Origin of the sequence: Bacteroides sp. AF39-16AC, from assembly GCF_003602735.1 — a bacterium.
GTDB lineage: Bacteria > Bacteroidota > Bacteroidia > Bacteroidales > Bacteroidaceae > Bacteroides > Bacteroides uniformis.
Genome location: NZ_QTLN01000006.1, coordinates 115,344 through 173,014, shown reverse-complemented (window position 1 = coordinate 173,014; position 57,671 = coordinate 115,344). Strand labels below are relative to the sequence as shown.

Below are 57,671 nucleotides of genomic sequence, written 5' to 3'. Positions count from 1 at the left end.
CTAAAAAACCCGGTAGTCTTCTTTGAGCACTACGCAGAGAGCGAACTGGAAAATCTGCAAATCAAAGCGGCTGCAGATATGGGAGCACTCATCTTCGACGGTCTGTGTGACGGTATCCTTCTCTTCAACCAGGGAGAAACCATAAGCGGCAAAGTAGTGGATGCCACCGCCTTCGGCATCCTGCAAGCCGGACGTGTACGTACCAGCAAGACCGAATACATCTCTTGTCCCGGCTGCGGACGCACCCTCTACGATCTGGAAAGTACCATTGCCCGTATCAAGGCAGCCACCGGCCATCTGAAAGGACTCAAGATAGGAATCATGGGATGCATTGTCAACGGCCCCGGAGAAATGGCCGATGCTGATTATGGCTATGTAGGCGCCGGACGAGGCAAAATCAGCCTCTACAAGAAGAAGGAGTGCATCGAAAAGAACATTCCCGAAGAAGAGGCGGTAGAAAAGCTGATAGAACTGATAAAAAGTAACGGAGATTACGCTGAAAGGACTTAAGTCTCAGCGCAGATATTCGTCAAAGTCCACCTCTCTGAACTTAAAGTTATGATGTTCGGAGGGGTGATAGGCTTTATTCCAAGTCGAATAGGTCTTCACATCTATCTCCCTTGTCTTCCGGTTAAAAGTTACAATGCGTAAGTAGCCCTCACCTCCCAATTTACTGCCTTCCACACCACGCTGATAGTTTGCCAGCATCTGATACACTTTATTCCCCTCTTTCCCTATAGAGACCAGCGTGCCAACTCCGCTTTTCAAGACATGCCCACAAAAGACAGCTATCACATTGCGATGTCTGAGAAGCAATTTCTTCCAGATTCCAGCGCCATCGTTCACTGTGCGCCCGGGCTCTTTGCCGATGCCATATCCTTGAGGACGCCACCAGTCTTTCCCGTCATGCAACGTACTGTCACAATACAAATAGGCGTGTGTATTCAATATGACAAGCTTATCCGGATGAATACCCACTATGGAATCGGCCCATTGCAGAGCCTCATCGGAAGGTCCGAATTCCAGATTCAAGACCAGCCAATCGGTATCGCCCGACCTAAGGTTTATGTAATAGTTATCCAATGTCTTTCCATCCGCACTGCCTCCCCAATAACTCTTCTGCTTATAGTCAGAAAGAGGGAAATACTTGTTGGCCATTGCAGTGTTATGCACGTCCGAAAACTTGCCGGGCTTACTGCCAATATCATGATTTCCCCACACGACAGAATAAGGTATTCCCGCTTGGCTGATACGATGAAAAGCTTTCTGCATATACGCCCATTCCACCGGAGAATTATCTTGTGTCAAATCTCCCACTTGGAACACGGCATCTATTTTCTTACGGTTGGCAACCAACCAGTCCACTTGCGAATCAAAGACCTCCGGACATTGTTCCAGATAAGTCTGCGTATCCGGTAAGACCACAAAAGTACTTACCCTACCAGAAGTGGTGCAAGAAGTAAAAAAAGCGCCCCCTAAAAAGAGCGCTCCGATAACAGACAATATCCTCATCATTTTTTCTTCTGATTAAACAGCCAACCCATAAACTCAGAATCATTGAACGCCGGTGTCCAGCTGCCATGATTGACTCCGGGGAATTCGATATACTCAACATCGGCACCAGCAGCCTTCAAGGCCTTGTAAGCCTGACGCGAACCTTCTACCGGAACAATGTTATCGGCATCTCCGTGATAAATACGGAACTTCACGTCTTTGGCGGCAGAAAGCCTTGCCGGATTCACAATACCGCAGATGGGAACGGCTGCGGCAAAAACTTCGGGATAACGTATCGCCAAATCAAACGTCCCCATACCGCCCATGGAAAGTCCCATCACATAAATCCGGTCTTTATCCACCTGGGGCATAGCCAAATAGGTATCCAGCAACTCCTTCAATGTGCGGAATATACGCGTAGGCTCCTGTACCTCGGGCATTTCTCCAGGTACAAACGACTTGGGACGACCCACATAAGCCCAATAATCTTCCTTAGGACACTGGGGAGCCAATACAAAAGCCGGATATTCCTCTCTGTTCACCGGATTGAGCCACATCTGCCCACCATGCACCAATTGCTTCTGATTATCATCTCCTCGTTCGCCCGCACCATGCAGAAAAAGCACCAACGGATATTTCTTCCCTGCCTTTTCTGCTTCGGGACGCAGCAAACGGTACTTCAACGAATCTCCCTGCGAAGAGACATACACTTTCTTTTCATACTCTCCATACAACTCCTGCGCATACATACACACAGACATCAACAGCATCAAGGCTGTACAAACTGTATTCTTCATATCCTACAAAATTAATGTTCAATTAAAAAGTCTACTATCTCACTCTTCTTATATCCCACCCGGAAAGCCTGCACTGCCACCCGGTCTCCCTTATGGACAACAAACGGCTCAACATATAGATTCCAATGTTTCTCTCCATTCCGTCCCCGACCATTCAACTGATAGGCATAAGAGACTCCAGGAGTGGAACACTCCAGCTTAACCTGCCCCCCCTTTTGTACAATCTGCGGAGCTGACACGAGCGGCTGTACACCGTCCGGCCACATAGTTTGTACTATTTCCGGTTCTGTCAGCGGACGACATTGCCAATATTTCCTTTCCCACTGCCGATACACCTTCCGCAAACGGTCAATGTATTTCCGGTAAGCCGGATCATTAATCAGATTGCACATCTCATGAGGGTCTTTCTCCAAATCATAGAACTCTTCACGCGGACGGGGCCAAACAAACCAGCTTTCCTGATTCTCATCGAGCGCGCCTTCTTCATGGAGTTGAAGCATACGGCGCATCATCGGCATGTTCAGACGAAATCCTACCGGCTGATAGCCGGGCTGATTGGGAGTATAATTACAGATATAACGATAACGGCGGTCACGTACGCCCCCCTGCTGGTCATAACACTTATCCATACGGTCACGTGCGGCAAAAACATAGCGCCGCGATGGCGAAGCATATTTCCCAGCAAATGCCTTGCCATCCATATAGGCAGGAGGCTTGATACCCGCCAATGAAAGAATCGTTGGTGGAATGTCAATGACACTGCGAAGTCCATCATCAATACTGCCGGCCAACCGTCCGTCCGGATAACGGATAATGAGAGGAATATGGGTACCAACCTCTGTTATTTCACGTTTCTGCCGAGGAAGCGGTCCACCATTATCCGAATAAAAGATAAGAATGGTATTATCCCACTCGCCTGCCGCCCTCAATTCATCAATCATCTGGCGGACAAAACAATCCATGCGGTAAATATTGCTGTACATGACAGCAATATCGCGGCGCACAATGCTGTCCTCAGGATAATAGGGTGGCAACACCACATCGTCGGGAGAGACGTAAAGCGTATCCTTCGCACTTTCCCACACCTTTTGCTCATGCGAGGCAAGGGTATTGAATATAGCGAAAAAAGGCATCCCTTTAGGACGGTTGCGCCAATGCGCCTGCCTGCCACATTCGTCCCAAGCGGTCAAAGGCGGTAGAAACTGATAGTCGGTTTTCGGGTTGTTCGTACAATAATAGCCAGCGGCACGCAACAGCTCGGTATAGCACTTTATTCCCTCGGGTAACACAATATCGTAACCGGTTACCGCCGGTGGACGTGCAATCTGCCCCCCTTGCGTACGCATATAGTTGGCATTGATATGCGTGGGATACATTCCCGTAATAAGTGCCGCACGCGAAGGAGCACTAACACCCACTGTCCCATAAATGCTGGTATAGCGTATACCCTCTGCCGCAAGGGCGTCAATAGTCGGAGTCACTGCCACACTGTCACCGAAACAGTGCAGCCAAGGACCGATGTCTTCACATACCACACAAACAATGTTTGGGCTAACAGCATCTCCATCCTCTGTGGTAGAGACAGGGATCCCACCGGCCTTGACCTCCTGCGATACAGTACAAGCAGCCCAAACGGCACTACCATATAAAAAAGAGTGTATTATCTGTTTCATTACTGTTCATTTTATACAATCAGTGCGCCTCTCGAAGAAAGACACGTTGCGAAATACCATTTTCATTAAACGATTCGATGGCAAAATAATATTTTTGTCCCACCGTGAGGGCACGTAAGTCTAATGAATTATCGCCATATACCATCCACGAACTATACAATTTATCAGGAGCAACACCCCACAATACATTATAGCCTTGCGCACCCTTCACCGCTTTCCAAGAAATGCGGGCATTACGTTCGTCCGCTTCACGCACTACCGTAAAACCTTTTACCGTAGCCGGTTTTTTCCCACGTCCCAAACCGAACACGCGAATATCCCCCATTGCCAGATTCTTGCCCGGCACGTAATGGTGGCGATAACGAATATAGCGTGCTTCTATCGGTTGATCCAGTTCTATGTAATTATGAGGGGCATCACGGAAACTGTTGCGATAGTCCACCAATACCCGCCAACGGGCACCATCCACCGAAGCTTCTACAAGATAGCGTTGCCGGAGGTTTGGCATACGTCCCCAAAATCCGGTTTCCTCATAGTCAAAGAAATTCAGTTGCAAGGCATACACGTCACTCACTTCTTCAAGGTCTATCTCCACCCATTGCTTATCGTCATTTTTTCCGGCCACCCAGAAGGTTTTCAAGTTCTCGTCCGTCACATTTTCCACCGGATAACTTTCCAATTGCGAAGAAGCCTTCACGGGTTTGCCATAAGAAAGCAACATCCAGCCCCGGAAACCACCGCTTGTCGTCTGTCGCGAAACCTGGTCGGGAGAATAGTGAGGATAGTCACCGAAGTAAGTATCAGAGTACATCACACCGTCTTCATCAAAAAATGTAGGAAACATACATAACCTACGCTCAAACTTATAATTAATGGACAGATGGATTGTACCGAAATGCCAGTATATTCCTCCCGGACCACAAACCGTACTTCCATGCCCGGCACCGGTAGCAAATCCTCCCGGCTTGTAGCAGAACGGATTATGAGCCGCATACTGAAAGGGACCCAAAGGAGATTTTCCTACATAAACACCGTCACCATACACATTGAACTGAGTGCCCGGAGCGGCATATTGCAAATAATATTTCCCATTGTGTTTCGTCATCCACGCACCCTCGATGAATGGCTTGATGTCACTGGTATGATTTTCGCCAAAACGTTCCCACCCATGAATGTCAGGACGGAGAAAGAGCAGTGAATCCGGCTTTTTCGCTATCGGCAGGAATTTATTCTTCATATCAAGTTCCTTACCACGGATAGGCCAACGGTTGGAAGACCCCCAATACATATAAGCACGTTCATCATCATCAATGAAAAGGGCAGGATCCTGAAGGTCGTGGAGTACCGATGGCACTGCCTTCCAGTCCCCCCGTTTGGGATTATCGGTATAAAGTATGCTCATGGCTCCGGATGGATTCCCACAAACATAGAGTACGGAATCTTTATAATTATGGGCAGCAGGAGCATTGCAACCTTCGAAATACCATTTTTCGGGAGTAATAAAGTCCCAATTCAGCAAGTCCTTGGAATGCCAGTAACCCCAGGAACGGGTAACGAACATATAATACTCCCCCCGAAACTCCACTACAGCAGGGTCGGCACCCGAACGATAGGACTTGCCCAAATGGGAATTGTGAAAAGGATAAGTATAGTCCAGATTAAGAGGGTTACAGTAGGTAGTAGTACGATATTGTGCATGTAATGAACCGACGAACAACAACATCAACCAAGCGATGCAATACGACTTTTTATCCATAGTTTTATTAAGCTGACAATAAACAAAATACACATAAAACGACAAATGAGGGTGTGTCAAAACGGTTGATGGCACACCCTCATTTTACAACACATTATCTCACTTCTTTAACGGCAGAAATTTGAGATACACCGCTTTCATTGAAAGCTTCGATAGCAAAATAATATTCCTGGTCGGTAGAGAGACATTTCATCAGATGCCTACACTCGTCACCATACACCATCCAAGAACTGTAAAGCTTGTCCGGCGCAATACCCCAAAGGATGTTGTATCCTTGTGCACCTTTCACCGGTTTCCAAGTCAGCGTGATGTCACGACGATCTTCGTGACGGTGAGGGTCAAATGTCTTCACTTGAGCAGGCGCCTTACCTTCGCCCAGACCGAAAATACGGATGGCAGAAATGGAAAGGTGCGGTGTAGGAACATGAATGTTTTTGTAACGTACATAACGTACCCGAGCAGGGGTTTCCAATTCCACGTAATCGTGCGGAGTATCCTTGAAACTATTGCTGCGGTTGACGAGGCGCGTCCAGTTGATGCCGTCCACAGAACCTTCGATGGTATAACGGTGGCGTAGGCCGGGATAACGGCCATACATGTCACTCTTATAATCGTTGTAATTCACCTGAATAGCGTTTACAGTGGCAGGTGCCTGAAGGTCTATCTCCACCCACTGTGTTTCATCGTTGGAAGAAGCCAGCCAATAAGTCTTGCAATTCTCGTCCGTCAATCCGGCAGCAGTATGACCTTCTACAGCCGAAGAACATCTGGCAGGCTTGTTGTAAGAAAGAAGCATCCAGCCGCGGAACTCACCCTTCTTTCCAGGCACAGTAGGCGCATAACGGGGATAATCACCAAAACGGGTGTCGCAATACATGATGCCGTCTTCGTCAAAATAAGTAGGGAACATGCAGAGACGGCGTTCCCAGTGCATATTAATGGGCAGAGCCATGGAACCGAAATGCCAGTATTGCCCACCCGGTCCGAGCACCGTACTTCCATGACCGGCACCGTTGATATAACCGCCAGGCTTATAGGAAATGGGGTTATGTTTCTGATAGGTATAAGGTCCCATCGGATGGTCGGCCACATATACACCATCGGCATATACATTGAACTGAGTGCCCGGAGCGGCATATTGCATGTAATACCTCCCGTTGTGCTTTGTCAACCACGGTCCTTCGATATAGCCGCCCAGCACGGTATCGGCATGATTTTCTCCAAAACGTTCCCAACCATGTTTCTCTGGGTCGAGATTGAAAAGTTCCAGCTTCTCGCCTTCTTGTATGAAACGATGGTTCTTGTTGAGCTTCATGCCGCGAATGGGCCACTTGTTGGAAGAGCCCCAGAACATGTAAGCACTGCCGTCATCATCAAGAAAAAGGTCAGGGTCTTGCAAGTTGGTGATGATGGCAGGAGTGGCTTTCCAGTTACCCGACTTGGGGTTGTCGGTATAAAGCACACTCATCACACCCGAAGGATCGCCACAGACATAAAGTACTGAATCCTTGTAGTTATGTGCCGCCGGAGCGTTACAACCTTGTGGATACCAGTTTTCCCCCGGATTGATAAAATTCCAGTTTTGCAAATCCGTAGAATGCCAGTAGCCGTGCGTACGGGTAACGAACATATAATATTCTCCACGAAACTCTACTACGGCAGGGTCGGCACCCGAGCGGTAGGAGATATCTTTCGAAGAATTGTATATCATATAGGTATAGTCTACATTCAGCGGATTACAATAAGTATCCATGCGCATGTCCTGCGCCAAAAGGGGAGACGCCAAGCATAATAATGCCAGCAGCAGATTAGTAATCAGTCTTCTCATTATCTTTTATCTTTATTATCAGGTTATTAATGTTCAATATGTCTTCCGGTAGCTTTTCAGCGGCATAACTCCTGCGGCACATCGTATTCTTTTTGCAAGCGTGCCAGTTCAGCCTTCAGTTCGGTGGTAATCTTCTCCATTCCCTTCTTCCCATAAAGATTGTGCATCTCTTCAGGGTCTGTCTTGAGATCATAAAGTTCCCAATTGTCATCCACGTAGAAGTGCATCAGCTTGTAGCGTTCCATCTTCACACCGTAATGGGCACGCACGCTGTGGAAGCCGGGAAACTCATAATAGTGATAGTACAAGGACTTACGCCAGTCGCGCGGTGTCTTGCCTTTTTCCACCAGTTCCTTGAACGAAACGCCCTGCATGTCCTGCGGAATGGAGATGCCGCACATATCAAGGAAAGTAGGAGCAAAGTCGATGTTCTGGGTCAGACCTGTAACTTGCGTACCCGGTTTGATATGTCCCGGCCAGCGCATCACCATCGGCATACCAAAAGACTCTTCGTACATGAAACGCTTGTCAAACCAGCCATGTTCGCCCAAGTAGAAGCCTTGATCGGTGGTATAGACTACAATCGTATTCTTGTCCAACCCCGTACGTTTGAGATAGTCCAGTATCTCGCCCACACTCTCGTCCACACTTGCTACACAAGCCATGTAGTCTTGCAGGTAACGTTGGTATTTCCATTCAGCCACTTCCTTAAATGAACGTGGCTTGGAATAGAACTCATTATTTCGATCGCGGTAAGCATCAAGGAAACGGCGGCGTTCTTCCGGTGTCATTGTTCCCATGAAAGCGTGCGGCCAAGGGTCAAAGAGCAGGCTGTCGCTATCGATACCCGCAACCATCTTCAAATCGTGACCTTCGTACATGTCACGGTATATACTCATCTTCTGCATCTGTGCTGCGTAACGTCCCTCATAGGCATCGTAATAATTATCGGGAAGCGGGAACTTGGCGTGTTCATACAAACGATAATGCCGTTCGGCAGGTACCCAATTGCGGTGAATGGCTTTGTGGTGCATCATCAGGAAGAACGGCTTGTTCTTGTCACGACCGTTGTCCATCCATTCCTCACAATATTGAGTAATGAGGTCGGTCACATATCCTTTATGAATAGTAGTGTCCCCCTCGGTAATGAACTGTGGGTTACAGTATTCGCCTTGGTCATTGAGAATCATCCAATGGTCAAATCCCGTCGGCTTGGAAATAAGATGCCATTTACCGATGACGGCAGTCTCATAGCCGCCTTGTTGCAACAGTTTAGGCAACGTCTGCTGAGAGCCGTCGAAACCTAGTGCCCAATTCTTCATGAAGCCGTTCTTATGGCTATGCTTGCCAGTAAGTATCGCGGCGCGACTGGGGCCTGAAATAGAATTGCAGCAATAATTATTCCAGAACACAGCTCCTTCCTGCCCGATACGGTCAATATTAGGAGTAGGTGCCACTTTACCTATAGGATGACCATAGATACTCATAGCCTGCTGTGCATGGTCATCACTCATGATAAAAATAATGTTAGGACGTTCACCGTCTTGTCTGCTTTGTTCCTGAGCCTGAACAGCAGGAACCAATGGAAGCATGGCAAGTCCTAAAGATAGTTTATGATTCATCATCTTCAATGATTTATAAGATTTTTCAATTTATCATATCAACGTAAAAACAGATTCATTCCGCTCATCTGCCGACGATGTTCCTACCCAGAGCCGGAATTCCCCCGGTTCCACCTGCATCTTCATATCAGCACCACAAAAGGCAAGGTCTTCTTCAGTCAGCACAAATGTCAGCGACTTCTTCTCGCCAGCCTTGAGATACAGCTTTTGAAAACCCTTCAATTCTTTCACCGGACGAGTCACACTTCCCACAAGGTCGCGAATATAAAGCTGTACCACCTCTTCACCACCGACTTTACCGATATTGGCTACATCCACTGTAACGGTAAGTGTTTCCCCCTTTTTCAGCTCCTCCTTGTCCAATTTCAAGTTATCCACCTCAAAGCTAGTATAACTTAAGCCATATCCAAAAGGATAAAGCGGAGAATTGGGACAGTCAATATAAGAAGACTTGTAGTCCATCTTCGGATTGTCCGGAGGAAGCGGTCGTCCGGTGTTCTTGTGGTTATAGTAAAGCGGGAGCTGCCCCACCGAACGTGGAAAACTCATTGTCAGCTTTCCGGCAGGATTATAGTCGCCTGCGATGACATCGGCAATGGCATGACCACCCATCGTGCCCGGATACCAGGCTTCGAGAATAGCATCCATATTCTCGTCCTCCCAAGTAAGTTCCAGCGGACGACCGTTCATCAATACCAATCCGATGGGCTTACCCGTTTTCTTAAGTTCCTTCAGCAAGTCGCGCTGCGAAGCAGGCAGGGTGATGTCCGTGCGGCAAGCAGCCTCGGCACTCCAGTTCTGGTCTTCACCGGCAGCAACCAGAATGACATCTGCCTGACGAGCCACGGACACAGCTTGTGCAAATCCTGCAGTTCCAGGCTTGCGAAGATCGCAGCCTTCGGCATAAAGAAAACGTACGTTCGAGTTTCCGTACTTTTTTTCCAACCCTTCAAAAAGAGTGACACTCCGTTGACGGTCTCCCCGTCCACCCCAACCACCGTTCACACTGTTACGTTCTTTCACCATAGGGCCTATCAAAGCTACAGTCTTACGTTCGGAGGGTTGTATCGGGAAAAAGTTATTCTCATTCTTCAACAATACTACCGACTTACGAGCAGCATCGCGCGCTGCTTCCAAGAACTCGGGTTTCATGATAGTAGCCTTCTCACGCTCCTCATTCAGATAGCGGTAAGGATCGTCCATAATGCCTAAAAGGAATTTCATCTCCAGAATGCGGCGTACGGCATTATCAATGGTTTCTTCGTTCACCTTGCCCTCTTTCACGGCTTGCAGCAGATGTGCATGAAACACACCTCCGGTCATATCCATCTCGATGCCCGCATTGGCAGCCAACTCGGCGGCATGAGCCTCGTCGCGTGCCACGCCATGGGGAACAAGCTCATTGATAGCCGTATAATCCGTCACTACAAAACCGTTGAACCCCCACTCATCACGAAGCACATCCTGATAAAGGAATTTACTGGAAGTGCAAGGCACACCGGAAATCTCATTGAAGGCAGTCATGAAAGTAGCCACACCCGCATCTTTGGCAGCCTTGAAAGGCGGGAAATAAATATCGCGCAAAGAGCGCTCAGACACATCAGTCGTATTATAATCACGACCAGCTTCAGCAGCACCATATGCACAGAAGTGTTTGGCGCAAGCCAGCATCTTGTCCAGCCGCATCAAGTCTTCGGGCTTCTCACCCTGGAAACCGCGTACACGTGCGGCAGAGAGCAATGAACCCAGATAAGGATCCTCACCAGAGCCTTCCATTACCCGTCCCCAACGTGCATCACGTGAAATGTCCACCATGGGGGCAAAAGTCCAGTTAACACCCACTGCCGAAGCTTCGGCAGCGGCAATGGACGCACTTCTTTCTGCCAGTTCGGCGTCCCAGGCACACGACTCGGCCAAAGGAATAGGGAATATCGTTTTAAAACCGTGTATCACATCGAAAGCAAAGAGCACTGGAATCTTCAACCGGGATTCCGCTAGTGCCGTCTCTTGTGTCTTGCGGATGGCGGCAGAAGAAGTGGCATGGAAAAGACTGCCTATGTATCCTTTCTTCAATAGAGGTTCAATGTCCGTATTTACTTGCGGACCGGTCACAATATCGCTCTTGGCAGAATATTGGGTCATCTGACCTATTTTCTCTTCAAGTGTCATCAAGGCAAGTACAGAATCGACACGCTCTTCTATCCGTTTGTCACCGCTGTAACTCTGCCAATCACCGGCTCCTGAAGTACATGCCATACCCACAGAAAGTATCAGGGCAGCTCCAATCAATAATTTCTTTTTCATAGTAAATGCTTTTATAGTTTTAAGATAGCCATTACGGGAGCATGATCGGAGAGATAGCCGTTGTCCGGCTTATCATCAATGGTTCGGTAACGCTCCACCTCTACAGCACCTTTTATAAAAATAAAATCTATCAACCTACGTTTCTCTACCGGGATGCGCCCGAAGTCATGGAAACTCCATGTCGGTCCGTAAGCGACTTTCGCCGTAACGCAAGCATTCTTCATTCCACCTTCCGTCAATACAGTGACCGGCTCGGAATCTACCGTTCCATTAAAGTCTCCGGTAACAATTACCGGAAGGTCACCCGCCATTTGTTTTATCTTCTCAAGTATCAGCACGGCACTTTCGCGACGTGCCACTTTACCTACATGATCGAAATGAGTATTGAAAGCAGCTATTTCCCTACCACTCACCTTGTCTTTCAGTACCGCCCAAGTCACAATACGCTCGCAAGCCGCATCCCAGCCTTTCTTTCCGATGGAATCAGGAGTTTCACTCAGCCCAAAATTTCCACTCTTCAATAGTTCGAAACGGTCTGTCTTATAGAAAAGAGAGCAATACTCACCTTTCTCTTCTCCATCTACACGACCTACACCGAGAGCGGTATATTGCGGAAGACGCTCCTTCAAGTCATCGAGTTGGTTCTTCACCACCTCTTGCATGCCTATAATGTCCGGAGCATAATAAGCAATCATTTGTGCCGCATGGTCCTTGCGGTATTTCCAATTGTTCATACTGTCCGCCACATGATCCAAACGGATGTTGAACGACATCACCTCTACTTTGGCTTCCGGTTGCCTGCCGCACGAGGCGACAAGCAATGCGAAAACAACCAATACACTATTGACAAACACGTTTTTCATGGTTACAAACCTTTTTAATCTATGTAAAACCTAATCAGAATCAAAGAATCCTATCAAACAACCTAATCGACCTTGTTCAAATAAGGAGAAGTAAAGCCTAATCTCCTCAAACCCTTCTGGACATCGGGATGACTCATGAAAAGTTTCCAAATCAAACCGGTACGATAGTTCTCTATCATCACAATAATCGGCCCTTGGTCAATGGCAAGATACGAAGGTGCAAACCAATTCTCCGTCAAATTGAACGCATCCTTGAAACCATATTCACCCCAAAGACGGTCACCCAACTCTTCATAGAAATAACGCATGGCTTCCAAAGAATATTCAGGTGCATATGGAATAGAGGAAAGAGCAGCGGTAGGTGTAATCACACCACGGTCATTACCGGGACTATGGGCAGAATAACCTTTGTCACCGTCACTGGCAGTCAATCCCCAACATTTTTCGCCGTAACCCTTGTAACCCTTCGGATTGTCAATGCAGTAGGCACGGTTAATCAAGGTATGAGCCTTCATCTGTTCCTCGTAATCGGCATAACGATCTTTCAAGCCACGTGGGTCAAGCCCCATGTAAGAATAATGAGTGAAGAAGAGAGGACCTCCCTTTCCGTGGTTGTTTCCAAGAGGAAGCTTGATGCCGTAATACTCCCGACCGTTCAGAAAAGTATTCGCATTGGCCCAGCCTTTATGATAAACGCTCTCGGCAATCGGATAAGTAGGGGAAGACGCGCCCAAAATGTAAACAATGTGACACTCGTTATGACCTTTAATCTGATGATTCATCGCCCATCCGTTGTTTGGCGACCAATGCCAATACATCACATCTTGTCCCTGAGTAAAAAAGTTCCATTCTGCTTGACGCCACAGATTATTGATTATCCCGCGGATACGGTTTTCCGTTGGATTATCCTTTGTAAAATACTGATGGGCAGCCAACAAGCCTTCGAACATGAAAGCGGATTCTACAATATCCGCTCCATCGTCCTTACGACTGAAAGGAATGGTCTTGCCGGTTTTACCGTTCATCCAATGTGCCCACATGCCGTGATAGCTGTCGGTATTCTTGTCGCTCAGAAAGCGGACTATCTTCAACATACGTTCAGCGCCCTGTTCGCGAGTGACAAAACCACGCTCTATACCGACAATGATAGCCATCACTCCGAAACCCGAGCCACCGATGGTAGCTGTCTCGGCACCTCCGTTGCTCCGTTCATGCGCCAATCCTGATTCGGGATGGGCAAAATCCCAAAAGTAACGGAAAGTTTGCTTCTGGACAAGGGTCATGAGTTCATCATCGGAGAGTTGCTTTTCTGTCACACCAGATGGTGGATTTATGGCATTTACCGAGCACGAACAAACCCCAAAAAACAAGAAAAAAAGAAATATATTTTTCATAATACCTATTTTAAACATTTTAATCACATAAGAAGTAGGAGTAGCCTTAGGCTACTCCTCACACACCTTATTTATTTTGCTTCAATATTCCTTGAGAAATATCAATCTGCTTCTGTGGAATGTAGAATGTGGAATGCTGGCTCATATTGAAGTTTGTCTTTCCATGGGCCTTCAGCATCTTTTCTGCATATCCGGGAACAACTTTATCAGCCCGAATCAAATCAAAGAAACGGTGTCCTTCCATTGCTAATTCAATGCGGCGCTCATTCCATATGATTTCACGCAACTTTGCCTTATCCCTCTCTGTTATTTTAGGTAATACAGTGGGATCATCACCGGACTTACGAGCACGGTCTCTGACCAATTCCAATTTAGCCAGGGCGTCATCTACTAATGGGTCGCTTTCACCATTTGCCAACTCATTGCAGGCCTCAGCATACATTAACAGTACATCCGCATAACGCAGAAAATACAAGTGGCAATTTTGTTTAGCAAAATTATTGGCATTCCAATAAGTTGTAGGCCACATTGTCTTTTTATTGGCACGCGGTTGTACTCCCGGTTCGTCCTTGAAGTTTATAACCCCAACTCCTTCCATATTTTCGCCATCGTAAATGATAGTAGCCTCCCGTCTCGGATCACCTGATTCATAAGCCTTATCCAAAGATTCTGACGGAGAACAGAATCCCCAACCTTTGAAACCTCTGACACCTTGCCACTTCACATATTCGGAAGCCTTATCTCTCGTCTTGTCTGATCCCCACAAATACTGGTCGGCCAGCATCACTTCATCAGAATAATAAGAATCCGGGCTAAACAAATCACGGTAATTGTGATGCAGGTTATATTCTCCCCTACTTATTACCTGCCCTGCATATTGTTTTACACTTGCATAATCTTGACGGAACAAATAAACTTTAGCCAACAAGCCTTCTGCAGTTCCTTTCGTAACTCTTCCTCTCTCAGCAATCCCCCATTCATCACGGGTTGGCAAATTCATTGCCGCATAGGACAAGTCATCAATAATCTGCTGATAAATAGCTTCTTCAGAAGCGCATGGCTGATCATATTCATCGGGATTCTGAACTTTAGTAACCAAAGGTACGCCACCGTAAGTTCTCACCAAGTTAAAGTAAAAGAAACCACGGAAAAAACGTGCCTGTGCAATGCTTCTAATCTTTAACTGCTCATCTTTCAACACATCCAAGTTATCCAATGCTACGTTACAGAATCCGATTCCTTTATAATTTCCGGTCCACCAGCCGTTCAATTCAGAAGTATAAACATCATAAGTAAAATCATTCAATGAATTCACGCGAGCATAACTACCATCTGCCGGTGAACTTCCTGTATCAGAATTGTCACTCGGCACCTCCATAATGCCAAACCAAGAAAAGCCGATCAAGTCCCAACTTTTCATTTGAGAATATATAGCATTAATTCCCATCAAAGCACCTTCTTCTTCCCCGAAGAAAATATCTTGCGTCAATTTCCCTTGCGGCTTTGTATCCAAAAAATCAGAACAAGAGGTAAAAACCAATGCTGAAGCTAATAAAAGTGAATATATCTTTTTCATAATCATTTCCTATTTTTATTTTCCATTAGAATGTAAGATTCAAGCCAAAACGGCAGGTAGCGGTAATCGGATAAATATCACGGTCAAGCCCCCCTAAGATTTCAGGAGTAAATCCGTTATAATTCGTAAAATAAAGCAGGTTATTACCTGAGAAGTACAATCTCAAATTCTGGATATGCACTTTTTGCATCAAGTTTTTTGGGAATGTATATCCAAATTCCACAGTCTGTAACTTCACATAGTTGCCACTCTCAACATAACGGTCGGAAACAAAATAATTGTTACCCTCAAATGTCATGCGCGGAATGGAAGTATTCCTATTGTTTTCAGTCCATCTATCCAAGAACGAACGATCCCAGTTATCAACACCAGCATTTCTTTCAGCTTGTTTGGCATTATAAATCTTATTACCAAAATTACCCTGCAAATCAATTGACAAATCAAAGCCTTTCCAAGCGGCAGTTATGCCCAAACCACCGATAAACTTCGGAGTAGGAGAGCCTAAATCCGTACGGTCTTCAGCAGTTATATATCCATTGCCATCCGTATCTGCATAAATCAGATCACCCGGAGCTACATTTGCCTGATACTTCTTCTTCGCATCACCGGAAGCAGCCGCAGCCATCGCATTATACTGCTCAATCTCCTCATTACTTTGGAAAATACCAATAGTCTTGTAACCATAAAAATACTTGATTGGCATTCCTTCTTCTGTCATATGAACACTTTTTCCGGAACCTATATCCCCACTGGTGATACGTTTACCTCCCAAATTAGTCACCTCATTCTTAATTGTAGTTCCAGTCAAGCGGATGCCATAACGAAAATCCTTAAACGAGTCTTCCCATTTCACCGTAAAATCAAGTCCAGAGTTACGTACTGATCCCACGTTTGTTTCTACAGAGGCAAGTCCTACAGAAGCAGGAACATCCACATTTACCAACATTTCTTTTGTATCTCTTCTGTAATAGTCAAACTCTAAAGAAAAGCGATTATTGAACAAGCCTAAATCAAAACCAAGATCCAACTGCTCTGAACGTTCCCAATGGATTTGTGTATTATAAAGAGAAGTTACAGTACCACCAGAATAATAATCACCACCAAATACAGCATCATAAGTAGGGTCTACATTAGCCAATGCATAATATTTGTCATTACCAATCTTATCATTACCAATTTGCCCCCAGCTACCTCTAATCTTCAAGTTACTCAACCATTCAACATTATCTTTAATAAAAGCTTCTTCAGAAATCCTCCATCCGGCAGCTACTGACGGAAAATATCCCCAACGGTTATCCGGTCCAAACTTCGAAGAGCCATCGGCACGTATAGAAGCCGTCAACAAATATCTGTCCATTAAAGCATAGTTGGCACGGAACAAGTAAGACATCATGGCTTCATGTTTTCCATTATTCTCAAGTCCACGTGTATCGCTTGAAGACTGATCCAAATACCAATAGTCTTCCACTTCTGAGAAGAAATTACGTCCTGACCCGCCTAACTTTTCATTAGTGTATTTTTGAGCAGTAATACCACCCAAAAGATTCAGACGATTTTTATCATTGATTTGCCAATCATAAGTCAAGATATTCTCCCACAGCCAAGTAAAATCTCTAGTCCATGTTTTAGACAAGCTGTTCTCATCTACCTTTTGATACTCCGAGATATAATACTTAGGAGTAAAATTACGACTTCTACCATTAATATAATCAATGCCCAAGCTGGTCTTAAAATTCAACCCTTTAATAACTTCCCAATTCAAGAATGCACTACCCACAATTCTATCTTTCCAATTATCACTATTCATATAATGGAGGGTAGCAAGCGGATTAGCAGTAGATGCCACCTGAGGATCGGAGAAATTACCATTCTCATCATAAGGAGTAATGATAGGGCTCAGTTTATAAGCGGATTTTACAACTCCCTTATTTTCATTTTTTGTATGACTGAAAGAAGCCGATAAGTTATGCCCGATAGTCAAATGTTTGTTTATTTTATATGAATTATTGGCACGCAAAGTAAAACGGTCATAAGAATTTTCCTTTATGATACCATCCTGTTGGAAATATCCGGCACTCAAATTATAACGTACCTTTTCTGTTCCGCCACTAACAGCAACTTGATAATCACGGACAGACGCTACTCGGAAAATCTCATCGAACCAATTGGTCCCTTTTCCGAAAGAAGCCGGGTCATCATAAACAAGACCGCCATCTGGATTAATATTCAAGTTAGCTTCATTTTGCAGCATAGCATATTCAGAAGCCGTACACATCTCAAATTTACCGCTATTTTGGAACTGAAATCCTTCACTGGCAGTAATGTTCACCTGTGCTTTACCTTCAGCACCTTGCTTGGTGGTAACAATGATTACACCGTTAGCACCGCGAGAACCATACATGGCAGTAGCAGAAGCATCCTTCAATACCTCCATGGACTCAATATCATGGTTACTCAGGAATGATATATCGTCCATAAACATTCCATCAACCACATAGAGCGGATTGCTATTATTAGTAGTACCGATACCACGAATGCGCACTTCAGGAGAGCTACCCGGAGCACCGCTTGCAGAGATAAATACACCGGACACACGACCTTGCAACGCGTTAGCCACATTAGGTGTAGAAATCTTTTTCAAATCATCGCTCTTGATAGAACCAACAGCACCGGTCAAGTCTGATTTACGCTGTACACCATAGCCTACAACTACAACTTCATCGATCAACATATTGTCTTCTTGCATTACTACATTAATAGTAGTACGACCATTCACTGCTATTTCTTGGTCTTTCATACCAATATAGCTATAAAGCAAGACAGCGTTACTGGGAACATTGGTAATCTTATAATCACCATCAAGTCCAGTAACGACTCCTTGCTGAGGAGCCCCCTTTACCGAAACTGTAGCACCAATAACAGTCATTCCCGTCTTGTCGGAAACGACACCCGAAACCGTAATTTTGTTCTGCGCCATCGAAACAACGGCAAACAGCAACATCACACATGTAATTAATAAATTTTTCTTCATTTTGTATTGATTTAAAATTCTTTTGCAAAAGTATAGGAGCAATTGATGTATGTCAAAAAACAAACTATCACAAGATTACCACAACCTGCTCAAGCACTACAACGTAACTACTACAGCATTGTATAAAATACTAATTTCCAATAATATACACTAGGAAGTTATTTAAAAAATTATTCAGACTGCAGGCCTATCCAAATAGAAATATGCTGTTGAAGTTACATGATCTTGGCGGTAGAAATTAACAAATCCTGGCGGAAAGTCTTTATCCGTGATATGTAGGTCTGAATTTTCATCTAATAAACGATAGAATTTCAGTTTACCGCTTCTATCTATAGTAACCGGTACAAGAGGAACCTTCGCCTTGTACAGTTCGAGTACCTTTTGATATGGAGCACCTCCAATCTGCTGCAATGTAACTCTTATATCATGATGAAAATAAATCGGGTCCTGCACGTGGAAACGATACATACTCCACCAACAACTGTCCGCATTTGCAATCGGACAACCTTGATAACGGTGGGAATACTCGCCCTGCCCCCAAGCCGTACCAATATAGTCTTCAACTCCCGTACCACTCAATGTGGGAAATTCCTTATCTCCGTCAATGTAGAACTTGATTTCACCTTCTCCCCACCAAGTAGTTTCATACGCCTTATTGGCAAAGATACCCAAGCTTACCCCCAAAAAGCGCCCCCTGCCCGATAGTTGGGGAAGAACAGTATAATCCACTCCCAACTTGGTGGATTTGTCTTCACGCCAGACAGCATGAAAATAGCTCATCTCCGAATCCCATTCCGGCAATTTAGTAAAGTTAATATCATAAAACAAGTGTGTCAGGTCCTCATCCGAGGTATTCACAAACACCACTTTGGCACCGGTGCGGTAAGGCATCGGAATAGAACAGTTAAAAGAACGCTTCTCCGGATTAGAAAAGAAACAGTTCTCAAAACGAGATGTACGTGACAGCGGATTCCCAAAAAAATCTCCCAATGGGACATCCACTGCCGGAACAACAGAATTATCCCAATAAAACTTGATACGCAACGCACGAAGCATCTTAGGGTTACGTTTGCTGACTGTCAGCCAAATACGGTTAATGATCCCGGGTCCTTGCTGAGACAACAAAACACAGCTGTCTCCCGCCATGATTCTGCCGAAAGCACTTCCTTTTGCACCTTTATTGACTTGAGCTGCCGTTCCCTTGGCACCGGTAGGATTTTCAAAACTTGTCCACCGCGTTTCATGACCTTCAGGCACTTTCCATATTTGGGCATGCCCCAAAAGAGTAAATGCTAATAAAACAGATATAACTAATAATGTCTTCATTTCATATCCTCCAGCAATTTATTCATTTCCCCAAAGGTCCGCTTTGTTCCCCTTGTTCTTTCTCCATTCATGACGCCATTTGTGCATCATCACATTGTTTACCATCGGCTTCAGCTTACGGCCCTCCTTGTCGGGAATGGCCGGGACAGCCGTCGCCTTGTCCTGATACCAGTATGCAACGGTAGCCAGGTCGAGCGTCAGGCAATTGTTGTGTCCATGCTCGATGGTGGCTTTCAGCCCTTTCTCGAAGAAGACGGGATCCTGAATAAAGAACCGATAGACATGTGTACGCCCCAAGAATCCGACATCATTATTCACACGTGGATAGCCGAAGTAGATATGCTGGTAGGGCTCTTTCGGGCACCAGGCGGTGTTGAACAAGTCTTCCGTACCGGTGCCTATCAAGGAAGCCTGTTTTTCACCGTCGATGAACCACATGTCATCGCCTTCACCATACCACATGGGGGTAGGGCACTGTACATAATAGTTCAATCCCACAAAATGGCCCTTTCCCTTGATATCGGCAAACACATAATTGTCGGCTCCGTCCTTATTCTCCGTCTGCTTACCCACGGAACCCCACTCGGTCTCCCCTTCGGGAAGCGCTTCGGTAATCTCACGGTTGAACCACGCATGGAAACGTCCCATGTCCTTGGGCAGTTCCTTCATCTCCACATAGTCTATGTAGTAGTAGAAGGCGCCGATGTTGACATCCGTCTGATTCTCTATCTCAATGCGCGCACCTTTGGCAAAAGGCATGGCGAAATAGCTGCACAAACCCGTACCACCGTTGGGACCGGAAGAAAGGGCAAAAGAAGCATAGTTATACTGTTCGTTCCATCCCTGGCCGAAAAAGGGACCGATGGGGGACACGACAGAAGGCTCGTCGCTGCCGTCCCAGTACATCCGAAGGATGATGTCGTTACGGGAAAGCTGGCGCGGTCCCGGAGACATCGTTATCCAGATATGGTTGATTACGCCTGCCCCCTTGATGTCGGCCAAGACAGCCGTTTCGCCCGGCTTGATGGCCTTCAGGTGGTCACGGTTGTTGCCCGTACGGTCATAACTGCTGACACGGCGGTTGCGCAAGCCTTCCTTCATCTTGGCAAGGTCATACATTTCACTAGACATATTGGTCTGCGCAAAAGCGCTGCCTACTCCCATCAAAAGGGAGAATAAACCTACAAAAAACTTTTTCATCATGGTATTCTTCATTTTTCAAATTATGTTTTTCATCAATCTATCGGTTGTCACTTTCTTGTGGCATCCGACTTCCTTATCTTCTCCTCCAGTATCCGCGCCAGCCTGCGTGCCACTTTGGGATGCTGTTCATACACATTTGTGGTCTGGTATGGGTCTTCCTCCAAATTATAAAGCTGCACAGAGGGTGCATCCGGCTTTATCCGGGCATTTTCTATATCGCTGTTCACCCGATGGGTGAGCTGGAAAGCGGATGCCCCGCCCAAGTCATGGTCACCGACATTCTTTCCGGTAAATCCGCCGCTGTTTTGCGCCGGAATATAGACCCACTTCCCTTTGCGAATGGAAAGATGGCTCTTTTGGGAAGGACAGATAATAATATGGTCCCGAATCATTTTCCCGGGATTTCCGATAAGGGCAGGAAGCATATTGAAACTGTCCGGCCCGTCCTGCTCCTGCAATTCATATCCTGTGAGGGCAGCCAAAGTGGCAAGCATGTCAACATTGGACATCAACTGGTTGGATACGCTGCCCGCAGGAATCCTACCCGGCCAGCGGGCAATCATAGGAATGCGATGCCCGCCTTCCCAAGCTCCGAACTTGAAACCAAGAAGCTTGCCGTTGATATGGTGTCCTGCCTTCCAAGCTCTCTGCCCTCCATGATTCAGCATTCCTCCGTTGTCACTGGTGAAGATGAGCAGAGTATTTCCCGCCAGCCCTTCCTCATCGAGGGTACGCATAATCTCGCCTACCACCCAGTCCAATTCATGGATTGAATCACCGTAAGGTCCTGCCTCACTGGTACCTACAAAGCGTTCGGCCGGTGTAAAAGGATGATGGATGTTGGTGGTAGCATAATACAAGAAGAAAGGTGAATCCTTATGTTCCTTTATCCACTGCACGGCCCGGTCTTTCAAAGTAGTGGCTACAGCCCTGTCTTTGTACAAACGGTGCGCAGCCGTGGCTCCACCAATAGAGTTGATACCGAATTTTTCATCGAACTCCTCCGTTTCTGCCCTCTTGCCTCTTACAAACGGGTCGTTGGGATCATAACCCACCACATGATGGTTCTCCACATAAACAAAAGGTGGATGACTGTTGAGAATAGGCACACCGAAGTAATAATCGAATCCCAATTCAAGTGGTCCGGGAGCCAGTTCCTTGTTCCAGTCCATCTTTTCGTCCGTACGAAATCCAAGATGCCACTTCCCCACGATGGCAGTGGAATAGCCGGAACGTTTCATCACATCCGCAATTGTGGTGCGTGCCGTATCAATTTGCAGAGTCTGATTCAGGAAGATTGCCCCCCAAATATCCTCACGGCAAGGATATTGACCAGTCATCAGTCCATAACGTGAAGGCGTGGAAACAGCCGAGGATGAATGAGCATCCGTAAAGCTACGGCCTTGCGATGCCAGACGGTCTATATTGGGAGTCTTGACCTTGGTGGCACCGTAACAACCAATGTCGCCATAGCCCAAATCATCAACGTTGATAATGATTACATTAGGCTTGACCTCAGTGGAAGCCGGAGATTGCTGCGCGACGGCAGGCAAAGCGCTGAATCCCATCCCTACTGTGAAGGAGAGAGACCCGGTAAGTAATTTGTGTTTCATATTTCACTCAATTTATCGGTTAATACAACATTATTAAGAATAGAACATCAATGAATCCTGAATATCTTTATCCCATTCAAGAACGTCATCCCTTTCACCGCCTCAAAGTTCACCGTAAGGTTTCCACCGGTTACGGCAACATGCAGTTTCTTGGATATGCAACGGTTCCCGCCTACTTCTATCGCCGGAGAGAAATGATTCAGCCAAGGTCGGTTGTTGACAGAAACATTGAAGACACTGCCGCGGAAATCGGCATTGTCTAGGGTAGCGACAGCTCCCAAATCGTAAGTCACCCGCTCGGAACGTGCGTTCAGGTCAGCAAAAAGAAGTTCCACTTCATAGTCGCCGTCGGGCAAGTCGAAGCGATAGGCCTTGATGTCCTTGCGTTTGGTCTGGAGCAAAGGAACATTACGGGTGTCTTTCACCTCGGCAGTGGTTCCGATACGTCCCGGAGAACGGCGGAAAATCTCTCCACCTATGTAGCCCCAACTTCCAGGAGTATAAGCTTGGTCGGGAAGCCAGCAAAGATCACTCTTGTCATCCGTAAAGAAACAGTTGCTGCCCACGTTCACTGCAAGTTCCAGCTGTCCGGAGCCGACTGCCGCGATATGGCGAGGCTGCATCTTCACAAAAATGTCCGAAACCTGCTCCACCTTCTTCCCATGGCAGATACCTGAAGCCACAAGCGTGTTTCGCCCCGCAACGAGAGGCACTTGCCACACTGCATGGCAATTCTCGATGCCTTGCACGGAGAGCTTCGTGCCGTTGACAGACAACTCCACCTTATCCAGATTGGAATACACTTTCACCGGATGTTCCACCGCTTCACCGTCCGAAACCACAGTCCGATGCTTCCAGTCATCCACAGCAATGTGCAGCACCGGAATATCCTTGCGCAGGAATGCCTGGAAATAATAGAACACATCTTTAGGACGGCGGTCATTGTACATCAGTCCTTTATTATTGATATGCGGCGTAGCCTCCTGGCGACTGGCAGAACTGAAATCAATGAAGTTCCACTCCGTGGCGCCCACTATGAACGGTCGCTTCATGATAGCGGGCAGATAGTATTCGAGGTACAACTGCTGCCATTGCATGGAGAAATCGAATATCTGCGGATCGAGCGACTGCAAGCGCGGGTCGGAACCGGCACCGAACTCACTGATTATTAACGGACGGTGCGGGTATTTACGATGCTCTTCGTCCACAAAGCGGTCGAAAGACTTGAAGTCGTTCTCATACCAGCCCTGATAAAGGTTCCAACCGGAAATGTCGGTGATATTGCTGAGACCGATTTTATTGTAAATCTGATTGCCGTGGTAGGCCATCGTACTCAGACGGTAGGGGTCTTCCCTCTTCAGAGTTTCCTCCAGATGCCGGGCAAGCGCCAAGGTATTCTCGTAGAAACCGTTGAGCCGTTGTTTCTTCACCCGATACTGCAGCTGGATAACAGCCTCGTTCATATACCCCCACATAATGACGGACGGATGGTTGTAATGCTGGCGAATCATTTCGCGCAAGGCGCTTGTGGCATTCGCGCGGAACTCGTCACCCAAAGCTATCAAATCTACTACCGGAATCTCCTCCCATACCAGCATGCCGAGTTCGTCGCAAGCACGCAACACGGCATCGTCCTGTGGGTAATGTGCCAGACGGACAAAGTTCACACCCATGTCTTTCAGCAACTGCATATCCCTGCGGTGCATCTCATCCGAAAGCGCTATGCCTATCGGCATCTGGTCCTGATGACGGCAAGCTCCCATAAGTTTCAGGGGTTCCCCATTCAACTTGAAGCCTTCCTGCGCATCCACGCTGAACCAGCGGACCCCCAAAGGGACACGTGTCTCATCTTTCAACACCTTGCCACGCACATCTTTCAAAGAAACTTTCACGCTGTACAGATAAGGGGAATCGGGCGACCACAACTGTGGCTTTTCCAACTGTAACCGTTCCTCGAAGGCGAACGCCCCGTCGGCATCTATCCGGACGCTGCGCAAAGATTGGGCTACGGTCTTCCCATCTGTATCCAGCACCTCGACGTCCAACTTCAACACCGCACGCCGCACATCACGGTTCACCAAAGTCCCACGCACACTGATTTCTGCCCTATCCTCACTCACGGAAGGCAAATCGACATAAATGCCCGTAGAGGCATAGTCGGTAAGGCTGATGTGCTGCTTTGCAGCACTGATGAGCCACACATTGCGGTAGATGCCGCCAAAGATGGTGAAGTCGCCGGACAAAGGAGGTATCCGGTCGTTCTGATTATTGACGTGCACCATCAGCAGATTCGGGGCATCGGTCCTTACTTTATCCGTAATGTCTACGGTAAAGGCAGAGTAACCTCCTTTGTGGGTAGTGAGCAGCTCGCCGTTGAGGTACACATCTGCCAGAGAATTGACACCATCAAATTTCAGGTAAAGCTGTTTATCCCGCATCTGCGCGGCATCCGTACGGAACTCTTTCTTATACCAGGAAGAAGCCCTGCGGTAGTTACGGGTAGAATAGGCATCCGCATTCCAGGTATGCGGCAGATGTACCTGCTGCCAACCTTCTTCATGGCGTTGCACTTCCTGCAACCGATTGTCATCACATGCGGCATAATACCAGCCGTCATTAAAACTCTGAACCACCCGCCCAGCATTGACAACCGGGTACATGGTGGACAGACACAATATTAATAAAAATATTTTCTTCATGTTTTTCAATAGATCATATTATCTTACACAAGTCAAGCAAATACTGCAAGAATACTGCATATAGTTTGCAGTGAAAATGCAGACAATATGCAGCAACAATGCCATTTCAACGCAGTGGCTCGAATGCTGCATATTGCCGCCTTGGGAATCAGTTAGAGTAACTTGAACGCTGCTTTCTTTACATCCCGGCTACTTCTGCCAATCATCACCTCAAAGTCACCCGGCTCGCATACAAAATCAAGATTGTAGTTGTAGAACTTCAGCAATTCGGGAGTAATCTTGAAAGATACTTTTTTAGATTCGCCGGCTTTCAGGAAAATCTTTTCAAAGCCTTTCAACTCTTTCACCGGACGGGTTACACTTCCCACAAGGTCACGAATATAAAGCTGGACCACTTCGGCACCGTCTCTCTTGCCGGTATTGGTCACAGTCACGGTAGCAGTCAGTTCGCCCTTATCCGTCATGCTAGTCTTGTCCAAAGCCACGTCGCTATAAGAGAATGTTGTATAGCTCAAGCCGAAACCGAAGGGATAAAGCGGTTCATTGTCCATGTCTATATAGTTGCTGCGGAATTTCTGGAACCATGCACCGTCGGCAAGAGGGCGACCCGTGTTCTTGTGGTTGTAGAACAAAGGAATCTGTCCCACGCTCTTCGGGAAAGTCGTAGTCAGCTTTCCGCTCGGGTTCACATCACCAAACAGTACATCGCCGATGGCAAAACCTGCCTCACTGCCCGCAAACCATACATTCAGAATGGCCGGCACGTTTGCCTGCTCCCAGTTCAGTACCAGCGGACGACCGGTAAACAGCACCAGTACCACAGGTTTTCCCGTTTTCAATAATTCCTGTAACAGTATGCGTTGGGTGTCCGTCATTTCAAGATTCGTGCGGCAACTGCTCTCTCCACTCATTTCCGAAGACTCACCGAGCGCAGCCACAATAACATCCGATTTGGCAGCCACGGCAAGAGCCTCGTCCAGCAACTCCTTGTCCGAACGATTGTCACGGTGTAAAGAACGTCCGAACATAGTGGCACGTTTCTCATATTCGGCATCACTCATCAAATTACAGCCTTTCGCAGTCAGTATTTCGGCTTTACCGCCTGCTACCGCCTTCAAACCTTCAGCCAAAGAAGTAGCATTCTTCAATACGGCAGCCACACTCCAAGTACCCGGCATATTACTGCGGCTGTCTGCCAACGGACCTACCACAGCAATAGTGCCCTTCTTGGCCAGCGGAAGCACATTACCCTCGTTCTTCAGCAACACCAAGCTCTCCGAAGCAATCTTACGCGCAACGGCACGATGCTCTTTGGTAAAGATTTGCTTCTTGGCACGCTTCACATCACAGTATTTATAAGGATTATCGAACAAGCCTAACTTGTACTTAGCTTCCAAAATACGGCGACAAGCCGCATTAATAGCTTCTTCTGTCACTTTTCCTTCTGTCAATGACTTCTTGAGCGTACCTACAAATGCATCGCTCACCATATCCATATCGACACCAGCATTCAACGCCAACGCGGCAACAGTCTGCGTATCGCCCATGCCATGGTCGGTCATTTCTGTAATTCCGGTATAATCTGTCACTACAAAACCGTCAAACCCCCACTGCTTACGCAATACATCCGTCATCAACCACTTGTTTCCAGTAGCTGGAATACCATCGACCTCATTGAAAGAAGCCATCGCACTGCCCACACCGGCATCAACCGCCGCCTGATAGGGCAACATGTATTCATTGAACATGCGCTGATGACTCATATCTACTGTATTATAGTCACGTCCTGCCTCGCCGGCACCATACAAGGCAAAATGCTTTACACAAGCCATGATCTCATCATTACGGCTCATATCCTTTCCCTGATAACCACGTACCATGGCTTGCGCAATGGCTGCTCCCAGAAACGGGTCTTCACCGTTGCCCTCGGACACACGCCCCCAACGGGCATCACGGCAAATATCCACCATCGGACTGAATGTCCAGCAAATACCGTCGGCGCTGGACTCAATGGCTGCAATACGCGCCGATTCTTCAACCGCCTTCATATCCCATGTACACGATAATCCTAAAGGAATGGGAAACACCGTTTCATATCCATGAATAACATCCATACCAAATAAGAGAGGAATACCCAAACGACTTTCTTCAACCGCCTGCTTCTGTACATCGCGGATACGTTCCACGCCTTTCAGATTGAAAAGCCCGCCCACTTCACCGGCACGAATACGTTTGGCCACATTACTACTTTTAGCCTGACCGGTCGTAATCTCACCGGTAACCGGCAGATTCAACTGACCTATTTTCTCTTCCAGGGTCATCTTCTTCATTAAATCGTCGATGAAACGATCCATATCAACCGGAGATTTCTGTGCATACGTACTAACGGCAGTAAACACCAACAAGACTAAAAATAATTGTAACTTGAAAAGTAAATGCTTCATGTTTTTCATGCTTTTAATTGATAGAAATATTATTTTACTGCAAATAAAAGAAAAGCATGCGACAATCTCCACATCCCGTACTACAACAAAAGTACAACCATCACTAAAAAACAAAAGAGGAAGTACAATATTAGTACTTCCCCCATTAATATTTCACTGTAAAGCAGCTATTTAAAGTTTATAAGAAAATCAGTCAGACTTTCTTCCGGAAGCAGATTGAATTTCTTGCGCAACCGGTATCTTGCAGCATCAACCCCACGCGTGGAAATGTTGAGCAACTTCGCTATCTCCTTTGTCGGCATATTCAAGCGAAGCAATGCGCAAAAGCGCAAATCTCCTGAAGTTAAATCTGTATATTGAAGTTTCAGATTACGGAAGAAATTCTCGTGTATACGGTCAAAATTAGCCTGAAACATAGTCCAATTCTCTTCATCGGACACTATATTGCTATTAACTAAAGTGAGCAGCTTATCCAAGTTCTTACGGCTATACTGTCCTAACAACTTTTGCCGCTGTATCTCTTCTTTCAAGGAACTCAGAAATTCCTGATGGGCGATATTTGTCATTACCACACTGGACAACTCCTTGCTTTTAAAACGCAAATCGGCCTCAAGCTGTTCCTTTTCCAACTCAACAATCTTCTTCTCTTGCCGCTCGAGTTCTGCCTGATGGGCTACGCGCTGCCGTTCAATCACACGGTCTTTCTTTTTCTTCACGAAACGGTAGACCAGATATTGCAATAAAGCCAACAGACACAATCCTGCCAAGATATAACTTCCCACAGCCCAATAAGACAAATACCACGGACGCAAAATCTCAAAAGGAAGCTCTACCGATGCCAAAACTCTATCGGTATCATATATCTCTGCCTGAAAAACATAACTTCCATAGGAGAGCCGAGAATACTTCTTCTGCAAATAGCGTCCACCCGGCATCCATTGGTCAGAATATCCTTCCAACCGATACCTTACCTTATAAGTATAATTACTATAAACCGGATAACACAATGTAAAATTCACCGTATTAAACTCAGGCTCCACCTTGGCTCCCGGCTGCACGACCAATGTTTTCCGCTTACCACTGAATTCATCAATGACCCGCATTCCCGAAATCCATAAAGAGCGTCTGACCCGAGATTTATATAACGAGGAACTGTCCGTCTCAATACGGGCAATGGCATTGTTCAGGCAAAGATAGGAACAGCCATTCCTCACGTCATAAGCCACGCTTCCCCGTTCTTCCACCGTCAGACCGTCAAACAAAGAATATGGAATCCGGAGTTCGATATTGAAAGTATTTATCGCACACTTCACTAAATACACTATCCTATCACCCACAAACCAATAGTAATCTCCGTTCGCACGACTCACTGTCTTGATTCCCTTCAATTCCATCAATTGTTCATTCATTGTTTCATAGGGAACAATCGAATCAGTCATATCTTCGTAAGTATAGAAATATTCCCCATTAGAAAAAACTACCCGACCATTGATTTTGAACAAAGTAAAACTCCCACCTTTCACTTCTCCCAGGCCCTCATACTTCCGTACATCCTTTACCTGCTTCATATCCGGATCAATCCGAAAACGATACAAACCATTCCTTAAGTGTTTCGCCCAGATATTCCCTTGATGGTCCACCTCTATGTGACGGACCATATGACTGAATCCACGCAGAGACCGGATAAAACCATATGCTCCCGAAGTATCTTCCGTATATAGATTTAAAAGCGCATAAGTTCCTTCCAATAAAAAAGATTCTTCCTTCGATTCAATCTTTTCCATACACATCCCTCCCTTTACATCAGATACCAACTTTGACTTCAACCCCGATATAAGGAAAGTTCCTTTGTTATGCCCGCAAAAAATCTGTTTTCCCCATTCATCGACGAACCACGCTTGTTCTTCCAAACCCGGAACTAATTCAGTCTTTCCATCCTTAAGCCAATAAAGTCCCTGATTAGAAGCAATATAAGCTTCATTTTCCCTTACCAGAACATCATATACCATGCCTATTTTACGAAATGGAGGTTCATAATAATAGATTAAAGAATTGTTGTGTATATAGGCAATACCTTCATCCAAAGCTGTCCATATATTGTTGTCATCATCACAATATAATCTCAAAACAGTATTGTTCTGTAGTTTATTATCCGTATTGACCTTCCAAATCAGCTTTCCCTTTTTATCCAACGCATATATGCCATCGGATATTGTGCCAACAACGTAACAACTGTCCTTGGTTATCACCGCACGATTAATGGTATGCTTCCTGAATATATCATCACATTCGGTTTTCCATTTTTCTACCCTCCCATCTCGATAGAGGAGAAAACCTCCCTGATTACGAGTAAGCATTAAAACGGCATCATCATAAGGAAGCCCAGCCAAGACATCGCTATTCCCAAATACCTTTCTGGGAATAAGTTCTTCCATTTTCCTGCCGGAAAAGACACAAAGTCCACCATTTATTCTTTGAGAATAAAAAGTATTTCCAACCTGAAATAAGTTCAGCGGAAGGCTCTTCACCCGAATACCTTCCACAGAATTTCCATTATAAAAAAAGAGAGAACCAAACGATTGAAATACAATTTCCCCTTGAACGCAAACAATGTTCCAGATTTCGTCGTTATGAAAAGTAAAGTCCTTCACCTCATCTTTTAGCGAGTGATATTCAAGGGTATTATAAGGAGTATGAACAAAATAACCGAATTCTTCGTAAGAGCCTACATAAATTTTTCCATCTTCACTGATATATATAGCACGCACAATTCCTTTTGTCGGTAATTCATACAGCCGCCAAGCACTTCCATCAAATTCCAGCAGCCCACTGTTATTACCGAAATACATCACCCCTCTTTCGTCCTGAGCAATGGCCCAATTCTGAATACCGACATTATAATCCGACACCGAATAGCTCCTCACTATAGGAGAAAAAGGTATGGGTGAAGCTTGCAGCAAACTACTGAAAACCAAAGACAAGAAAAACGTTATTGCAATTCTCATGAGTACTGTTTATAGGTATTTACCAGCAAAGATAAAGCTTTTTGCGTTTTCGTAAAAACAAAATCGCAGATTATCCTCTTTTATAGAAAGATAATCCGCGATAATATCCAAATCCAATTTATTAATTTTCAGCAGTTTTCTGTTTTCCCAAAGGAATAGAAACACCCAAGTAAGCATTGACATTCTTCGTATTCTTACCAAAGAACATATAATCTGTTCCTGCAAAGAAGGAACCCAGTTTCAGTGCCAGACCGAAGGTTTTACCGGCTCCTTGAAGTACGGAATAGCTGGCAGCTACATTGAAAGCATTCGTCGGACGGATGCAGGCAGAGAAAGTCAGCTCATTCAAAGTTTTCGGTTTGGCAAAACGACCGGTATACAAGGCACCCACTACCAGCCAATCATTCAGTAAGGCATATTCAGCGCCAAGAACCATTGTAGAAGTCAATCCACGGGTACGGCTCTTCTCAGAAGCCTCCTCCGTCTTGAGCTGCAACATGTCATAGTTAAGAATCTCGCCGCTGTTCACAATATTCATGAACTCCTGCTGCGAGGCCGGGTCAAGAAGATCATAAGTCTGCTCTGCATTGGCTCGCGCTATACAGGTATTCGATTTAGACCATTTGATAAAACCCAAATCAAGAACTGAAGCAGAAAGTGTCAATTTATCCAGTAACTTGTAAGATACTCCCAAATCAATAGCCCCACCATATCCGGCAAAACCGAAACTGCCAAAATCGATTTCATCGATATAATCGCCACTCTCATTCTCGGGAAGCTCCAACAGCTTTGACGAGTTCTCCAAAGTTGCATCCACTTGAATGGAAGCTTTACTCGTCATTCCTGAAGAACCGACAGAAGGAGTTTCCACATGAATCTGGTTGATGTTCAGCTTTAAGTTACCAATACCCAACAGCATCTTCACCTTACCGCCTACAGCCAGCCGGTCTGTTATATTCCTTGCAAAGCCAAGGCCGACTTCCGCATAGGAATTTATCTCAAGCTTCTGTCCATTAATGGTTTCGTTAATACCCAAATAGTCAGAAATATTGTCACCAAACTCCCGGCTGCTCATGTTATTCATAAACTGGAACATGGTTTTCGGTATGGCGGCACCGATATCATTACGCAACCCTACATTGACTGACCAGAAGCTCTTCCCTTTATACCACCCGGCAGACAGAATGTCGGTACTCAAATTCACATTCAAGTTATTGGTAGCATCCAGTCGGTTCATAAAGTCATTGCTCATGAAATAGTCGCTGTCATCACTGTTTTCAATAATGTCCATAATATCCCTATACCCCAGGGAACTGGAGTTGACGGTAGCATTCAGCGAACCTATCACGGGAATATTCAGATAACCGCGTCCCGGCATCAAGGCCGGATTGAGTTGCATACGCTGGTTACTTCCTTCCATAAAGTAGGAAGTGCGTAGGAACTGGGCTTGTCCAGAAAGAGAGAAGCAAAGCAACAATACCACAGACAGCCATACTTTCAGAGAATTCAATTGTTTCATAACCTTGTCAATGTTTTCATTTTCACCTGCAAAAATATAAAACAAGTTAATACCTTACAAACAACTTAACCGGATAGTCGTTCATAAAAGGCTTATACAGAGACTATCCGGTATAAATTAAGGAGCAAATAAAAGAATCCTCTTAAGAATGTCCTTATACTATTTCATCATAAACATGTTCATTTGCTCTCGTAGCGGTACTCAGAAAAACCGGGGCTGTCTCCTTTCTTTGTTGCAGAGACATTGACGTCACTGCCGGAGCACTCAACATTTCCTTGTATTTTTCCGGAGCAGTCAGTATCTTTACAGCCTCTTTCAAATCATCATCATCTTTCAACTGCTGGATAATGCTTCCACGCTGGAAATAATAACGTTTGATGATTTCTACCGCAATCATGCTCTTGATGTCCTTGGAGAAATGGTCAAGGTCACGGTCCAGATTATGCGACAATTTTTTCTCCAGCGCTTCAAACTCTTTCGAAGCATCAGTCAGATAGCCCTCAAATTCGGCCATCTCCTTCAAGTTCTTCAGCATCTTCTCTGTCTGCTGGTCGTATTTGAAGTCCGCCTTTTTCACCATCGTCTTGAAGTCCGCATAATCGGCATCTGTAATTTCAAACTTCTCTGCTGAAGGGATGGTAGGATGTTTCAGGCAATAGTCCGTGGCATAATTGAAAATAAGATTGTCATTGACAAGATAGAACAGAATGTTGGGCAGCTTCTCCTGCTTCACCGCAATGTCCGGAGTCACGCCTCCACCATCCCGCACTTCACGTCCGGCAGCCGTATGGAACACGGTAGTAAGGCTGTCCGGAATACGTCCCACACTGCCGTCCTCATTCCGGTGCTTGTAGTCGATAGCCTGCACACAACGGCCGCTGGGAATATAATATTTGGAAGTCGTCAGCTTCATGGTACCACCGTATGGTAACGGACGGGTGGTCTGCACCAATCCCTTACCGAAAGTACGGTTACCGATAATGACCGCACGGTCAAGGTCCTGCAAAGAGCCCGCAAGGATTTCTGACGAAGAAGCCGTTCCGCCATTGACCAAAACAGCCAAAGGAATTTCCAGATCCAACGGTTCACGCAATGTCTTGTAGGTATTGCTGGCTTGCTTAATCTTACCCTTTGTCGTCACAAGTGTTTTTCCGCGAGGCAGAAAGAAGTTGGCTATCTCTATAGACTCATCCAGCAAGCCCCCCCCATTGTTCCGCAGGTCAATCACCAACGAAGTCATCCCCCGCTTCTTCAAGTCCAGAAAAGCCTGCTTGAACTCCTTGGAAGGATTCCCCGAGAAGGTGCTGAGATTGATATAACCTATATTATTATCCAGCACCGTATAATAAGGTATGAACGGCAATTGGATGGAACGGCGCACAATGTCGAAATCCAACGGTTTCTCTGTACCGGGACGCTGCACTTTCAGCTTGAAGCTGGTACCCACTTGTCCGCGAAGCATCTCGCTGACTTCCTGGTTGTTCTTTCCGGCAAGGTCTTTTCCGTCAATTTCCATCAAAATATCTCCGGCTTTCAGGCCTACATCGGCAGCAGGCATATTCTCGTATGGCTCAGATATCATGGAACGTTTCAGTTTCGGATTCCAAGTAATCACAGAACCTATACCACCATAGGAATTCTTCAGCATCTGCTCCAATTCGCTTTGGTCATCTTCCGGATAATACTCCGTGTAGGGATCCAGCGAGTAGAGCATGGCATCAATGCCTTCACGGATAGTCTTGTTCGGATCAATCGTATCCACGTAAAACATATCCAACTCTTTCACAATGGAATTGAATATATCCAGATTCTTTGCTATTTGGAAACTGCGGCTATCACCACTCTTAAACCCCCAAAAACAAACGGCTCCCGCTACAATCAGCAAGGTAACCATCCAGCGTATCTTTAAAATTCTTCTCATAATTATGATAATGTGCTAATATGCCAATGTGCCAATGTGCTAATAACCTGCAGCGTAATAGCGAAACAAATATTGCGCAGCCAATTAGCACATTGGCACATCAGCACATTAATTAATTAATAAAATTTCTTCCTTGATTTTTTCCCATTGTGCAGCCTGAAGCTCTGTACCCACCACTTGTATCACATCTTTGGAGAGAAGGGAGCCTATCTTGCCACATTTCTCCAGCGAGTAGCCACACGTCAGTCCATACAAGAAACCTGCCGCAAAATAGTCGCCAGCTCCTGTAGTGTCCACCACTTTCTCTACCGGAGCCGCTTGTACCTGCACCATCTCTGTACCTTTGCGAATCAGAGAACCACGGGCACCCACCTTTACAATGGCTATGCTACACATTTTGGCAATGATGTCCAATGCTTCCTCCGGTTCCTTACCCGTAAAGGCCTTTGCCTCTTCCTCATTGGCAAAAACAATATCCACATATTTGTTGACCAACAGAGAGAAAAATTCAAGGTCTCCTTCTACTATATTGTAGCTCGCCATGTCCAAACATACTTGTAAGCCGGCCTCTTTAGCCAGCTCAATGGCACGGAGAATCATATCATGGTCTTGCACCAGATACCCCTCTATAAATAGGTAAGCATATCCTTTGAACATATCCAGCGAAAGATCTTCCGCCTTCAATGTAGAAGCCGCCCCCAAATAAGTGCCGAAAGTACGCTCCCCATCAGGAGAAATGAAAGTAGAGGCTACACCGGACGGAAGGGTAGTGGAAAGCAATAAATTCGCCTCTGTCCCACGTTCCAGCAGGCTATCCCGGAAAAAGTTACCGTAAAAGTCATTGCTTACTTTTCCGATGAATCCCGTACCCGCACCAAGGCATGCCATTGCCCGAATTGCGTTTCCGGCAGAACCTCCGTTAGCCAGGTGCGTCTTCATCCGGCTGAAATACTCACTAATTTTCAAGAACTTATCTTCATCAATCAGCGTCATGCTTCCTTTCGGAAGCTGCATCTCCGTCAAAATATTATCATCTTCAATGATTGCCAGCGCATCGACCAAAGCATTGCCCAACCCAATTATTTTATCCATCTTCGATATTTTTTTTGCAAAGATATTGCATATTTCAAAATATCCTATTACTTTTGCAGCGCATTTGAGAAAAAACAACATTCTTCCTTAGCTCAGTCGGTTAGAGCATCTGACTGTTAATCAGAGGGTCCTTGGTTCAAGTCCAAGAGGAAGAGCGAAAAAACTTGAATGCATATTCTTCCTTAGCTCAGTCGGTTAGAGCATCTGACTGTTAATCAGAGGGTCCTTGGTTCAAGTCCAAGAGGAAGAGCGAAAAAACTTGAATGCATATTCTTCCTTAGCTCAGTCGGTTAGAGCATCTGACTGTTAATCAGAGGGTCCTTGGTTCAAGTCCAAGAGGAAGAGCGAAAAGGTTCGTCAATTAGGCGAACCTTTTTTGTTTTCTCCATCAGCCGCACTTAACGAACAAACGGAAATCTTTCATCTTTCATGAAATTAACATATATTTGTGGAATATTTATAGGGAATTTATCCCGACCTTCTGTCTTTATTTGCAGAGCCATGAAATTTAATTCAAAAATACGACTATAATGAGAACAGCCCTACTCTTTTTAATCATCGGATTGACTGTATGTACATTTTGCAAAGCACAAGACATACCCGTTCTGCCCCAAGAAAAGTTCCGGCACCATGAATTTTCCGTCAGCTATGGTTTCCTGCCCATTACCGATGCCAACAGCATGGCCGAGGAGTGCTTCGCTCCGGTACTGAGTTTCGGAGTTTATACACGCGAAAAGACAAACTACTACGGTGCCCTGAGCATCAGCTACATTTATAGATTCAACCGCAAAATCAGCCTGGGAGTAACCGGAGGAATAACCGGCAACAAAGGGACAGCCAGCAGCCTTTACGAAGCTTTGGATGAAAACACCAAAGACAACCGAAGGTATCTGTATATTCTTCCCACCTTCCGGTGGCACTGGTTTACCCGCCCCAAATTCTCTCTGTATACCTCAGCAGGGCTCGGTGCCTATTTCCTCCGGAACAGTTTTGGAGGAGAAGTCTTTCACAAGACAAAATTCGCTTATCAATTCAGTTTTCTAGGCATCGAATACGGAAGCCGGTTTGCCTTCTTCACAGAATTCGGAGTAGGATATACCGGAACAATCGTAGCAGGCGGCCGTTATCGTTTCTGACTTATGAGGCCGCTACCGCCAGTGTCAATACACTGATGCGCACACCCTCCACTTCCTTGAGCGCATCGGCACAAGCCGTAGTGGTGGCACCGGTAGTCAATACGTCATCTATAATCAGTACATGCTTCCTTGCAAAAGCGTCAGCACGACGCAGACAGAAGATACCGTCCACATTCTCCCACCGTTCATAAGAGGATTTACGGGTCTGCGTTTCCGTATGCCTCATACGGGCAACGGAAGCAGTATCTACGGGAATACCGGTGACAGCGGAAACACCGCGGGCTATACATTCGCTCTGATTGTACCCACGCATTTTCTGCTTACGCGGATGCAGAGGAACGGGGACTATGACATCCACATCACTGAAGAAACCGGTAGCCGACAACTCCGCCGCCATAAACCGCCCCATCACTTCGCCAAGGTCTTTCCTCCCTCCATATTTCAACTGATGGAGAATGCGGCGGAAATCACTCCCTTTATGGTAAAAGAAACAAGATGTGGCATGTTCCAGAGGTATCTTCCCCCAAAACATACGTTCCACCGGATTGTCCTTACGAAGATGATAGTTTGTCCGGGGCATATCCATATTGCACTTCATGCAGATGCCCTCTTCACCCTCTTGCAAGATAGCACCACACACGGCACACTGACGCGGAAAAAAGAGATGGACAAAAGAAAAGAACCAGGTTTTAACTATGTTTTTCATCGTATAGTATTAAAAAAACGGCAACAGAGCAATACACTCCATCGCCTTGTTTGCTATAATGGCAAGACCTCACCTGCCAGCTTCAAGAACAACGGATGCAGCAGTCCGTTAGTGGCAATGATATGATGTCCGTCCAAAAAGGCGTCACTACCGCAAAAGTCAGTGATTCTTCCACCAGCCTCCAGCACCATCAGCGCCGCCGCAGAAAAGTCCCATTTGCCGATAAACGCCTCAAGCCAGGCATCAAAACGTCCGGCAGCCACATAGCAGATGGCAAGCGCAGCGGAACCGGTCATGCGGATGCCTGCCACACGCCCGTAAAGTTCATGAATCAAATGCTCACCGGTACGTGCATACCGGTCGGAATTATAAGGGAGTTCCGTCACTACAAAGGCATCCTCCACCTGCTGGACAGACGAGACCTCCATCCGTTCTCCATTCACATAAGCGCCACCTCCCTGCCAGGCATAAAAACATTCATCCCGGCAAGGGTCATAAACAACTCCCAGCAACAAAGAATCCTTGTCGCGCAAAGCGATGCTGACACAATAGGGAGCATTATCATGAATATAATTCGTTGTCCCATCCAACGGGTCCACTACCCAACAGTAGGGTTCATCGTGATAGACAGCAGAACCTTCCTCGGCTATAAATCCAGCCTCGGGAAGAAGTTCCCGAAGCGCAGCCACCACCCGCTTCTCCGACTCCTTGTCTACATAAGAGACATAATCATGGGCTTGTTTCTTCTGTACCGCTTCCCGGCTGAAGTTTTTCCGCTCTTCTTTCAAGAAATATCCGGCTTCACGGGCTATGCAGCAGACAGACTCTGTCAATATCTTCAAATCCTCCATTTCTCTACATATTAGTTCCCCGCAGCCTCTTCTGCCTGCCGGTAAATAAGCCGACCGCGCTGGCTGACCGTCCATCTTCCATCTTCCAAACGCACATTCTTTGTATCATCATCTTCCACATTCCAAACATATCCCCCCGCAGGAAGGCCACGGCGCTCCAGAATCTCATTCGGCATTTCTTCTTCCGAAAAGAACAGTTCCACTTGGGTAGAATCGGGACTGAGCACCAGAAACAACATCTTCTCCGCATCATCCACAGCGTTCATACGGACTCCTTTTTCCCACAGACGGATACAGTCTTTCTGAACCTCACTCCAGGTATATCCGGCAGATGCAATGCAACCATGCTTATCCTTATCACCACCAACGACATGTACCGTATCGGCTTGTCCAGCAACTTCCGCAGTCTTTCCACTCTTGCTACCACAAGCCACAAACAGTGCTCCGGCACATAGCAAGCACATAGATGTTCCTCTTACATTCATCTTTTCTCTTTTTAATTGCTTTTTGTTTGACAAAGTTAAGAACAAATCGGCAATTTAAAAAGTTTCTTTTTCATTATCATCAGTGCTCCGGCAGTATATACTAAGATTAATCAAGGCTTGAGATATACCACTGTCTTTCCACTACCATATTTACGGATGATCCCTTCTTCAAGAAATAGATTCAAATCCGCCACAGCCTGATGCTTCGCCCTTCCTGTCTGTTGTTCATAATCCGCACGGGTGATACAACCATACTTATCCAAATGTTGCAGTAGTTTTTGCTTTCGTTCCTCCTGAGTCAATTTAGAGTGGGAGACGTAAGGAGACGCTTTCCGTTCCAACCCCATCGTCTGAAAGCGTTTGCGGAATTTACTACCGATACGCAAATTCACATTCCGGAAATGCACGGACGGAGAGCGGATATCCTTTTTATCTGTCACAGTCTTGTCACACTTCAAGGACAAGGAGAAGAATCCCAGTTCGCCCACCTCCACAATCCATCCATCTGCCAGCCAGCTGTACAGTTCGTCCGTTATAGCCTGTAAAGTGCCGTCAAGGATGGCTGGACTGAAACCTGTAGCTTTGTGAACCAGTTCACGGAATTTGTCGGCAGGGATGGTCCCTTTGGGAAGGATACGTGCATGAAGCAAAGAGGCTTCACCATTTTCGTCCGGAGGACTCTGGTATAAATCATAATAAGCGCTCATAAGACATTAATGTATTGATTAGACAATTATAATCTTTGAATCAACTTTAATAAGTTATCCTTTCAGTAATTTTTCTTCGTTGCACCAGAGTCGTCTCTTCGTTAGACTATTGTTTAACGAAACGGCAACCATGATACAACGTAAAGACAAGCCTGCTTTAACGAATTAAAATCAGCCTTCAAAGGTAATGATAAAAGTAAAGTGAAAAATAAAAAAGGCATATTTCTATATTAAAGAAGAATATTTGTCACACTTAATCCCATTTTAAAACCGCATAACCACAGATACATCGCCAATAGTACATTTACATTCTAAACACTTTTGCAAAGTCCGTCACATTCCTATAAATTTGTAAAATACATGACAGTGATAGTGCATACGCAAATAATAATAACATAACTCTTTAATAGATGAAAAAGCCATCATTTCTTTTAATATTCTTGCTAAGTTCCATAACAGCATTGGCACAATCAGTAAAGTATGAAACATTCATTTACAGCAGTGACGACTTAGCAGATGAAATTCAAAGTTTATGTGAAGAAAGAAACTCTACCCGCAGTTATGTGGGAGATTTATTCAATGCCAGCAAAGAATCGGCTAAAGGTATTGCATCTGGTTACGTGACGTCCTTCATTGATTTGGGAGTAAATGCCATAGGCTCCTTGTTGACACGAAACTCGCGCCTAAAAGAGGAATGGGAGGAAACCGTCCGCAGTGAAAATGTATATACCACCCAAATCAGCACTGTATCGGAAATGAACGACTTCTATAAAGAAACTTCGTTCGATGGAGCGTTAGACCCCAAAGGCATGAGATTCGACGGAATAGGATGTTTGCGGAAAGAGGGTAATGATACTGTTTTTTATATCTCATGCCACATTGACCGAAGTAAAATCAGCCGTATCATAAACCACTCCAAATTTGAGCTGGCACTCGACACACTGATTATCTGTCCAACCCGTTCCAATTTGCCTAACTCCGTCTTAGACATTCCTTTTTCATTTGAAGAAAGGAAAAACTTCTGTCTCTCTATGACCATGAAGCTTACCTCATCTTGGATGAACGAGATTGTACAATTACAAAAGGACCAGGAATTAGGGGAGTTTTCATTGGAAATACCTGTCGATTCGAGCCAACTTGACAAGAATGGATTCTTTCGTTATGTACGGGAAGAGAACGAAACTCCCAAATACAAAATCAGAGGCGAAAGCTTCATTGTCCCTCGTTCTTATATGGGCTTCCGCGATGAAAACGATGAATACCGCATCAGCTTCGGTACCGGAGAATACAAGCTATCCATAGAATTGAAAGAGACTTGTGACATAACAGAACAATATCGCAAGAACTGGAAAAGAGACCGGAAACAAAGAAAAGCAATGGAACCTTCGGAAGACATATTGACGCGCAGCTGGCAGGTAGTATCCAGCCAACAATGGAATGAGCTGACCAAGCAATGGGTTATTACAACACTGAAAGCACCGGCAGACATCATTACCCAGGATGTAATAGATAAGTTGGGGTTTGAAGCAGAAACGAGATACTAAAACTTTCGTTATCTCGTCATGCGAAAATGCCATCAAGACAAAATACAATAATCAATCGGCGTATGAGACGAATTTTCTTTACCCTAAGTTTATTTATATGCATATATAGTCATTCACAAAATAAACAGGCACTGCTCAAATCAGATTCTCTCTTTGCCAAAGGGGTGGAGCTTTATAACCAAAAGGATTATAAAGCTGCCATTCCCCTATTTACTGAAAGCGATAAAATAGACAAAGCAGAACTTGATTCGACGAGTAACCGCAGGGAGTATTCGGCAATGTGGCTGGGGAGTTGTTACTATAAGCTGGGAGAAATACAAACAGCCCAAAAACATTACCAATATTACACTATTATTCCTGTAGACAGACGCTTGACCGTTCTATCGGATTCCCTTTCAGCCATCGGAGAGAAGTTCTTGTCAGAAGGCAATTTAGAAGCAGGAATTTCTGCAATAAAAGAGTGTGGAAAAAGTGAAAAAGAATGCATAGGAGAAAACCATCCATTCTATGGCAATACCTTAACTAATTTATTACCGTTATTTTGCATAACGGAAAATATTAAAGAAGCCACTACCTGCATTAAAGAAATCGTCCCCATCTATTTAAAAAATCCTGAATGGGGGAAGAAAATTGCCAACAACATCATACCCTTCGTCTTAGCTGTAAGAAACAAAATAAATTTCGATGATATCAAAGACATCATTGAAATTAACGATGCCGCAGCATTATTTGCCGAACCCTCAATGAATGCTCCTTTTAGTAGCGCAAATGACAGTATTTACGGGCTCATTATTCAGGCAGGCATAAATTTGCTTACCAATACCAACGACATTAACGGTGCTATAGAATTCGGTGAAGAAGCGTTGAAGAAAATTTCGGGACTTAACCGTAAGGGAAATGCAAACGAATATATCATAGCAACTTCTTTGGCAACATTATATGCGGGTAATATACTTATTCCGCAACCTTATGAAGTCAGAAAAAAAGGGTTAGCGCTATATCAAAGAGCATTAGACATCGCTTTAGAGAACTATGGGGAATACTCTGTGGAAACAGCGACGATTTATTTAAAACTCGGAAACTATTATATGAGAATGGAAGAAGAGCGTAGTTTTGACAAAGCCAAACACTGGTTACATAAAGCCTTCAACTCCAGACTCATTGATTCACTCTCCACAAATAAATATCAAACCAAGCAACTGATAGAGATATTTGCCAGCTCTTATCCTTTATTCAGTATCTTAAATGACGAAGAATACTTCCTGCAAACTGCAAAAAAAATCACTCAAACAAACAGCTTCAGCTTTTGTGAGAATCATCTGTTAATGGAGAGTATGGCAGAGGCTTATAAAGCATACAACATTGGAAAATACGACAAAGCTATTTCTATTTATCAGCAGCTTATAAATTGTTGTCCAGAGAAACAGAGCAAACAATGTTTATCATACATAAAGAGCAAAGCCTTTACTGAATATTTAAATCAAGAATATGATAAAGCAATAGCCGATTATCTTAGCATAAAAGATATTATGGCAGATAAAACAGTTGAGCCATCTATCTCTGCATATGCCCAAATGTTAGATTTACTATCTAACTGCTATCAAAGAATCAATGATTCTATACAATCCCGGAAATATGAGGACTTATCTTTAAAATTGAGAGAAGAAGCTATCCAAACCAATGACGGTGGAAATCCATACTACTTTTTTCAAGACAAACTAAGTGATATAGACAATATCATAAACATCTATGACACTAGGCGAGATTTTCGAAAATCAATAGATTTCCTGAAAATTAAGATAGATTCTATAATGAACCATACAGAAATACCCGATAAGAACATGGTATCGGACAACTATAGGCGAATAGGTGACAGATACGTATACTTATATGATTCGGAAAATGCACATCGGTACTTAAATAAAGCGATGACAATGATAACCGATACATTAGATGGGTATACATATGGAGGATTATTACATTCTTTTAGTCAGCTGTATAAAAAAGTATCCATAGAACCAGAGCTATCTCTACAACATAGTTTACATTCTGTTCAAGTTATGTCCGATTTTCTAATACGTAGTAAAGACAAACTCATGGCAAATCAAATTCAAGTGGAATTTGATATGATATGCAATACATGGGATAAATGCTATGAGTTATTTGACTATTTAGGGAATAGTTCAGACGCTCTTGCATGTTTGGATAAAAAAATGGACTTCATTGTTTCCATCAAAGGGAAAAAGCATCCTATGTATATACGGACAAAGTCGTATAAAATCAATAAAATGTTTCTACAATATGCATTCTCTGAAGAACGTGACATACAGAAATGCAGAGCACTCAATGATTCGTTATTGGCTATATTGGAACATAATAAAAACGATGTATACTATGATTATTCTGATATTGCAATGCATTATAGCATTATGAAAGACACCACAAATGCTATTCTATATCACAAGAAACACCTTGAAGAACTAAAAAGAGAACTATCCCCAAATCATACCAATAATGAGCGCTATATTGAAACCCTAACTGATATTGCCGAGCTGGAAGGTGAAGAGAACTACATAAAACAATTAAAAAATAATGTAGCCAAGAGTTCACAAATAGGGGAGTTAAGAAATTTACACTTCTGGTCATTATGCCGTCTGGCAGAACTATATCGCGACAAAGGAGAGTTGGCCACGGAGCAACAATATTGGGAAAAAGCTATCTCAGCAGATATCCATAACGAATATATCGGAAACGTATTTAAGTCCCTATTCGACAATTATATGAAACAGAATAAAGAAGACAGGCTACTTGCTTATTTCCGTCAAGGAACAAACGCTATAACAAACCGACTCAAAGAAAATTTTCGTAATGCCACAGAAGCAGATAGAGAACGTATTTGGGAGGATTATAAGCAAATTCCATATACATTAGGAGAATACCTATTATACAGATACCATCAAGGTATTTCGCCCGGAGAAGTCTACAATAACCTCCTCTTCCGAAAAAACATTCTATTGAATTCTTCAATCAGTGCCATTAACCTTATAAAACATGAAGGAGACAGCCTCTTGATAAAAAAATACGAAAGAATGTTATCTATTGAACAGGAGTTGGACAGAGGAGATTCATATATTCAAGAAGGGAACCGAAAAATTTCAAAAGAACAAGCTAAAAAAATTGCTGACAGATTCAACACTGAAATTATGCAAAGAGCTGCTATATTAGGAGATTTCACAAAAAGCCTGGAGTGCTCATGGCAAGATATTCAGAAAGAATTAAAGCCGCAAGATTTAGCCGTTGAGTTTACTTGTTTTCCTATAGGAAAAGACAGTATCATGTATGCTGCTATCACTCTAAAAAGCAAAGGGATGCCACAATTTATTCCACTGTGTGAACAAAAAAGCATAGAAGAAATAACTGATATTTATTCAACCTCCACTCTCTACAACTTATTATGGAAACCCATACTGACTTATTCAGGAAATCTCCCTAATATATATTTCACGCCTGACGGCATACTACATAACATTGGCATAGAGTACACCATGGCAGACAGCATCCCTCTACAAGAAAAATATAATTTGTACCGCCTCTCGTCTACCAGATTATTGGCACAAAATAAAAATAGAAATAACACAAAAAAAGCGATATTATACGGTGGTCTCCAATATGATGCAGATTCTGTGTCACTTATAAAAGAACATTTGAAATATGCAACAAGAAGTTATTCTCCAAATTTGGACACAATTGTAATTGATTCCCTTACTTTAAGAGGAGGTGTCTCCTACTTACCAGCTACTCTGACAGAGATAAAAAACATTCATGCTTCAATGCAACAAATCAATATCCAATCGGAACTTTATTCTGAACTGCAAGGTACTGAAGAATCATTCAAGTCATTATCAGGAAAACAAATAGACATATTACATATAGCAACGCATGGATTCTACGTGAACCAAAAGAGGTCTTCAGAATCCCCTCATACCTCAATAAACAAAGGAATGTCTAAAGAGAGTTCCTCTTTAAAACGAAGTGGATTATTGATGTCCGGAGCCAATATTGCTCTTAAAAAAGGTGCAAATTTAAAAGACGTTGAAGATGGAATACTTACAGCCCAAGAGATCTCCACTTTAGATTTACGAGGATTAGAACTAGCCGTTCTTTCAGCTTGCCAAACCGGCATAGGAGATATAGCAGGTGACGGTGTATTTGGCTTGCAGCGGGGTTTCAAGAAAGCCGGAGCCAACACTTTATTAATGAGTCTTTGGAAAGTAGACGATAACGCCACGCACTTACTGATGACTGAATTCTACAAAAATCTGTTAGCAGGAGAAAGTAAGTTCGAATCCTTACGCAAAGCACAGAAATATGTACGTGACTACGAAGAGGAAATTGAAATTACTCCAAACAAACGCTGGGAATCGCAAATCAGACAAAAAATGAATAAAAGCAAAGAGCCTGCTCCTCAAAAAATAAAGAAAATAAAGAGATATGCCTCCCCCTATTACTGGGCTGCATTCATTTTATTGGACGCAATTGATTAACTCTTAATTTATGAAAAACATGAAAAATTATTTAATGTGCATATTCCTTGCCGTATTTACTATCAGTATTTACGGGCAAAACCACAAGAATGCTGCGGACTATAGGACAGATGCAATAAATGGAAACGCGATTGCACAATTCTATCTCGGACAGAGCTACTTTAGGGGATGGGGTATAAAACCTGATACCATACAAGCCGTTTATTGGTGGCGAAAGTCGGCTGAGCAAGGAAATCCTGCTGCACAAAACAATATGGGTGCAGCCTATAGTAATGGCTGGGGGAATTTAACCCAAAATAAAGAAACGGCCATCTATTGGTATAAAAAAGCAGCTGAAAAAAATGGGGCTTTTCCACAAAAGAACCTTGGACGCATATATGAAGACAAAGAAAACTATGAAGAGGCTTTTATCTGGTATAAAAAAGCCGCCGAACACAATAATAGCCCGGAATCTTATTATGCACAAAGCCGCTTAGCCTATTTACTGAAAAACGGGTTAGGAGTCACAAAGAATTACCCCGCCGGAATGGCATGGACAAAACGAGCAGCTAAAAACGGGAATGCAAGCGGACAGATTTCGCTTGCAATCTCTTATGAATACGGCATAGACAACATCTTGAGAAAAGATGGGAATTCAGCGTTATATTGGTACAAAAAGGCTGCTCTCAACAAAGACATTGGAGAACTCCAGAAGTCTATAGCAGAAGCTGCCATAGAAAGATTGGAAGAAGCGGGATTCAACGGACAGAATACTCTCCTCAAAATGATACCGGACTATAAACCATTCTACACTGCACCTTCGGAAAGTGAACAGAAAAGCATGCATGAATCTGTTCGCAATAGCACGGTAGAGTGGGGAAAAACAATAGGAGGGGAGGCTTTTCTAGGACAAACCCAAAATGATGAAATAAATGGATTCAGGGTAGAAGTCAAAGAAGATAATATTAAAATTGGCTTTACTAAAAACTCAGAATTCACTTTATTCATCTATATTCAAGAAGATGACATAATAGTTAAAAATGGCTCTGAAAATGGTGTAAAATACAACCGAAACACCGGAAAACCGTATATGCTGCTCCGCCCCTACAGTTATGAAATAGAAGCCAAGGAATACCCCGGACAAATATTCGAACGGACAAACTACACAAACGGGAATAAATATTGGGGAGAAACCTATAATGGACAACGCCACGGATACGGCATTCATATCTGGGAAAATGGGGATATGTGGTTCGGCCCTTGGAAGGATGGTGAAAGAAATGGATACGGCGCTTACTTTGATATTACGGCACACACCATTCAGTCAGGAAAATGGATTGGAAATGAATTGATAGCCGGTACTTCTTATATCTGTAAAGAAAAAGCGGAACCGGTTCTTCCAGCCAGAACCAGAACCGTTTCAAAACCATTTTCCTATAGCGGTACTGTTCGCTATATAAATTTACCGACCAGCTCATACATGTCATACATCACAGAAGCCATCAACAAATGGGGGAAATGCCGTACCGGAGCAATCACTATGTATGGAGCAGGAGTAGGAGTGTATGGGAATAGTGGATATGCCTACACCGGCAGTACTCCCAGCAGGCTTAAGAAACGTATAGAAGAAGCTAACAGTAGCAATTCTGAAATAACAGACATCAACATCACTGAAAATGGCAACTATGTAATTATCTTAGGCGGTTCAGGGTATTGGGCGCTTGGACACCCAGAGAAATTTCTCAAAAAACTGGAGCAGTATCGTACAGGAGATTTAAGAGACGACAATATTCTTTCGGCCTGCTTCAATGATAGAGGAGAATGGGTAGTTATCACGGACAAGCATTACAGCTATTCAAATGAAACCATCAAAAATTTCATACTGAAAGCCGAAGAACTATACGAAGAGGTTTACTATGCCTATATTACCAATTACGGGATGATAGCTTGCTGCAAAAACGGAGTATATTACAAAAACATTCCATCCAATTTGGCAGAGGCATTGAAGAAACTCACATTCAAACCCAAAGTCATCAAGTTTACAGACAATGGATTGTACTTGATTACAGATGGAGAATCACAAAATTATTATTTTATGTAATCACCCATTTTTTTTAAATATAGGCAATAGGTTATAGCATAGGACTTTCCATGTCGTCAAATGGCTAAATACAACGTTAAAAAAAGTCGTTCAGTCCCGTTAAAGCACCATGCCGTTTTTAAGTGTTGTAACTTCGCACCGTGGTCACAAAGAAACAGGTCTCGCTAACTGACGAGTGAACGAAACCGCAAGTAACAACCATTAAAAACAAAAAACATTATGGCATTTCGTTATGTAGTAAAAAAGAGAATGGTAGGCATTGGTACCAAAACCGAGAAGTATGTAGCTGCTTCTTATTCCGTAGCAAATATTGACTTTGATAGATTATGCGACCAGGTGACCAGTCAAGGGATGGTGCCAAGAGGTATCGTAAAAGCCGTATTGGACGGTATGATTGACGCACTCTGCACCTATGCCAGCATCGGTGCAACCGTACGGCTGGGAGACTTCGGAAGCCTCCGACCGGGATTGAACGGCAAAAGCCAGGAGGATGCAAAGTCTGTAACGGCTGATGTCGTTTACCGCCAGAAACTGATTTTCGTGCCGGGACAACGTTTGAAGAACATGATGAAACAATCGGGCATCACACGATTGGTAACCGGCTCTGAAATCGTGCCGGACAATGAAGAAAATCCCGGAGGAAACGAAAGCGGAGGCGGCGGCAATGATGGTGACCAAGGTGAAAATCCATTAGGATAAACTGATAGAGTTTTATCAAGGAAACAAACAATTCCACAGAGGAGGCTTCATGACAAGTCTCCTCTGTTTATTTATATGACCTGTTTCGCTATCCATGCACAAGCCTCAGCATCAGCCAACGCATGATGATGATGTTCCAACTGATAGCCACAGCAAACAGCCACTGTATGCAACTGATAGTTAGGCAATCCCTTTATAGCACGACGTGATGCCTGCAAAGTACAATAAAACTCATAATCCGGATAATCCATGCAGTAAGTACGGAAAACAGCTTTCAGGCAGCTTTCATCAAAGGCCTTGTTGTGCGCTACCAATGGCAAGCCTTCAATGCGTGGAGCTATTTCCTGCCACACAACGGGAAAGATAGGAGCATCCTGGGTATCTGCCAACGTCAGACCATGCACGCGGGTATTCCAATAAGTGTAATACTCCGGTTCGGGACGGATGAGGCTATAATAATGGTCCACAATCTCTCCATCACGTACGATAACCACTCCTACACTACAAACGCTGGTACGCTGTTCGTTGGCCGTTTCAAAATCAATGGCAGCAAAATCTTTCATCCGATATGGTTTTATAGTCGCCAAAGATACGAAAAATTCATTCTGTTCCTTTCATTCTACACCTGGTTTCCATTATCTTTGTCCCCCGGACAAAGGCTAAAATATCATGGAACATCCACTTTCGCAATTCAAATATTGTCCGAAATGCGGTTCAGCCCATTTCGAAGTTCATAACGAGAAGTCGAAGCAGTGCGCCGACTGCGGTTTCGTCTACTACTTCAACCCCTCTTCCGCCACCGTCGCCTTGATACTGAACGAGCGCGACGAGCTACTGGTGTGCCGCCGCGCCAAAGAGCCTGCCAAAGGGACGCTGGACCTCCCCGGAGGCTTCATTGACATGACCGAGACCGGAGAGGAAGGCGTTGCCCGCGAAGTAAGAGAAGAAACCGGCATGAAGGTGGCAAAGGCCGAATATCTCTTCTCCCTGCCCAATATTTACATCTATTCCGGCTTCCCCGTACACACGCTGGATATGTTTTTCCGTTGTACGGTGGAGGACACCTTGCACTTCAAGGCGATGGACGACGCGGCAGACCTCTTCTTCCTCCCCTTGAAAGATATCCGTACGGAAGAGTTCGGGCTCGGCTCCATCCGCAAAGGAGTGGGTATCTTCCTGGAAGACATGCGGAAGAACAAAAGCGAATGATTATTCGTTCCTATTATGGTATATATCCTAAAAAAGCCAAACAAGTGTAACATTTCCGGGTTAAAACCCGTATTTTTGTAAAATACCTATTCTAACAAAAGAAGATGAAACATAAAATCTCCCGAATATTGTGCACAGCACTCTGTTGCGCACCTTTACTCGCCTCAGCACAAACAAGCGAGAAGAGTACTTCTCCCAAGCGACTCTACCAGGAAGGACAAACGCTGTTCCAGCAAAAGGCCTATGCTGCCGCCATCTCTCCGTTGCAAGCCTATGTACGCCAGATGAATGCAGACGGCAAGCCTCTGCCCGATACCGGCGAGCGGCAAGAAGCGGAATACATGCTGGTATGCGCCGCATACGAGCTCAGAGACCCCAAAAGCATAGACTTGCTCCGCGCCTTCCTGGACGAATATCCTGATACTCCCCATGCCAACCGCATCTATGCATTAATCGCCTCCTCCTATTTCTTCGAAGGCAATTATGACGATGCCCTCGCCATGTTCAACTCCGCCCGCCTCGACCTTCTGGGTACCGAGGAGCGTGACGACATGACCTACCGCCTTGCCACCTGCTATCTGAAGACGGGCAATGTAAAGGAAGCAGCCATCTGGTTCGAGACCCTGCGTAGCACCAGCCGCAAGTATGCAGCGGACTGTGCTTACTACATCTCTTATATCCGATATACCCAAGGACGGTATGACGAAGCGCTCAGCGGTTTCCTGCCTTTGCAGGACAATGCCAAATACAAGGACTTGGTTCCCTATTACATCGCCGAAATCTATCTGTTGAAGAAGCAGTACGACAAGGCGGAAATCGTGGCGCAGAATGCACTGTCAGCCCATCCCGACGGTCTGAGCTACACCCACACGGCAGAGCTGAACCGTATCCTCGGTACAGCCGAATACCATTTCGGGAAGTATCACGAAGCCGTAAAGTCCTTCGGACAATATATAGAACACAATGCCGAATCTGCCGCTCATAGAAGGGATGCCCTTTACATGCTGGGAATGTCCTATTATCAATGCGGCGTGTATTCGCAAGTCCCCTCCGTCCTCGGCAGAGTGACTGCCGAAAACGACGCCCTTTCGCAGAACGCATACCTGCACATGGGACTGTCTTATCTGCAACTGGCAGACAAGACCAAAGCGCGTATGGCCTTCGAGCAGGCTGCCGCCTCCAACGCCGATATGAAAGTCAAGGAACAAGCCGCCTATAACTACGCCTTATGCATCCACGAGACCTCCTATTCCGCTTTCGGCGAATCGGTGACCGTCTTTGAGAAATTCCTGAACGAGTTCCCGAACTCTCCTTATGCCGAGAAAGTCAGCAACTACCTGGTGGAAGTGTACATGAATACACGCAGCTACGATGCCGCACTCAAATCCATCGACCGCATCTCCCATCCCAGCAAAGCCATTCTGGAAGCCAAGCAGAAGATTCTGTTCCAACTCGGGACCCAGTCTTTTGCCAACACGCAGTTCGAGCAAGCCATCGGTTACTTCAACCAAAGCGTCACGCTGGGACAATACAACCTCCAGACCAAGGCAGACGCCCTCTACTGGCTCGGCGAGTCTTATTACCGCCTGAACCGGATGAGAGAAGCCGCCCGCAATTTCAACGAATATCTGTCACTCACCCGGCAGAGGGATACGGAAATGTTCGCCCTTGCCTACTATAACCTGGGCTACATCGCTTTCCACCAGAAAGACTATTCGACGGCAGAGAACCGTTTCCGCAACTTTGTCCAACTGGAGAAAGGCGAAAACCCGACCGCATTGGCAGATGCCTACAACCGCATCGGTGACTGTAACCTGCACGTCCGCCGTTTCGAGGAAGCCAAGCAATACTACGCCAAAGCCGAGAACCTGAACACTCCCGCCGGAGACTATGCCGTCTATCAATTAGCACTGGTATATGGCATGCAGAAAAACTATACGGAAAAGGTGAGCATGCTGGACCGACTTGCAGCCAAATATCCCAACTCGCCCTACGCCATCAATGCCCTCTACGAGAAGGGACGCTCCTACGTACAGAGCAACAACAGCCGCCAGGCTATCGCCACCTTCCGCGAGCTGCTTGCCAAATACCCCGAAAGCCCCGTCAGCCGTAAAGCCGCCGCCGAAATCGGTCTGCTTTACTACCAGAACGATGACTATGACCGTGCCATAGAAGCCTACAAGCATGTGGTCACCCAATATCCCGGAAGCGAGGAAGCCCGCCTTGCCATGCGCGACTTGAAGTCCATTTACGTAGATGCCAACCGCGTGGATGAGTTTGCCGCCCTCGCCGCCCAGATGCCGGGAGAAATCCGCTTCGAACCCAGTGAGCAAGACTCGCTGACTTACATCGCTGCCGAAAAAGTATATATGAAAGGCGAAGCCGCACCTGCCAAAGAGAGCTTCACCCGTTATCTGCAAAGTTATCCGGGAGGCGCTTTCAGCCTGAATGCACACTACTACCTCTGCGTCATAGGCAAAGAGCAGAAAGATGACGAGGCGGTATTGGAACATGCCGGAAAACTGCTGGAATACCCCGATAACCCATATTCTGAAGAGGCTTTGCTGATGCATGGAGAAATTCTGTTCAACCGCCAGCAATATGACCTGGCATTGGCCGACTACAAGAAATTGCAGGCCAAAGCCACCACGGCAGAGCGCCGCCAGCTTGGCGCTATCGGTGTACTGCGCTGTGGAGCACTGATGCATGATGATGCGGAAGTCATCAACGCCGCCACAGCCTTGCTTGCCGAAGCCAAGCTGTCTCCGGAGCTCCGGAACGAGGCATTGTACTACCGTGCCAAGGCATACCTCAACCAGAAAGCCGACAAGAAGGCAATGGATGACCTTCAACTGCTGGCCAAAGACACCCGTACCCTTTATGGAGCCGAAGCCAAATATCTGGTGGCATTACAATGGTACAACGCCGGTAATTATGCCTCTGCAGAAAAGGAAATCCTTAATTTCATCGACCAGAGTACACCGCATGCCTACTGGCTGGCACGCAGTTTCATACTTCTGTCTGATGTATATGTAGCCATGGACAAGAAGCTCGATGCACGCCAATACCTATTGAGCCTGCAGCAGAACTACCAGGCCGACGACGATATAGCAAGCATGATTAACGAAAGACTGGAGAAATTGAAGTAAGAAATATAGCACATTATGAAAAAGAAACAATATATCCTCGCAGGAACTATGCTTGTCTCCCTCTCTTTGGGAGCACAAGCCCAGACACAACCCCAAGACACCACCATGAACCGTACGGTAGTCGTGGAACAAGAATATAATCCGGACATCATGGACGCCTCCAAAGTGAACGTGCTTCCCAGGGTGGAACCTCCTACCGTCAGCAAAAAGGCGGTGGAATATGACGCCACCCTGATGCCGGCAACCCATATCCCGGCAGGTATCATGCAAGCCTATACCGGAAAAGAGACGCAGGCGAAAGCGCTGCCCGGATATGTACGCTTGGGATACGGTAACTACGGTAACCTCGATGTACGTGCCAACTACCTCTTCTCCTTATCCCCCAAAGACCGCCTCAACCTGACATTCACAATGGATGGCATGGATGGCAAACTGGACTTGCCGGATAATGGCGGGAAGTGGAATTCATTCTACTACCGTACCCATGCTGCCATGGATTATGTACATGCTTTCAGCAAAGTCGATTTGAATATTGCCGGAAAGTTCAACCAAAGCAATTTCAACTTCCTGCCCGACTTCGTCAGCAACAAGCAGAAATTCGTTTCGGGTGATGTACATTTCGGGGTAAGTTCCACGAGCGACGATATGCCTCTCCAATTCCGTGCCGAAACCAATTTGTTGGTCTACCAGCGCCAACACGACCTCATGGTGAGCAATATCAAAGAAAATATCGTGCGTACCAAAGCCGATGTCACCGGTTCCATCTCCGATGAGCAGACCATCGGCATGGCTTTTGCCATGGACAATACATTCTACAGCGACGGACGTTTCGAGAATCACACCGACGTAGACTTCAATCCATACTATCTCTTTCAGAATGACGACTGGAAAATACGTCTCGGCGCACACGTCGACCTGGCTTTCGGCTTCGGCAAGAAGTTCCGCGCCGCTCCCGACGTAGAAATACAATACATCTTCTCGGACAGCTACATCCTCTACGCACAAGGTAAGGGAGGACGGCTACAGAACGATTTCCGCCGTCTGGAAACCATTACGCCTTATGGCATTACAAACCAGCAGCTTGACAATACCTACGAACAGCTCAACGCAGCCATCGGCTTCAAGGCAAGTCCGGTCAGCGGATTGTGGTTCAACCTATACGGCGGGTATCAAGATTTGAAAAACGACCTGATTGACACTCCGACTGTCAAGTCCGACGGGATAAGCAATGTTTACCTCACAGAAGATACCAAGAACCTCTACGCAGGAGCTGACCTGAGCTACAACTACAAGGATGTTTTCTATCTCGCCGCCAATGCCGTCTATCGCCATTGGACAACGGACTCAGACGGTCCTGATGTCGTAGTAAGCTTCAAACCGGCCGTAGAAGGCAATCTCAATCTCAAGGTACGCCCCATCTCCCCACTGCTTGTCGGCATCGGCTATCAGCACATCTCACGCCAGGGGGTGGAGGGCAACAAGGCAGACCCTGTCAGCAATCTCTATCTAAACGGCAGTTACGAACTCTTCAAAGGTATCTCCGTGTATGCGCGCGTGAACAACTTGCTGAACAAAGATTACCAGTACTACTGGGGATACCCTTCAGAAGGTCTCAGTTTCTTAGGCGGAGTAAGCTTCCTCTTTTAATAGGGGCAGCACAAGCCGGAGCTCTAATTTGAACAAAAAAGGTCATTTTTGCTAAATTCTCCTTATATTATAAGGTGGGAAGAATCTTTTTTTCCTACTTTTGCGGGCGAATTCAGTGGCGGGAGTCACTAAAAAACAGAAATTTATGCAGAAAAACCTTGTCATAGTCGAGTCTCCGGCGAAAGCAAAAACCATCGAGAAATTCCTTGGAAAAGATTTCAAAGTCCTTTCCAGCTACGGCCATATACGTGATTTGAAGAAAAAAGAATTCAGTATTGACGTAGACAAAGACTTCAAACCGCATTACGAGATACCGGCGGATAAAAAGAAACTCGTAACCCAGCTGAAAGAAGAAGCCGAGCAGGCAGAAACCGTATGGCTGGCTTCCGATGAGGACCGCGAAGGGGAAGCCATCGCATGGCACTTGTACGAAGTGCTGAAACTGAAACCGGAACACACCAGACGTATCGTCTTCCATGAAATCACCAAAGGTGCCATCCTGAAAGCGATAGAAAATCCCCGTGACATTGACATCAACCTGGTCGATGCCCAGCAAGCCCGACGTATCCTGGACCGTATCGTAGGTTTTGAACTTTCACCGGTATTGTGGAAGAAAGTGAAACCTGCCCTTTCTGCAGGCCGTGTACAGTCCGTAGCCGTCCGTCTCATTGTAGAGCGCGAACGCGAGATACATGCATTCCAAACCGAAGCATCCTACCGTGTTACCGCCGTATTCCTCGTTCCGGACACTGACGGCAAAACAGTGGAAATGAAAGCCGAACTGGCGCACCGGCTTAAGACAAAGGCAGAAGCCCGGAAATTGCTGGAGAGCTGTAAAGCAGCCACGTTTACCATCAGCGACATCACTACCCGTCCGCTGAAGAAAACTCCCGCAGCCCCGTTCACCACCTCTACCTTGCAGCAGGAGGCTGCCCGCAAACTGGGCTTCACCGTGGCACAGACCATGATGGTGGCGCAACGTCTGTACGAATCCGGATTGATAACCTACATGCGTACCGACTCCGTCAACCTTTCCGAACTTGCCGTCAACGCCAGCCGTGAAACCATCTCCAACCTGATGGGCGAACGTTACGTACACAACCGCCACTTCGCCACCAAGACCAAAGGAGCGCAAGAAGCCCACGAAGCTATCCGCCCCACCTATATGGAGAATGCCAAGATAGAAGGTACCCCGCAGGAAAGAAAGCTGTACGACCTCATCTGGAAACGTACCATCGCCTCGCAGATGGCAGATGCCGAAGTGGAAAAGACAACCGTAACCATTGCTATCAGCAACGAGACGGAGACTTTCACTGCAACCGGCGAAGTGGTGAAATTCGACGGTTTCCTCCGTGTCTACCGCGAATCATACGATGATGACGTAGAAACCCAGGAAGATGAGGCACGCCTACTGCCCCCTCTGAAAAAAGGACAGAAGCTCGAACATGAAGGTATCACCGCTACCGAACGTTTCACCCAACACCCTCCCCGCTACACGGAAGCAAGCCTTGTGCGCAAATTGGAGGAACTGGGTATCGGACGTCCGTCTACCTATGCTCCGACCATTTCCACCATCCAGCAACGCGAATACGTGATAAAAGGAGAAAAAGCAGGTGAAGAACGCACCTACAATGTGCTTAACCTGCAGGGTAATGAAATAACGGACAACAACCATACAGAAATCACCGGAGCTGAAAAGTCAAAACTGATGCCGACAGACACCGGTATTGTGGTCAATGACTTCCTGATAGAGTACTTCCCGGACATCCTTGACTACAACTTCACTGCGAGCGTCGAAAAGCAATTCGACGAAATAGCCGAAGGTGACAAGCAATGGACCGCCATTCTGAAAACATTCTATAAGAAATTCCATCCTTCGGTGGAGAACACGCTTGCCGCGAAAACCGCCCACAAGGCAGGCGAACGGATTCTAGGAACAGACCCCGTCAGCGGAAAACAAGTGTCTGTAAAAATAGGACGTTTCGGCCCAGTAGCACAGATAGGTACTGCCGAAGATGAGGAAAAGCCCCGTTTCGCCCAGGTAAAAAAAGAAATGTCCATCGAGACCATTACGCTGGAAGAAGCGCTGGAGCTGTTCAAACTTCCCCGTACTCTCGGAGAGTACGAAGGCAAGAATGTAGTCGTAGGTGCGGGACGTTTCGGACCTTATATCCAGAACAACGGCTTGTATGCCTCATTACCCAAGACAATGGACCCGATGACTGTTACGCTGGAAGAAGCTATTGAACTTTTGCAAAAGAAACAAGAAGCAGAAGCCCAGAAACATATCAAGAAGTTTGAGGAAGAACCGGAACTGGAAATCCTGAATGGACGCTATGGCCCTTACATCGCTTATAAAGGCAGCAACTACAAGATTCCTAAAGACATCATCCCTCAAGACCTAAGCCTTCAGGCTTGTCTGGAGATTGTGAAACTGCAAAGCGACAAGGAGACGGGCAAGTCGAAACGGACTGCAAAGGTAACCAAGCCCACAGCCAAGTCAACAACGAAAACCAGTAAGGCGACGAAGGCAGCGACAACCAAGGCCACTTCAACAGCCAAGAAAAAGTAAAATGAAAGTACATGATACAAAATCCTCCTTTGCCGGACAAAATATCCGGCAAAGGAGGATTTTCTTTTTTCTTTCATCTTTCCCTTCCAATTTAAGGTTGCTTTTACCGTTATTCTCATAAAAGAGCTCCAAGACGGTCGAAACAAGTGAAAGTTTTCTTTCTATATCAAATAAATATATATATTTGTGCTAAAGGCAATTACAGCAAGCAAACAAACAAAAAATGAAAGGTATGAATAAAATTTTCTTTACCAAAAGAACTTCCATTCTGTTACTGGCAATATCTCTGTTCAGCAGTTGTATGGAAAAAGACGTGTATCAAGGAGATAAGAATACACCGTTGAATCCCACAGAGGTATTCGATTTCAGTCTGACGAAAGAAGTAAAACTGAACGTCGACTATGGTTTCACCAACGACTATTACATTATTTTCGAGCTCTACAATCAGAATCCCATGAAGGAAGAGAACAACTCTTGGATAAAAGATGAGAAGCTCTCCCCCATCTATGCAGCCTCCACAGACAAAAAAGGGCAGTACTCAGGGAAAATCACCATCCCCTCCGACATTACGGAAATATGGATTTACAGTGACTATCCCGGTGCCGTTTCTCCGGTCAAGTTAGCAGTGTCCAATGAAGAAATCAATTTTGACCAGGCGGAATATATAGCATCCTTGCAAACCAACACAAGGGCAACGACAGCAGGCGGCTACAGCTATCCTGACGATTGGAAACTCATTCCGGGTACGGATTGGGATGTTTATGGTCTTCCAGTCAATATAGAAAGTATCTTGAGTATGCCACCGGCTGAAATTCTGTACAGCATCAAAAAAACATATACCAAGGTGGCCAAAGAAGGAATAAAAGTCATGCATCCGGAATGGCTCAACAATAACACAACATCCGAAATCAAAATCACTAAAGCGACGGAAGTGAGTCTTGTATTCATTAGCAGTGGTGCCGGATGGAACAATACCATCGGATATTTCACCTATCCGACCAACGAAGTCCCTACTGAAAGCACGGTCCAGAAAATCCTTGCATTCCCTAATGCGTCCCCCATCAGCAAGTCAAGCGGAACGGGCAGACTACTCTGCGGCCATGAAATGAAACTGAAATATTGGAATAAAAGTACACAGCAGTTCGAAGATAAATTCCCTGCCGGCGTTACTCTAGGCTGGTG

General features: G+C 45.4%; 36 protein-coding genes and 3 tRNA genes (2 of these 39 cut by a window edge). 14 read left to right on the top strand and 25 right to left on the bottom strand.

Annotation, left to right across the window (positions count from 1 at the left end; all coding sequences use genetic code 11):
• A protein-coding gene (locus DW039_RS07845; protein ID WP_117963242.1) for a 4-hydroxy-3-methylbut-2-en-1-yl diphosphate synthase crosses the window boundary here: on the top strand, nt 1-510 show its 3' end. 1,359 nt of this gene lie to the left of the window's left edge; the window shows 510 of its 1,869 coding nt (coding positions 1,360-1,869); the start codon falls outside the window, past its left edge; the stop codon is at nt 508-510.
• A gap of 3 nt (nt 511-513) precedes the next feature.
• Here the strand turns inward: DW039_RS07845 and DW039_RS07840 are convergent, their stop codons facing one another.
• The 20 genes from DW039_RS07840 to DW039_RS07745 all read right to left on the bottom strand — a co-directional run bounded on the left by DW039_RS07840 (nt 514) and on the right by DW039_RS07745 (nt 35,160).
• The gene (locus DW039_RS07840) at nt 514-1,515 is read right to left on the bottom strand and encodes a metallophosphoesterase (RefSeq protein WP_117704109.1); all 1,002 of its coding nucleotides are present in this window, start codon (nt 1,513-1,515) and stop codon (nt 514-516) included.
• Nucleotides 1,512-2,255 (bottom strand): prolyl oligopeptidase family serine peptidase, encoded by a 744-nt coding sequence (locus DW039_RS07835; RefSeq protein ID WP_369738710.1) that lies wholly within the window; start codon nt 2,253-2,255, stop codon nt 1,512-1,514. The genes DW039_RS07840 and DW039_RS07835 overlap by 4 nt, the downstream gene beginning before the upstream one ends.
• A gap of 47 nt (nt 2,256-2,302) precedes the next feature.
• Nucleotides 2,303-3,964 carry a sulfatase gene (locus DW039_RS07830; protein ID WP_057256698.1) on the bottom strand — a complete coding sequence of 554 codons (1,662 nt, stop codon included), beginning with the start codon at nt 3,962-3,964 and terminating at the stop codon, nt 2,303-2,305.
• A gap of 19 nt (nt 3,965-3,983) precedes the next feature.
• On the bottom strand, nt 3,984-5,720 hold the full coding sequence (locus DW039_RS07825; protein ID WP_120381846.1) for a family 43 glycosylhydrolase: 1,737 nt from the start codon (nt 5,718-5,720) through the stop codon (nt 3,984-3,986).
• A 94-nt stretch (nt 5,721-5,814) separates the two neighbouring features.
• Complete coding sequence (locus DW039_RS07820; protein WP_117704110.1) at nt 5,815-7,548, bottom strand: family 43 glycosylhydrolase; 1,734 nt, start codon at nt 7,546-7,548, stop codon at nt 5,815-5,817.
• Between the two features lie 56 nt (nt 7,549-7,604).
• Nucleotides 7,605-9,170, bottom strand: coding sequence for a sulfatase (locus DW039_RS07815; protein WP_117704112.1), 1,566 nt, complete (start codon nt 9,168-9,170; stop codon nt 7,605-7,607).
• A 33-nt stretch (nt 9,171-9,203) separates the two neighbouring features.
• Nucleotides 9,204-11,474, bottom strand: coding sequence for a glycoside hydrolase family 3 N-terminal domain-containing protein (locus tag DW039_RS07810; protein WP_057281414.1), 2,271 nt, complete (start codon nt 11,472-11,474; stop codon nt 9,204-9,206).
• Between the two features lie 11 nt (nt 11,475-11,485).
• Nucleotides 11,486-12,337 carry an endonuclease/exonuclease/phosphatase family protein gene (locus DW039_RS07805; RefSeq protein ID WP_117704111.1) on the bottom strand — a complete coding sequence of 284 codons (852 nt, stop codon included), beginning with the start codon at nt 12,335-12,337 and terminating at the stop codon, nt 11,486-11,488.
• 62 nt (nt 12,338-12,399) lie between these two features.
• On the bottom strand, nt 12,400-13,731 hold the full coding sequence (locus tag DW039_RS07800; protein ID WP_057256703.1) for a glucoamylase family protein: 1,332 nt from the start codon (nt 13,729-13,731) through the stop codon (nt 12,400-12,402).
• 67 nt (nt 13,732-13,798) lie between these two features.
• Nucleotides 13,799-15,307, bottom strand: coding sequence for a RagB/SusD family nutrient uptake outer membrane protein (locus DW039_RS07795; RefSeq protein ID WP_227239046.1), 1,509 nt, complete (start codon nt 15,305-15,307; stop codon nt 13,799-13,801).
• 25 nt (nt 15,308-15,332) lie between these two features.
• Entirely contained in the window at nt 15,333-18,338 is a 3,006-nt protein-coding gene (locus DW039_RS07790; protein WP_057256704.1) for a TonB-dependent receptor, read from the bottom strand.
• A gap of 174 nt (nt 18,339-18,512) precedes the next feature.
• Complete coding sequence (locus tag DW039_RS07785) at nt 18,513-19,664, bottom strand: glycoside hydrolase family 172 protein (RefSeq protein WP_064774935.1); 1,152 nt, start codon at nt 19,662-19,664, stop codon at nt 18,513-18,515.
• A gap of 18 nt (nt 19,665-19,682) precedes the next feature.
• Entirely contained in the window at nt 19,683-20,879 is a 1,197-nt protein-coding gene (locus tag DW039_RS07780; RefSeq protein WP_081030681.1) for a glycoside hydrolase family 172 protein, read from the bottom strand.
• A 35-nt stretch (nt 20,880-20,914) separates the two neighbouring features.
• Entirely contained in the window at nt 20,915-22,480 is a 1,566-nt protein-coding gene (locus tag DW039_RS07775; RefSeq protein ID WP_081030682.1) for an arylsulfatase, read from the bottom strand.
• Nucleotides 22,481-22,527: 47 nt separating this feature from the next.
• Entirely contained in the window at nt 22,528-25,179 is a 2,652-nt protein-coding gene (locus tag DW039_RS07770; protein WP_117703837.1) for a glycoside hydrolase family 2 TIM barrel-domain containing protein, read from the bottom strand.
• Between the two features lie 152 nt (nt 25,180-25,331).
• Entirely contained in the window at nt 25,332-27,623 is a 2,292-nt protein-coding gene (gene bglX, locus DW039_RS07765; RefSeq protein ID WP_057258866.1) for a beta-glucosidase BglX, read from the bottom strand.
• A gap of 167 nt (nt 27,624-27,790) precedes the next feature.
• Nucleotides 27,791-30,628 carry a hypothetical protein gene (locus DW039_RS07760; protein ID WP_080545844.1) on the bottom strand — a complete coding sequence of 946 codons (2,838 nt, stop codon included), beginning with the start codon at nt 30,626-30,628 and terminating at the stop codon, nt 27,791-27,793.
• A 121-nt stretch (nt 30,629-30,749) separates the two neighbouring features.
• Nucleotides 30,750-32,147 (bottom strand): DUF5723 family protein, encoded by a 1,398-nt coding sequence (locus DW039_RS07755; RefSeq protein WP_207810774.1) that lies wholly within the window; start codon nt 32,145-32,147, stop codon nt 30,750-30,752.
• 154 nt (nt 32,148-32,301) lie between these two features.
• Nucleotides 32,302-34,068 carry a S41 family peptidase gene (locus tag DW039_RS07750; RefSeq protein ID WP_117719958.1) on the bottom strand — a complete coding sequence of 589 codons (1,767 nt, stop codon included), beginning with the start codon at nt 34,066-34,068 and terminating at the stop codon, nt 32,302-32,304.
• Nucleotides 34,069-34,176: 108 nt separating this feature from the next.
• Nucleotides 34,177-35,160: an adenosine kinase gene (locus DW039_RS07745; RefSeq protein ID WP_022402172.1), complete on the bottom strand. Its 984-nt coding sequence runs from the start codon at nt 35,158-35,160 to the stop codon at nt 34,177-34,179.
• An 81-nt stretch (nt 35,161-35,241) separates the two neighbouring features.
• Between DW039_RS07745 and DW039_RS07740 the strand changes: the two genes are divergently transcribed.
• The 4 genes from DW039_RS07740 (at nt 35,242) to DW039_RS07725 (ending at nt 36,296) form a co-directional block, all read left to right on the top strand.
• Nucleotides 35,242-35,315: transfer RNA gene (locus DW039_RS07740), tRNA-Asn, on the top strand.
• 21 nt (nt 35,316-35,336) lie between these two features.
• A tRNA-Asn gene (locus DW039_RS07735) sits at nt 35,337-35,410 on the top strand.
• Between the two features lie 21 nt (nt 35,411-35,431).
• Nucleotides 35,432-35,505 (top strand) — tRNA-Asn (locus DW039_RS07730).
• 185 nt (nt 35,506-35,690) lie between these two features.
• On the top strand, nt 35,691-36,296 hold the full coding sequence (locus DW039_RS07725) for an outer membrane beta-barrel protein (RefSeq protein ID WP_009037658.1): 606 nt from the start codon (nt 35,691-35,693) through the stop codon (nt 36,294-36,296).
• Nucleotide 36,297: 1 nt separating this feature from the next.
• Here DW039_RS07725 and DW039_RS07720 read toward each other — a convergent pair whose 3' ends face one another.
• The 4 genes from DW039_RS07720 to DW039_RS07705 all read right to left on the bottom strand — a co-directional run bounded on the left by DW039_RS07720 (nt 36,298) and on the right by DW039_RS07705 (nt 39,045).
• Nucleotides 36,298-37,002 carry a ComF family protein gene (locus DW039_RS07720; protein WP_118931203.1) on the bottom strand — a complete coding sequence of 235 codons (705 nt, stop codon included), beginning with the start codon at nt 37,000-37,002 and terminating at the stop codon, nt 36,298-36,300.
• Between the two features lie 53 nt (nt 37,003-37,055).
• The gene (locus tag DW039_RS07715) at nt 37,056-37,853 is read right to left on the bottom strand and encodes an inositol monophosphatase family protein (RefSeq protein ID WP_009037656.1); all 798 of its coding nucleotides are present in this window, start codon (nt 37,851-37,853) and stop codon (nt 37,056-37,058) included.
• Nucleotides 37,854-37,864: 11 nt separating this feature from the next.
• Nucleotides 37,865-38,338 carry a hypothetical protein gene (locus DW039_RS07710; protein WP_057258849.1) on the bottom strand — a complete coding sequence of 158 codons (474 nt, stop codon included), beginning with the start codon at nt 38,336-38,338 and terminating at the stop codon, nt 37,865-37,867.
• 110 nt (nt 38,339-38,448) lie between these two features.
• A complete protein-coding gene (locus DW039_RS07705) occupies nt 38,449-39,045 on the bottom strand; it encodes a DsbA family protein (protein WP_057258851.1) in 597 nt (198 codons plus the stop codon).
• Between the two features lie 410 nt (nt 39,046-39,455).
• Here DW039_RS07705 and DW039_RS07700 point away from each other — a divergent pair, with 410 nt between their 5' ends.
• The 4 genes from DW039_RS07700 (at nt 39,456) to DW039_RS07685 (ending at nt 47,912) form a co-directional block, all read left to right on the top strand.
• Nucleotides 39,456-40,589: a hypothetical protein gene (locus tag DW039_RS07700; RefSeq protein ID WP_133302538.1), complete on the top strand. Its 1,134-nt coding sequence runs from the start codon at nt 39,456-39,458 to the stop codon at nt 40,587-40,589.
• 62 nt (nt 40,590-40,651) lie between these two features.
• Nucleotides 40,652-45,133: a CHAT domain-containing tetratricopeptide repeat protein gene (locus DW039_RS21235; RefSeq protein WP_229094623.1), complete on the top strand. Its 4,482-nt coding sequence runs from the start codon at nt 40,652-40,654 to the stop codon at nt 45,131-45,133.
• A gap of 10 nt (nt 45,134-45,143) precedes the next feature.
• Complete coding sequence (locus DW039_RS07690) at nt 45,144-47,213, top strand: tetratricopeptide repeat protein (protein ID WP_120381844.1); 2,070 nt, start codon at nt 45,144-45,146, stop codon at nt 47,211-47,213.
• Nucleotides 47,214-47,432: 219 nt separating this feature from the next.
• Nucleotides 47,433-47,912: a DsbA family protein gene (locus DW039_RS07685; RefSeq protein WP_005830632.1), complete on the top strand. Its 480-nt coding sequence runs from the start codon at nt 47,433-47,435 to the stop codon at nt 47,910-47,912.
• Between the two features lie 71 nt (nt 47,913-47,983).
• Here the strand turns inward: DW039_RS07685 and DW039_RS07680 are convergent, their stop codons facing one another.
• Nucleotides 47,984-48,475, bottom strand: a complete 492-nt coding sequence (locus tag DW039_RS07680) for a 3'-5' exonuclease (protein WP_005830635.1) — start codon at nt 48,473-48,475, stop codon at nt 47,984-47,986.
• A 106-nt stretch (nt 48,476-48,581) separates the two neighbouring features.
• Between DW039_RS07680 and DW039_RS07675 the strand changes: the two genes are divergently transcribed.
• The 5 genes from DW039_RS07675 to DW039_RS07655 form a co-directional block, all read left to right on the top strand.
• Complete coding sequence (locus tag DW039_RS07675; RefSeq protein WP_016272398.1) at nt 48,582-49,121, top strand: NUDIX domain-containing protein; 540 nt, start codon at nt 48,582-48,584, stop codon at nt 49,119-49,121.
• Nucleotides 49,122-49,225: 104 nt separating this feature from the next.
• Complete coding sequence (locus tag DW039_RS07670; RefSeq protein WP_120381843.1) at nt 49,226-52,270, top strand: tetratricopeptide repeat protein; 3,045 nt, start codon at nt 49,226-49,228, stop codon at nt 52,268-52,270.
• Nucleotides 52,271-52,285: 15 nt separating this feature from the next.
• Nucleotides 52,286-53,917, top strand: a complete 1,632-nt coding sequence (locus DW039_RS07665) for a TonB-dependent receptor (RefSeq protein ID WP_120381842.1) — start codon at nt 52,286-52,288, stop codon at nt 53,915-53,917.
• Nucleotides 53,918-54,062: 145 nt separating this feature from the next.
• On the top strand, nt 54,063-56,489 hold the full coding sequence (gene topA / locus DW039_RS07660; RefSeq protein ID WP_016272395.1) for a type I DNA topoisomerase: 2,427 nt from the start codon (nt 54,063-54,065) through the stop codon (nt 56,487-56,489).
• 232 nt (nt 56,490-56,721) lie between these two features.
• Nucleotides 56,722-57,671 carry the 5' portion of an LruC domain-containing protein gene (locus tag DW039_RS07655; RefSeq protein ID WP_117963250.1) on the top strand. 955 nt of this gene lie beyond the right edge of the window, so only the first 950 of its 1,905 coding nucleotides appear in the window; its start codon is at nt 56,722-56,724; its stop codon lies off the right edge, out of view.

Coding starts and splice junctions, on each gene's coding strand:
- DW039_RS07670 (WP_120381843.1), top strand. CDS start 49,226: ATGAAACATAAAATCTCCCGAATATTGTGCACAGCACTCTGTTGCGCA.
- DW039_RS07830 (WP_057256698.1), bottom strand. CDS start 3,964: ATGAAACAGATAATACACTCTTTTTTATATGGTAGTGCCGTTTGGGCT.
- DW039_RS07760 (WP_080545844.1), bottom strand. CDS start 30,628: ATGAGAATTGCAATAACGTTTTTCTTGTCTTTGGTTTTCAGTAGTTTG.
- DW039_RS07745 (WP_022402172.1), bottom strand. CDS start 35,160: ATGGATAAAATAATTGGGTTGGGCAATGCTTTGGTCGATGCGCTGGCA.
- DW039_RS07675 (WP_016272398.1), top strand. CDS start 48,582: ATGGAACATCCACTTTCGCAATTCAAATATTGTCCGAAATGCGGTTCA.
- DW039_RS07840 (WP_117704109.1), bottom strand. CDS start 1,515: ATGATGAGGATATTGTCTGTTATCGGAGCGCTCTTTTTAGGGGGCGCT.
- DW039_RS07810 (WP_057281414.1), bottom strand. CDS start 11,474: ATGAAAAAGAAATTATTGATTGGAGCTGCCCTGATACTTTCTGTGGGT.
- DW039_RS07665 (WP_120381842.1), top strand. CDS start 52,286: ATGAAAAAGAAACAATATATCCTCGCAGGAACTATGCTTGTCTCCCTC.
- DW039_RS07720 (WP_118931203.1), bottom strand. CDS start 37,002: ATGAAAAACATAGTTAAAACCTGGTTCTTTTCTTTTGTCCATCTCTTT.
- DW039_RS07705 (WP_057258851.1), bottom strand. CDS start 39,045: ATGAGCGCTTATTATGATTTATACCAGAGTCCTCCGGACGAAAATGGT.
- DW039_RS07825 (WP_120381846.1), bottom strand. CDS start 5,720: ATGGATAAAAAGTCGTATTGCATCGCTTGGTTGATGTTGTTGTTCGTC.
- DW039_RS07685 (WP_005830632.1), top strand. CDS start 47,433: ATGGCATTTCGTTATGTAGTAAAAAAGAGAATGGTAGGCATTGGTACC.
- DW039_RS07770 (WP_117703837.1), bottom strand. CDS start 25,179: ATGAAGAAAATATTTTTATTAATATTGTGTCTGTCCACCATGTACCCG.
- DW039_RS07800 (WP_057256703.1), bottom strand. CDS start 13,731: ATGAAAAATATATTTCTTTTTTTCTTGTTTTTTGGGGTTTGTTCGTGC.
- topA (WP_016272395.1), top strand. CDS start 54,063: ATGCAGAAAAACCTTGTCATAGTCGAGTCTCCGGCGAAAGCAAAAACC.
- DW039_RS07795 (WP_227239046.1), bottom strand. CDS start 15,307: ATGAAAAAGATATATTCACTTTTATTAGCTTCAGCATTGGTTTTTACC.
- DW039_RS07690 (WP_120381844.1), top strand. CDS start 45,144: ATGAAAAACATGAAAAATTATTTAATGTGCATATTCCTTGCCGTATTT.
- DW039_RS07785 (WP_064774935.1), bottom strand. CDS start 19,664: ATGAAGACATTATTAGTTATATCTGTTTTATTAGCATTTACTCTTTTG.
- DW039_RS21235 (WP_229094623.1), top strand. CDS start 40,652: ATGAGACGAATTTTCTTTACCCTAAGTTTATTTATATGCATATATAGT.
- bglX (WP_057258866.1), bottom strand. CDS start 27,623: ATGAAGCATTTACTTTTCAAGTTACAATTATTTTTAGTCTTGTTGGTG.
- DW039_RS07815 (WP_117704112.1), bottom strand. CDS start 9,170: ATGAATCATAAACTATCTTTAGGACTTGCCATGCTTCCATTGGTTCCT.
- DW039_RS07680 (WP_005830635.1), bottom strand. CDS start 48,475: ATGAAAGATTTTGCTGCCATTGATTTTGAAACGGCCAACGAACAGCGT.
- DW039_RS07775 (WP_081030682.1), bottom strand. CDS start 22,480: ATGAAACACAAATTACTTACCGGGTCTCTCTCCTTCACAGTAGGGATG.
- DW039_RS07790 (WP_057256704.1), bottom strand. CDS start 18,338: ATGAAGAAAAATTTATTAATTACATGTGTGATGTTGCTGTTTGCCGTT.
- DW039_RS07805 (WP_117704111.1), bottom strand. CDS start 12,337: ATGAAAAACGTGTTTGTCAATAGTGTATTGGTTGTTTTCGCATTGCTT.
- DW039_RS07710 (WP_057258849.1), bottom strand. CDS start 38,338: ATGAATGTAAGAGGAACATCTATGTGCTTGCTATGTGCCGGAGCACTG.
- DW039_RS07835 (WP_369738710.1), bottom strand. CDS start 2,255: ATGTCTGTGTGTATGTATGCGCAGGAGTTGTATGGAGAGTATGAAAAG.
- DW039_RS07700 (WP_133302538.1), top strand. CDS start 39,456: ATGAAAAAGCCATCATTTCTTTTAATATTCTTGCTAAGTTCCATAACA.
- DW039_RS07820 (WP_117704110.1), bottom strand. CDS start 7,548: ATGAGAAGACTGATTACTAATCTGCTGCTGGCATTATTATGCTTGGCG.
- DW039_RS07725 (WP_009037658.1), top strand. CDS start 35,691: ATGAGAACAGCCCTACTCTTTTTAATCATCGGATTGACTGTATGTACA.
- DW039_RS07715 (WP_009037656.1), bottom strand. CDS start 37,853: ATGGAGGATTTGAAGATATTGACAGAGTCTGTCTGCTGCATAGCCCGT.
- DW039_RS07755 (WP_207810774.1), bottom strand. CDS start 32,147: ATGAAACAATTGAATTCTCTGAAAGTATGGCTGTCTGTGGTATTGTTG.
- DW039_RS07780 (WP_081030681.1), bottom strand. CDS start 20,879: ATGAAGAATACCATGATGAAAAAGTTTTTTGTAGGTTTATTCTCCCTT.
- DW039_RS07750 (WP_117719958.1), bottom strand. CDS start 34,068: ATGAGAAGAATTTTAAAGATACGCTGGATGGTTACCTTGCTGATTGTA.